Genomic DNA, 57,671 nt, shown 5'->3' with positions numbered 1-57,671 from the left:
GCACCAGGCGGGGATGCCATTGACGAAAGGGCTCGTCCCGTCGATCGGATCGATCACCCACGTATAGTCCGACTGCTTCCGGTCGAAGCCGAACTCCTCGCCAATGATGCGGTCTTCGGGAAACCGATCGGCGATGCCGGCCCGGATCAATTCCTCGACCTCCCGGTCGGCCTGGGAGACCATGTCCTGCGCATTGACCTTCGCCTCGATGCGAAGCCGCTCGGGATGGCGAAAATAGTCGAGCGCCAGTTTTCCCGCGCTCTCGGCGATGGTCTGCGCCAGGGCGAAGCGTTCGGCGGCGGGGTCCGGGCTGGTCATCGGCGAGTTGCTCTTTCTGAAACGCGTATGAATGATCTCACTGGGGAATGACCGCGACGCCGCGATTGCGCAGGCTGAGGCGGACCTCCGATTCGACCGGGTGAATGCGCTCCACTGCGGGATCGATGGCGAACAGTCTTCCGACAGGTGTCTCGATCTCGTATTCGACATGATCGCCGAGATAGGCCGCGCTCATGATCCGACCTTGCAACCCTGGATCGCTGCCCGGCTCGCCGATCCGAATGGCGTTCGGGCGCACCGCGAGTTGCGCCTTTCCCGGTGTCGCGCGGTGCGACGGGGCCGAATGGCTCAACGATTCGATGTTGAAATGGGCGATACCGGCTTCGACGGTCGTCACCGTGCAGGGCACGACATTGGCCTCGCCGATGAAGTCCGCAATGAAAGCGGAAGCCGGCTCTTCATAAAGTTCGCGCGGCGTGCCGATCTGGGCGATCTCGCCGTCGGCCATGACGACGATGCGATCCGAGACGGCAAGTGCCTCCTCCTGGTCGTGGGTCACGTAGACGGCCGTGAAACCGAGCCGTTGCTGAAGCTCACGGATCTCCGTGCGCACCTGCCGGCGAAGCCTTGCATCGAGATTGGAGAGCGGCTCGTCAAGAAGCAGCACCTGCGGCTCCAGAACGAGGGCGCGGGCGACGGCGACACGCTGCTGCTGGCCGCCGGAAAGCTCGCTCGGCAGGCGCTTGGCGAAGCCACCGAGGCCGACCAGTTCGAGCGCATCCTCGGCACGCGCTGCTGCATCCTTCTTGCCGACGCCGGTCGAGACGAGGCCGTAGGCGACGTTTTCGCCGACGGTCATGTGCGGAAAGAGGGCATAGGACTGAAAGACCATCGAGACGTCCCGCTCATTGGCCGGAAAGGTCGTCACGTCCCTGCCGCCGATCAGGATCCTGCCGGCGGTCGGCTGCTCGAGGCCTGCGAGCATTCTGAGCGTCGTCGTCTTGCCGCAGCCGGACGGGCCGAGGAGGGTGACGAGCTGGCCCGCCTCGATCTCGAGGTTCAGATCGCGTATCGCCACGAAGTCGCCGAAGGCCTTGCGGATGCCCACGAAGCGGACGGCGCCCGGCCGGATCTCGAAGCTCATATGGTCCTCTCCCTTGGGGTAGCGGCAACGGCGCCGGCCTTTCTCTGGGCAACGCGATCCTCGCGCCTGAGACGCCTGCGGCCGACGAGGAGCTGGAAGCTGGCGATGATGCCGATCATCACAACGATGAGGGCTGCCGAATAGGCGATCGCGACACCATATTCGCCGTTCTCGACCAGCCCGACGATATAGGCGGTCGCCATGTTGTATTGGGCGCTGACCAGGAAGATCACGGCGCTGATCGAGGTGATGGAACGCACGAAGCTGTAGACGAGTGCGGAGAAGATCGCCGGCCGCAGAAGCGGCAGGATCACCCGGCGCAGCGTCGTGGAAGAACGTGCACCCAGCGTCAGCGAAGCCTCGTCGAGGCTCTTGTCGAGCTGGCTCATCGCCGCAATGCCGCCGCGAACGCCCACCGGCATGTTGCGGAAGACAAAGCAGATGACGAGGATCGCGGCCGTGCCGGTGAGTTCGATCGGCGGCAGGTTGAAGGCCAGAACATAGCTGATGCCGATGACCGTGCCGGGGATGGCGAAGCTGAGCATCAGGGCAAATTCGAAGACCTGCTTGCCCCAGAATTTCTGTCTGACGATCAGATAGGCCGCCAGCAGGCCGACGGCCGCTGTCAGCGGCGCCGCAAGGGCTGCGATCTCCATCGTCGTCCAGAAGGAATCCCAGGCGACGCCTGTCCAGCGGATGCCGCTCGCGTCGACGACCACGGAAAAGGCCTGGGCGAAATGCTCCAGTGTGAAGGTGTGGTCGAGACCCCAGGTCCGCACGAAGCCGCCGAACATGATCATCGCATAGACCGTCAGCGTGAAGATCAGCCATGGGACGACCAGCGCGTAGCAGGTCGCGGCCATTTGCGGGGACAGGCCGGCATGGATGCCGGAATCGGCCTTGCCGGTGATGGTGGTGAAGTCCTTGCCCTTCAGCCAGGCCCGCTGGATGAAGAAGGCTGTCAGGGTGAAGGTGAGAAGCACGAGCGCCAGCACGGCGGCGCGCGCCGGATCGTTCTGGGCGCCGACGACAGCGAAGAAGATTTCGGTCGACAGGACGCCCTGGCTTGCGCCCAGGACCAGGGGATTGCCGAAATCCGCCATGCTCTCAATGAAGCCAATGAGAAAGGCGTTGGCGATGCCGGAGCGCATGAGCGGCAGGGAAACCGTCCAGAAGGTTCGCGAGCGATCGGCGCGCAGTGTCTGGGAGGCCTCTTCCATGGCGGGACTCACGCCTTCCACAACACCGATCAGCACCAGGAAGGCGATCGGCGTGAAGGAGAGCATCTGGGCGATCCAGATACCCGTCAGCCCATAGAGCCAGCGCCCGGCCTCGAGCCCGAGCAGATCGGCGACGAATTCAGTGATCACGCCCGAGCGGCCGAAAAGCAGGATGAGAGCGAGGCCGATGACGAAGGGCGGGGTGATGATCGGCAGGACCGTGATCAGGCGCAGGCCGCGCTTGAAGGGGAAGCGCGTGCGCGTCGCGACGAGCGCGAAGGCAAGGCCGAGCACGGTGGTCCCGGCCGCCGTGCAAAGTGCCAGCGTCAGGGTTCGCCAGGCGACACCGCAGGAACGCGGCCCCACCAGGCAATCGAGCGACCAGATCGCCGGATCGGTGATGTTGCGGACGAAGGCCGTCGAGTCGAATGCGCCGGTGAAGGTCTGGAACGCGCCGATGAAGATACTGGCGATCGGGTAGATCACGAATGTCGCAACGAGGGCGATCAGGATGATGATGGCGCCGACGATGAAGGCATCGCCGCGCATGGCTCCGCGCTCCGCGAGGCCGAAACTCAAGAGGAGAAGGCTCGCCAGGGCGAAGAGGCCGCCGCCAAGTCCCTTCGCCGACTGGCCCTCGGGGAGGTCGCGGAAGATGGCTGCAAGAAACGAGAAGTTCCAACCCCGCAGGCCGATCGAGAAGCCTTCCAGAAGAAACCAGCTGATGCCGATCGCCCCTGCCCAGATCAGGAGATTGGCGCGTTTCGTCTGGTCCGAGGTCGCGAAGGCGAGCCCCGCCAGGATGACCGGAACAACATAAGGCAGAAGCCACCATCGGCCGACTTCGAAGAGCTGCACCACGGCCGGCGCGACATCGGCTCCGAGCGGAAAGGAGCCGAGCCATTCGGTGGAAAGCAGTCCCGGATAGAAATTGTACCACGGCACGACGAACAGGCCGGCCAAGGCGAGACAGCCTGCAATCAGGAGACGCCGGTCGCGCCGCTGCATGGTTCCTCCCCCTCATCGGAATGTGGTCGGCCGAACGCGCGCCACATGGCGGACCTTCGGCATGGAAAAGACGGAGCCCGGGTGTGACGTCACGATCCGGCAGGACACGGACAGAACCCGGCAAGACCGCCGCACGCCACGGCTCAGCCGCATGCGAAAGAGTGCACGATCGAAAGCGCCGATCCGTGAGTAGACCGCCCATCACGCCCTTTGGATGCGGGCGATGACAGCGGCCCCATAGTGCGGGCGGAGATTTCCCCGCCCGCGGCCCTCTCGCCCGATCAGTTGGCGATCGCGCCGATCTCGCTGTCCCAACGCTCCAGAAGCGCCTTGCGCGTTTGCGGATCGCCGTATTTGGCGAAGTCGTAGTCGATCAGCTTGATCTCTTCGAGCTTCGGCGCCGCCTCCGGCACGCTGGCGTTGGCATTGGAGGGAAGCTGATAGGAATCCGCTTGCTCGGCCTTGGACTGCACCTCCGCAGACAGCGCCCAATCATAGAAGATCTTGGCGTTTTCCATGTTGCGTGCGCCCTCGACGATCGACATGGAGCCGACCTCGTAGCCGGTGCCTTCGCAAGGTGCCACGGTCTTCACCGGGAAGCCCTGCACGGTCATGGCGACGGCGTCGTGCATGAAGACGATGCCGATGCCATTCTCACCACGCGCGGCGGATTTCACCGGCGCCGAGCCCGACTTGGTGTACTGGCTGACATTGGCGTTCATCTTCTTCAGGAACTCGAACGCCTCGTCCTCGCCCATCAGCTGCACGAGCGTCGCGAGCGTCGTGTAGGCCGTGCCGGACGAATTCGGATTGGCGATCTGGATCTCGCCCTTGAAACGCTCGTCCGTCAGATCGGCCCAGCATTTCGGCGGTTCGATGTTCTTCTCGCCCAGGATCTCGGTGTTGTAGCCCCAGCCGAGCGCGCCGGAGTAGATGCCGACGGTACGATAGCCGGAAACCTCGGCCTGGTTCTTCGCCCAGGGCAGAAGCTCCTCCAGCTTCGGCGACTGATACTCGGCGGTCAGCCCTTCGGACGCCGCCTGGAGATGCGGATCGCCCGTGCCGCCCCACCAGATGTCGGTTTTCGGGTTGCGCGCCTCGGCCCGGATGCGGGCATAAGCCTCACCGGAGCTCATGCGAACCATGTTCACGTCGATATCGTGCTCGGCCTCGAACTCGTTCTCCATCAGCTCGCACCACTTCACGTCCGCCGCGCAGACGAGATTGAGCTGACCGGCCGCCTGGGCCGGCAGGGTGAAGAGGGCCGCCGCCGAAAGAAGCGTTGCGGCAAGTGTCTTGCGAAAGGGCATGTGATCCTCCCATACCTCGTGTCTGGCGCATCCTCCAATGCACACCTGTGCAACTTGACGCACCTGATTATTCGTTGTCAACTGCGTCCGGTCCAGTTTGGCGCCGCACAATTGATTGCACGCATGTGCACAAAACGACTTTGGAGGCTGCGCTGAAAGCCCGGCAGGAGGATCGGAAAACGCCCGCGGGTTTCGTTTCGGCGCAGCAGGTCGCCGATCTCGCGGGTGTTTCCCGTTCCGCCGTCTCGCGAACCTTCACACCCGGAGCCAGTGTCGCACCCGCCACAAGGGAACGCGTGCTCAAGGCGGCAGAGATGCTGGGCTATCACGTCAATCATCTGGCGCGCGGTCTGTTGGGGCAGCGCACCGGGATCGTCTGCATCGTCGTCGCCGATATCAGCACGCCGTTCCAGTCTCGGCTGGTGATGGAAGTGTCGCAGAAACTCCAGAACGCCGGCATGGTGACGATGATCGTCAACACCGCCGCCCCCGAGAAGGGGGTCGAACATGCGCTGCGTCAGGCGCTGCATTATCGGGCCGATGCGACGCTCGTGCTGTCGGGGGCGCCGTCGCCATCGATCATCGCCACCTGCGTCGAGAGCGGCCAGCGCCTGATCCTCAACAATCGCGACGAAACCGTCGAAGGCTGCCACCACATCGGCCTCGACAATGCGGAATCGGCACGGACCGCGCTCCACGCCTTTCTGAGGGCGGGCTGCCGCCGTCTGGCTCTGGTCTCATCCGCTGCCGGCACGCCAAGCCTCATGACACGCGAGCGGGCCTTCGTCGAAGAGGCACGTTCGGCCGGCCTGGAAATCATGAGCTACGGCAAGGGCCCGACAAACTATGAGAGTGGCTACCAGGGCGCGGTCGCGCTGTTTGCCGGTCGTGATCGGCCTGACGGCGTGTTCTGCGTCACTGATCTGCTGGCCTGCGGCCTGATGGACGGCGCGCGCAAGGAATTCGGGCTCCGGGTGCCGGAAGATCTCTGCGTCATCGGCTTCGACGACATCGAGCAGGCCGGGTGGGCCTCCTACGATCTCACGACCTTCGCCCAGCCGGTCGAAGCCATTGCCGAGACGGTGACCACTCTGTGTCTCGAAGACGCGTTCGAAGGCGGACGCACCGCCTTGCATGCCTCCTTCATCTGGCGGCGTAGCGTCCGGGCGGCGCGGAGCCAGGACTGAGAAAGACGTGCCCGTCGCGGCAGAGGCGGTGGGTGTCGCCGGACCTTTCCGCGCAATGCGCATCCGCAAGGCCGGCAAGGCATCCGCACAATGGAGAACGACAAGTCTCAGTTCCGGGAGTGTCCGTCAGACTGAACGCCCGACGACACCCAGAAAATCTGCGATCAGCGCATTGAAGAGCGAAGGCTTTTCCTGATGGACGTTGTGGGCGCAGCCTGGCACCACCGCGAGCCGACTACCGGCAATCCCGCGCCAGAGCGCTTCCGGCTGCGGCCAGGCATAGGAGCGATCGCCGTCGCCCCAAAGGACCAGGGTCGGCATGGTGATCTCGGCAAGCCCGGCCCGGCCGTCCCAGGCTTCCATCGCGTCCAGTCCTGCAATGGCCGTCTCGACCGAAACGCGGGCGCCCAGCTCGGCGCACAGCGGATAGGCGGGCGCATTCGCCCCGTCGCGGAACCATGTCGCGGCGATCCGGCGGGCGGTCGCGGCGACGCCGTCCCTACGCATGCGCTGCCGAGAGGTTTCGATCGGCTCGAACCGATCCGGCATGACGCCACGTGGGCCGGTGCCATAAAGAACGAGACGGGAAATTCGCTCGGGCGCCATGCGCGCCATCTCCTGCACGATCATGCCGCCCATGGAATGACCGACGAGATCGAACCGCTCGATGCCCAGCCGCGACAGAAGATCGAGGACGAACTCCGCATGGGCTTCGATCCGATCCGGACTCGCTTCTGCATGCGCTTCGCCGAAACCCGCCAGATCCGGCGCGATCACGTCGAACATGTCGGAAAACCGCTCGATCTGATTGCGCCACATCGCGGCGCCGCCGAGATAGCCATGGACGAGGACCACGGTCGACCCGTGGCCGGCCCGGCTGAACGAACCGAGCGGCTGGAGAGCGGCAGTGCTCATCGAACCGCCATCTCAGTCACGGCACCCCGTCCCGGTTGCCTGCGGCCTACATCCGGCCCTTCCAGGGCACGACGCGTCGCTCGATGAAGCGCATCAGGAGGTCGAAGGCGTAGGCGATCGCCGCGATCACGATGATGCCCATGATGACTGTCGCAGTCTGCAGGAACTGCGAAGCCGTCAGCACCATGTAGCCGATGCCCTTGGTGGCGGCGACCATTTCGGCAGCGACCAGCGTCGTCCAGCCGAAGCCGATGCCGATCCGCATGGCGGTGAGGATCTCCGGCAGGGCCGAAGGCAGGATGACATAGCGCAGGACCTGCCAGCGCGAGGCGCCAAAGGAGTAGGCAGCGTGAATCTGCTCGATCGCGGCGGATCGCACGCCCGCCTTGGCACCGAGAGCCACCGGGGCGAAGACCGAGAGGAAGATGAGGAGCACCTTCGACACTTCACCGATGCCGAACCAGATGATCATCAAGGGCAGATAGGCGAGCGGCGGGATCGGCCGGTAAAACTCGATCGGAGGATCGAAGATGCCCCGCACGAGCGGGCTCATGCCCATGGCCAGCCCCAACGGCACCCCGATGGCGCAGGCCAGAAGAAACGCCCCGAAGACGCGCGCCGCGGAGATGCCGGCATGCTCCCAGAGCGGCGTGCCCGTGAAGCCGGCGGTCAATATGTCGACGAACTTCGACAGGATTGCCTGCGGGGACGGCACGAAGAGCGGTTTCACAAGCCCCAGCGCCGTCACCAGCCACCAGACGAAGATGAAGGCGGCGATCGTCGCGAGGCTCAGAACGACGGTCTCGCCCTGGCCGGGCACGCCATAGGTTTCGCCCGGCCGCGTGGGACGGCTGCGCGAGAACTGCGCCATCCAGCCGCCCACCGTCTGGCGCCAGGCCGGTGCCTTGGTCGAGATGTGATCGGTCATGGTGCGAAACCTTCGCTGGCTGGCGTGACGATCATTCTTCTTCCTCGTCGGCGAAGATGATGGCGAGCACCTCTTCGCGCAGCGAGACGAAATCCGAGGATGCCTTGATCTGGCGCGCCGGCTCGCCGTCGCAGAAGCGCTGCGAGAAGGGCAGATCGAAGGTGTGGGCGATGCGGCCGGGACGCGGCGACATGACGATCAGCCTCGTCCCCATGAACAGCGCCTCTTCGACGCTGTGGGTGATGAAGAACACCGACTTGCCGGTGTCCTTCCAGATCCTGAGGATCAGTTCCTGCGCCCGTTCTCGCGTCAGCGCATCAAGCGCGCCGAGCGGCTCGTCCATGAGCAGGAGCTTGGGATCGCAGGTGAGCGCCCGCGCGATCCCGACGCGCTGCTGCATGCCGCCGGAGAGCGAATAGACCGGTGACTTCTCGAATCCGGCCAGCCCCAGCAGGCCGATGAACTTTTCCGCGACCTCGTAGCGCTGTTCCTTGGGCGTGCCCTGAAGCTTGAGCCCGAAGGCGACGTTGTCAATGACATTCAGCCAGGGCAGGAGGGCATGTTTCTGGAATACCACCGAGCGATCGGCGCTCGGGCCCTCGACCGCCGCGCCGTCGAGGCGGATGTCGCCGGAGGACGGGGCCAGGAAACCGGCAATCAGGTTCAGAAGGGTCGACTTGCCACATCCCGAAGCGCCCAGCGCGACGGTGAAGTCTCCGGGTTCGATGGTCAGGTCGACCCGCCGCAGCGCCTCGACCGGCGGCCGGCCGTTCGCCGCTGGAAATTCCACCGAAGCCTGACTGATTTCGAGTGCCATGGCGTGCGCCCCAAGCCGATTTCCCGATCGTGCGAATGCGCCGCCAGCTTCGCGGCGGCGCACTCATCCTGCAAACGATATTATTCCATCGCAGCCTTGGCATATTCGTCGGTGACGAAGGGCATGTAGTCCTCGGCGACCGTGTCGATCCGGCCGGCTGACTTCAGGAACTCCGCCGTCGACTTCATCGCCTCGGCCCCCTTCTCGCCCAGCCAGCCGCTCGAAACCTGTTCGTCGAGCGGGATGAAGGTATAGCCACCCAGCACCGCCGGCACCTGGTCGGGCGCGGCGCCGGTGCGCTCGGCGATCACCTTGACCGGCTCGCTTTCGGCGTTCCACGCCGCGGTGTCAGCGAGATAGGCGTCGTTGGCTTCGGCCATGGTCTTGGTGAAGGCCACCATGGCGTCGCGGTTGGCTTCGGCGAAGGCCTTGTTGACAACCCAGCCGTCGAAGGTCGGATAACCCCATTCGGCAGTCTCGCCCGCACCGACCAGTCGGCTGCCGTTTTCCATCAGGCTGGACTGGGCCGGCTCCCAGATGAAGCCGGCATCGATCGCGTCCTGCTGCCAGGCGGCGACGATCTGATCCGGCGGCATGTTCATGATCGTGATCTCGGAGGGATCGATCCCGGCATGGTCGAGTGCCCCCATCAGCGAGAAGTGGGCCGTGGAGCCGATCGGAACGCCGATCCGCTTGCCCTCGAGATCCTCCAGGGATTCGATCCCGGACCCGTTGCGCACGATGAGCGATTCCGCCGTGCCGATGACTTCGGCCACCATGAACATCTGCAGTTCGACACCCTGGCTGGCGGCGATCGCCAGAGGCGAGGAGCCAAGGGCCGCAACGTTGACGTCGCCGGAGGCCATGGCGGCGATGACGTCGGTCCCGGCGGCGAATTTCCGCCATTCGATGTTCCAGCCGGTCGCTTCCTCGAACTTGCCGTCAGCAGCCGCCACCTGATCAGGCGTCGGGTTGCCGAAATGGCCGACGATCACGGTCTCCTGCGCGGCCGCAGGCCCCGTGGCAATGGCCGAAACGGCCATGCCCGCCAGGAGGATGGATGCTAGTTTCTTGATCATGCTGGTCTCCACTCGTTGGCTGGATGGACACGCACCTCCGTGGAGGAGGTGTTCGGTGCGCTTGGCCGTCCGGCGCCTTCGCCCTTTCGGCAAGCAAGGTTCGTGCCGTGCCAATGGGCCAAGCGCCGAGAGACGACGCAAAGGGCAAAGGCAGGACATGGGGGAGCAATTCTGGGCCCCGGGAAGAGATGAGAGGCGTAACCACGTGCCATCACGGCACCTCCGAAGCGAGCATCTGAGCCGACACCGCGATGATTTCCGCCACATGCCGGTAATCGTCGAGGCTGAAGGTCAGCGGAATTCGCATATCGAACAGCCCGGCGAGGACCGCATCGGTGCGCGGCAGGAGCTGCGGGTCGACATAGCGCCAGCTCTTGTGGCTGCTGGTGAAGGCGACCGGCGCGGCGGCGCCGAACCATTTGAGGTCGACGCCGAGTTTCCGGGTGGCTTCGAGAAAAGCCTCTGCTCGCGCCTCGTCGATACCGGGTGCCAGAAACTGGATCGAGCTGCCCACATAATGTTCAGGTGCCGGGCGAACGGGCAGATGGAGGCTGGATACCTCCCGAAGCCGTGCCTCGATGACCCGATAGCGCTCGTTCCAGCGTTCGACATTCTCGTCGAGCCGGGCCAGTTGCGGCAGGAGGATCGCGGCGCGCAGATTGTCCATGCGTCCGGACTGGTTCGGCGTGTCGAGGCGCAGTTCCTCGAATTCCGCGTCGGCCGGCCCCGCGCCATGGCATCTGTAGAGCATGTAGGAGCCCGACAGGATCGTGGCGCGAGCCATCAGCTCCGGGTCGTCGGAGGTCAGAAGTCCGCCTTCGCCGGAATTGATGTGCTTGTACGTCTGGGTCGAGAAACAGGCGGCCCGCCCGAAGCGGCCGCTTTTCACGCCATTCCACGCCGCGCCCATGGTGTGGGCGCAATCCTCGATCACGATCAGGCCGAGCCGGTCGGCAAGGGCCATCAGACGTTCCATATCCGCCAGATGGCCGCGCATGTGGGAGAGCATCAGGAAGCGCGCGCCGGATGCCCTGGCCTTCGCCTCCAGATCGTCGATGTCGATTACAAGGTCTTCGGTGATTTCGATCAGAACAGGCCTGCCGCCGGCGGCCGCGATCGCGCCAGGCACCGGGGCCAGAGTGAAGGCGTTGGTCAGAACCGGCTCACCCGCTTTCAGTCCCGCCGCCCGCAGGGCGATCTGCAGCGCATAGCCGCCGGACGCGCAGGCAAGGCAGTAGCGTGCGCCCTGATAGGCGGCGAAGTTCCGCTCCAGCTCGGCCGCAGGCGACAGCTCGTCACCGACCGTGTTGTAGCGGTGCAGACGACCCGACCGCAGCACCGCGACGGCGGCCGCGATCGCATCCTCGGCAATCGGCTCCTGCTGGGTGAAACTCCGCTCGAAGCGGGCCGGCGTCCCGGCAGGCGCCTGAATGGGATCGCTTGCGGCGCTCATCGCGCCTCGCCCGCAGAAGAAGGCCCGTCGAAGGCTCCGCGATACCCGAACAGGGCGGCCGAACCGCCGGTGTGCAGAAATACGACGCGCTGTCCCTTGGCGAACTCGCCCTTTCTGACGAGGTCGATCAGCCCGGCAGCGCCCTTTCCGGAATAGACCGGATCGAGAAGGATGCCTTCGAGCTCGGCGAACATGCGGATCGCCTCGATCGTACTCGGTGCAGGGATTCCGTAGCCCTCGCCTACATAGTCGGTGTTCGCGACCACATCGGCGCGTTCGACCAGACCGGCGAGCCCGATCTTCTCGGCCGTGGCCTGAGCAAGGGCGAAGACGTTTCCCTCCTGTTTCGCCTTCGGCGCACGAACGCCGATCCCGAGCAGCGCCACATCGGCGTTCATCGCCTTGAGGCCGACGACGAGCCCGGCCTGGGTGCCGGCGCTGCCGGTCGCATGGACCAGCGCATCGATTGCAAGCCCCGCATCATTCGCCTGTCCCATCAGTTCGTGGGCACAGTTCACATAGCCGAGCGCGCCGGTCGGGTTCGAGCCGCCGCCGGGGATGGTGTAGACTCGCCGGCCTGCAGCGCGGAACCGCTCGGCGACCGCCTCCATTTCGGCGTTCATATCGAGCCCGCCCGGCCGTTTCTCGCGGCTCGCGCCGTGGAGATCGTCGAGAAGGACGTTGCCGTTGGCGGTGTAGTCCATCTCCCGCGATCCCGTGCGATCCTCGAGCAGAAGATGACAGGCCATGCCCAACTTTGCTGCGGCAGCGGCCGTCTGGCGGGCATGGTTCGACTGGGTGGCCCCTTGGGTCATCACCATGTCGGCGCCTTCCGCCTTCGCCTCGGCCATCAGAAATTCGAGCTTGCGGGTCTTGTTGCCGCCGGTGGAAAGCCCCGTGCAATCGTCCCGCTTGATCCAGATTTCCGGGCCGCCGAGCGCTTCGCTCAGCCGATCCAGACGCTCCAGCGGCGTCGGCAGATGGGCGAAGCGAAGACGGGGAAAGCGGGACAACTGCATAACTGATCGGCTTTTCTAAACACTGCACGCTTTCTGATCATCACCATCGCAAGCCCTTGTGCAAATGCAAATTTCCGCCGTAATCATGCATCTTCTGCATATTGAGAGGCGCACCTTATGCGACTGGAATGGCTGGAGGATATGCTGGCGGTTCTCGACACCGGGTCGCTGAACGCCGCCGCTCAGAAGCGCTTCGTCACCCAGCCCGCCTTTTCGCGCCGGATCATGGCAATCGAAGCGCATCTCGGCGTCGAACTCCTCGATCGGGCCCGCAAGCCGGCGCAGATGAAGGCTGGCGTCCGGAACCAGCGCGAGCGGCTGCAGGAACTTGCCGCCGGGCTTCGCGATCTGGAGAACGACCTCCGCCGCCAGGACCGGGCCGTCCAGAACCACATCGTCCTGTCGAGCCAGCACGCGCTGACGACCTCCGTCGCGCCGGGGCTGGTCAAGGCGCTGTCTGCCGATCCCTCGCTCAACATCCGCCTCAGATCGGCCAATCGTGACGAATGCTACGCCCAGCTTCTGACCCGGCAGGCTGAAATCGCGCTTCTCTACGAATCCGCGACCGAACCTCTGCCAGTCGGCGGCGAGTATCTGGAAAGCCTGGTGATCGGCCCGGAGATGCTCGTGCCGGTCTTCCCGACGCCGCATCTTTCCCGCCTGAACGAGGACTATGCCCGCGGCGAGATCTCCATCGTCGCCTATCCGAGCGAGGTCTTTCTGGGAAAGGTGTTCAATCAGGAGATCGCCGCCCGTTTTCCAAACGCCTCCTTCCTGCGCAAGCGGGCCGAGACGGCGCTGACGCTCGCCATGAAACAACTGGTCATGGACGGCGTCGGCGTCGGATGGCTGCCGAAGAGCCTGGTCGAGGAGGATCTGGCGGCCGGCAGGCTGAGCGATCTCGGCAACGTCCTGCCTCGGACCCGGCTCACCATCGTCGCCCTGCGCCTGACGGGAGCGCGCTCGACGGCCGTGAACCGCGTCTGGGAGGCTTTGCGCGAGAGTGCACGGAAGGCCGTCGAGGAGTCCTCGCCCGAAGGCATTTGAAGCGATCCCCGAGCCGCGCCTATAGTGCTGCGTCGCAATATGGACCGATGCCTCTCGGGGCCCGTCCCAATGGAGCTGCCATGGATCCCATGACCACGCCGCTCGATATGGGCGAGCCGCTGCAGCAGCAGATCCAGGCGCGGATCGTCGATGCGATCCTGTCCGGCGCGATCGCCCCCCACGAGCCGCTGCCGGCCACCCGCGTTCTCGCCCAACAGCTCAAGGTCTCGCGCAACACGGTCACCCTCGTCTATGAACGCATGGCCGAGGACGGCTATCTGACAGCCGTCGGCCGGCGCGGCTTCTTCGTCGACGAGCGGTTCCTGCGCAATCAGGCCGGCGCCATGGCGCACCCGGCGGTGCCCGATCACGATGCGAAGGACAAGGCGCCCGATGTCTTGGCGCGGATGCGCATCCGCCCGTCGCTTCAGACGAACATCCGCAAGCCGACCGACTGGAAGCCCTATCCCTACCCCTTCGTTTACGGGCAGGTGGCCGCCGATCCGACCTCGCTCAGCCGTTGGCGCGACTGCGTGCGGCAGGTCAGCCGCACCGAGCATGTTCGCCACTGGATGACCGACCGGGTCGATGCCGACGACCCGGCGCTGGTCGAGCAGATCATTCGGCGCATGCTGCCCCGTCGGGGCTTCAGTGCGGCGCCGGACGAAATCCTGGTGACGATCGGCGCACAGAACGCGCTCTCCCTCCTCGCCCGGCTTATGTGCGGACCTGACGTCAAGGTCGGCATGGAAAATCCCGGCTACGCCGACGCCCGCAACATCTTCGAACTGGAAGGGGCCGAGATCGTCGACCTCCCGGTCGACGCCAGCGGCGTGAGGGTCGACGACCGACTGTCAGACTGCGATCTCGTCTATGTCACGCCGAGCCATCAGGCGCCGACCAATGTGACGATGACCATGCCGCGCCGGCTTGCGCTCCTGGAGGCCGCGCGGCGCCATGACTGTCTGGTGATCGAGGACGACTACGAGCACGAGCTGAACTATGTCGGCCCGCGCCAGCACGCGCTGCGGGCGCTCGACCGGACCGGCCGGATCCTGCATGTCGGCAGCCTGTCCAAGCCCCTCTTTCCCGGCCTCCGGCTCGGCTTCGTGGTCGCGCCGGCGCCGGTCATCGTGGAGCTGCGGGCGCTGCGCCGGCTGAACTACCGCCACCCCTCGACTCTGGACCAACGCGCCATGGCGCTGTTCCTCTCCGAAGGCCACTACGACGCCCATATCCGCCGCCAGCAGGAGGTCCTCGCCCGGCGCTGGACGACCATGCTGACCGAAATCGAACGCCAACTCCCCAACTGCGCCGCAACGATCACGACCGGCGGCTCGGCCGTCTGGCTCCGCCTGCCCGACGGCATCTCAGCCGGGCGGGTTCAGGAGGAGGCCGCCGCGCGCGGGGTCTACGTCGAGGCGGGCGACGTCCATTTTCGCGAACGCGCCGCGCACGAAAACTATCTGAGGCTCGGCTTCGCAGCGATCGAAACGGCGATGATCGGCCCGGGGATCGAGAGGCTGAAGGAGGCGCTCGCGGTGGCGAGGTGAAACGGAAACCTGTGACGGTTTCAAAGACGCGGGGTGGACGACACGCGTTCGATCTCGGCCGAGATCGCGCCAAACGGCGCATCTTTAGCAGGCCGGGAGCATGATTCCGCAACGACATGCCTTCCTGTGAGCATTGCACAGGCATGAACGCGCCTGTCTGGCAGCAAACCCGGCTTGACGGGGTAGTCGGTATCTCCTCGCGGTCCCCGGCCAATCAGGGCGAGCGAGATGAATGGTCATGGCACCGCAAATTTGACATGGTCTTTCATGGTAGCGATGCTGCTTTCTTGGCTCTTTGTCAGCTGTCAGGGATGATCTTGTTCATGAAACTGGAGTTTCAGCACTTATCCTGACCTAACTGAAATCATCGCATCCATCAGCGAAGCCCAGCGAGATAATTGCGGGGAGGACGATGTCCCAGTTTCCAATATCGCTTTTCTTCGAGGGACTTGGCGTATGGTTGATGCAGCAGGGGCTTCACGACGCCAAAGTCGAGGATATCGTCCGTGGGTTCGGGCAACGATTGATCGAAGGAGGCGTTTCCATCGATCGGATCAGCCTTGGCGGCTTGATGTTGCATCCGGTCTTTGGCGCCCTCGACGTCGTGTGGCACGCACGCGAGGATCGTGTCGCCAGCCAGATGATGCCGCGCAGCGACATGACGACCGAGAGCTTTCAGGACTCACCCTTTTTCTGGGCGCTCAAGAATAATGTGAGTTTTCACCGTTTCCGATTCGAAGAAGGGCAGGTCGAGCCAGATTTCCCGATCTTCGAGCATTTTCGGAAGAACGATATCACCGACTACCTCCTGTTGTTCGAGTCCTACGGACGTCACTCCGACATGCTCTGGAGTGACCTTCCGCCGGGTATGGAAGGTGTCATCCTGGGCATTTCGACCCGGCGCGTGGGCGGATTTGCTGAACTTGAAATTGAATATGTGCGCGCGCTGATGCGTCCGCTCGCTATCAGCGTCAAATCGTCGATCACCCATCTTCTGTCCAAGGAACTGCTCGACGCCTATCTCGGCCACTACACCGGAAGGCAGGTTCTGGACGGCATCGTGGAGCGGGGCGATGGCGGGGCGATCGAATGCGTTCTCTTCTACAGTGACCTCAGGGGCTCGTCGCACCTGGCAGAGCAATTGCCGCTCGATGCCTATCTCTGCATGATCAACACGTATTTCGATTGCGTCGCCGGCGCCGTGATGGACCATGGCGGAGAAGTGCTGAAATTCATCGGCGATGCGGTCATGGCAATCTTTCCGGTCGATCCGAAATCGCGTCCGGCCGCCGACATGTGCCGCGCGGCCCTGACGGCCAGCGACGAAGCCTTTGCCCGTGCCGAGAAGGCCAATTCCAGGCGCAAGAGCAGCGATCCCGCCATCAGGTTCGGGATCGCACTTCACAGCGGTCAGGTCATGTACGGCAATGTCGGAACCGATGTCAGGCTCGATTTCACCACGATCGGCCCGGCCGTCAATCATGTCACGCGGCTCGAAAAGCTCTGCAAGGATCTCGATACGCCGCTGCTCATTTCGGAGTCATTCGAAGGCCACCACGAGGGAGCCCTCGTGTCCCTGGGCACTCACTCCTTGCCCGGAACGAACCAGCATATCGAGGTCTTCACGCAGAAAAAGTTCGTCCCTGAGAGACCGTCAGCGTGACTTCAGGGGCGGACAGTAACGCATTGGGAGGCTGAGATCGCGACGTAGCTAATTGGTGGCTCGGATTCAGTCTCATCATCGCTGCCGTAGGGCACAGACGTCCGGCCTCACCTGACTCGTATCACCCCAGATCCGCCTGACCCAGCACCTTGCGCAGGATATCGATCATCTTACCAAGTTCGTCCTCGCTGGTGACGAAGGCTGGCGCAAAGATCACCGCGTCGCCGGTCGCCTTGACGTGGAGGCCTGCGTCGAACAGCGCGCGCTGGACGAGCGAGCCCTTCTGGCCGGGCGTTTCGCCGGGTTTGAGCTGGATGCCCGACATCATGCCGTAGCCGCGGAGATCGACCACCTGGGCGAGGTTACGCAGGCCGAAGACAGCGCCGAGGAAGGTGGGCGAAAACGCCTTGGCGCGCTCGAAGAGCTTCTCGTCGCGATAGATGTTCAGGGCGGCGAGCGCCGCCGCGCAGGCGACCGGGTGGGCGGAATAGGTGTAGCCGTGGAAGAGCTCCGGCCGGTCGTTGTCGCCGGCGGCGGCAAACACCGTGTCCTGGATTTCGGTGCGCGTCGCCACCGCGCTCATCGGCACCGCGCCGTTGGTGAGCGCCTTGGCCATGGTGACGAGATCGGGCGTCACCTTGAATTCCTGCGCGGCGAAGGCGGAGCCGGTGCGGCCGAAGCCCGTGATCACCTCGTCGAAGACGAGCAGGATGCCGTATTTGTCGGCGATCGCTCTCAGCCGTTCGAGATAGCCTTTCGGCGGGACGATGGTGCCGATGGAGCCGGCGATCGGCTCGACGAAGACGCCGGCGATCGTTTCCGCGCCATAGGTCTTGCAGATTTCTTCCAAATCATCGGCAAGTTCGGCGCCGGTCTCCGGCTGGCCGGGCGTGAAGCGCTGCTCCTCGGTCCAGGTGTGGCGCATATGGACGACGTCGGCCGTGACGCCGGAAAAGTCGCGGCGATTGTTGACCATGCCGGCGAGCGACGTGCCGCCGAGATTGACGCCGTGATAGCTCCAGTTGCGCGAGACGAAGCGGGTGCGCTGCCCCTCGCCCTTCGCCCGGTGATAGGCGAGGCAGATCTTCATCGCGCTGTCGACGGCTTCCGAGCCCGAGGAAGCGAAGAACACCCTGTCGAGCCCTTCGGGCAGGATCGCGGCAAGCCGCTCGGCAAGTTCGAAGGAAACGGGCGCCGCCCTCTGGAAATGCGGGGTGTAGTCGAGTGTCATCAGCTGGGCGGAGACGGCATCGGCGATCTCCTGGCGGGCGTGGCCGGCCGGGCAGCAGAACAGGCCCGACGATCCGTCGAGAATGTCGTCGCCCTCGGGCGTGAAATAATGGACGCCCTTAGCCCGCGCGAAGACCTGCGGCATCTCGCGGAACATCCGGTTGTTGGTGAAGGGGAGCCAGTGGTGGCTCATATTGACCGAACGCGTCAGCATGGGGCTGTCCTCCAGGTGAAGATCAGCCCTGTTACGCCGGGACGGCAGCCCGCCGACAGAGCCAGCGGGAGGTTTCGACTGGTCCAGGCCTGGCCCCACCGAATGCCGCATCTGGCTCTGTCGCGCGGCCGGCGCTCCGGACATGGTCCGCCGCGAATCCGGCTGGAGAGTTTTGCGTGGAGATCCTGTTCGCCCTTCCGATCGTCATCGCCGCCGCCTTCGTTCGCGGCGCGACCGGCTTTGGCTTCTCGCTCCTCGCAGCACCCCTCTTCGCGCTATTCTGGCCGGCCACCTTCGCAAGCACGGTCGTTCTCGTGCTCGATCTGGTGGCGACGGGGCTGCTGGTTCGCGGCGGAATTCTGGAGGGACTGGATTGGCGCGAGGCGGCGGTGCTGGGCGTTGCGGCGCTCGTCGGGGCGTTGGCCGGGGTGTTTCTCCTCAGCCTGCTGCCCCAGAGACCGGCGCTGATCGGGCTCAATCTCGCGGTGCTCGTCTCGGCACTCGCAGCCCTTTTCAAGGTGCGCTGGCGCTGGGTGGACACGCGTGCCGCGGCGATCGGTGCAAGCTTTCTGACCGGCGCGATGATCGGGGCCTTTTCCGTCGGCGGAACACTGGTCGTCGCATGGCTGATGGCGAGCGGCCGCAGCCCGGCTCAGGCCCGGGCGCTCCTGACGATCATCTTCGCCGTCACCGATAGCGGGGCGATCGCCTCGCGCCTCGCCTTCGGCCTGTTTCCGACATCGAGCCTGACGATTATCCTCATGCTGCTGCCCGCCCTTGCCGCCGGGACCTTTCTCGGGCGGCGCTTCTACGGGCGGCTGAGCCCCGAGGCCTGGAAGCGCGGGGTCTCGGCGCTTCTCGTGCTGCTCGCGCTTGTGAGCCTCGCCCGCACACTCACACTGAGCTGATCACCGGAAGGACGAAATCCGTGACGAAGACGATTCTGATTACAGGCGCCACTGCCGGCTTCGGCCAGGCGATGGCCCGACGCTTCGCGAGCGCCGGCTGGCAGGTGATCGGCACCGGCCGACGTGCCGAGCGGCTCGAAGCGCTAAAGGCGGAAGTCGGCGATTCTTTTCATCCAGCCGTCTGCGACGTGACCGACGACGCGTCGATGACCGAGGCGCTGGACGCGCTGCCCGAAGCCTTCGCCGGGATCGATCTCCTCGTGAACAATGCCGGCCTGGCGCTCGGCACGGCGCCCGCTCAATCGAGCAAGCTCGACGACTGGCAGACGATGATCGCCACCAATGTCACCGGCCTCGTCTCGCTTACCCACAAGCTCCTGCCGAAGCTGATCGAGCGGCGCGGGGCGATCGTCAATCTCTCCTCCATCGCGGCCAACTGGCCCTATCCCGGCGGCAATGTCTATGGCGGCACCAAGGCCTTCGTGCAGCAGTTCTCGCGGGGCCTGCGCTCGGATCTCCACGGCACCGGCGTGCGCGTGACGTCGATCGAGCCGGGCCTTTGCGAAAGCGAATTCACTCTGGTTCGCACCGGCGGCGACCAGGCGAGCTACGACAAGCTCTATGGCGGCGCCCATGCATTGCAGCCAGAGGACATTGCCGAAACGATCTTCTGGGTCGCAACGCTCCCGCCCCACATGAACATCAACCAACTGGAACTGATGCCCGTCAGCCAGAGCTGGGCCCCGTTTCAGGTTCACCGCGACGCGTAACGGCAAAGCTCCTGCCGGCGGAAGTGAGATTGCCGACTACGGTCTCGGGCGATTGCCAGCAGGAGCCGGTCCGAGCGAGCCTCTGTCGCAGATGGTCGTTTCAAGGAGCACCGTCTCGGAGACGGGCCGCCCGTCGATGAGCGCCAGAAGCGTCTCGGCCGCAGCCGTCCCCATGCGGCGGTGCGGCACGTGCACGGTCGTGAGGCCTGGCTCGACGATCGAAGCGATATCGATGTCGTCAAATCCGGTGATCGAGAGATCACTCGGGACCACGAGCCCCAATTGCTTGGCCCGCGCGATCGCCCCGACACCCAGAACGTCGTTGCCGCAAATGATCGCGGTGGGCGGGTCGTTTCTGGACATCAGCCGTTCCAGAGCCTCGCCCGCCTCGTCGAAAGCATAGCGGACCTCATCGACCACGAGGTCTGCGGTCTCGATGCCCGCCTCCCTGAGAGCTTGGCAGACTCCTTCGACGCGACCGGCGGCGCGATCGTTCATATGGGTGATGCCGGAAATCATCGCGATCCGGCGATGCCCCTCCGCGATCACCCGGCGCGCCATTTCCCGCGCGGCCCCGACATTGTCGAAACCGACCGAGGTCTCTCCCGCTTCGCCAATGGACCAGGCGATGACATAGGGCGTCCGGGCTCGCTTCAGGAATTCGTAAGCGGCGGGCCGACGCGCCGTGCCGATCAGGAGGATACCGTCCGCCCCACGCCCGATGAGCGCCCGGATCTGCTCGTCCTCGCGATCGGCGTCATAGCCGGAGCTGGCGACGAGCAAGGTGACGCCCGCTGCCGAGAGTGTTTCCTGGAAACTTTGAAGACCGCGCGCGAAGATCGCATTGTCCAGCGTCGGCAGAACCGCACCCACCGTACTCGTCTTCTGCGATGCAAGCGCCTTGCCCCCGAAATTCGGCGTGTAGCCCAGCGCTTCGACTGCCCGCATCACCCTGTCGCGAGTCGCGGCGGTCACCTTCCCCGGTTCGTTGAGACATCGCGAGACGGTCGCCGTCGAGACGCCGGCCTCTCGGGCGACATCGTCCAGTTTCGGCTTTGCGAACGCATCCATCCGTCAAAATCCCCTAAGCGCCAAGATGTTGGCGGCGAAATGTTCGACAGCGAACCGCGCTTCCCATCGGCTATAGAATCGAACATCAGATGTAGCAATGTAAGCGCTTGCATTTTGGATTGTAAGCGCTTACAAAGGCGATCGTACGGCTTGGGAGGGCCGCACGATGAATGGCAAGACCCCTTGGCTCGTCGCCGCGCTTTGCGGCTTTCTCGTCTTCATCGCCAACGTCGCCCTTGGCGCGTCGGGCAGTGAGCCACTCATCGGCCGCGTCGGTGAAGTTCTGCTGATCTTTCTTTCAAGCATCCTCTTCGTCATCGGCACGCTCAAGGCCGAAGCGCGGAGAAGAGACGATCTGGCAAAAATCCGGGAGGAGACCCCATGACAACGGAAACTGACCTCAAAGAACTGAAGAGTGCGGAGCGTCGCAACTTCCTCAAGCTGTCTGCTGCTGGAAGTTTCACGGCAGCTGTCGTGGCAGGCGCCGCCGGCACGCTCTGGTCCGACGAGGCCGCAGCGCAGAGCGCCAGTGAGGAGCGCGAGCGCGAGTCGGCAGCCGAGCAGACAATGACGATCGCGACCGCCTATGTTCTCGGCGCATCGCGCAGCTATCCGATCATGCAGCTCGACCTGAAGGAGAATATCCAGAACCTTTCGGGCGGCCGCATCTATGTGAAGCTCTCGCCCGGCGGCCAGCTCGGCGCCGGCGGCGCGCTGGTGCAGAAGGTGCAGAGCAACACGATCCAAGCCGCGCAGCATTCGATGTCGAATTTCGCGCCCTTCGCGCCCGAGGTCGATCTCATCAACCTTCCGTATTTCTGCGGATCGAACCAGCGCTTCGTCAATCTCGTGAAATCCGACGCATGGGTCGAGAAGGTCCACCCGAAGATCGAGGAACGGGGATTCAAGCCGCTCTTCTACGTCGTCATCGACCCGCGCGTCGTTGCGATGCGCAAGGGCCAGGACAAGCCGGTCATGGTCCCGAGCGATCTCTCGGGCGTCAAGTTCCGCGTTCCCGGCTCGGAAATGCTGCAGCAGTATTATCGCATGGTCGGTGCCAACCCGACGCCGGTCGCCTGGGGCGAAACCCCATCGGCCATCAAGCAGGGCGTCGCGGACGCGCTCGATCCCTCCGTCGGCGCGCTTTACGTCTTCGGGTTCAAGGACATCCTGTCCAACGTCACCTTCACCCAGGCCGTGCCGGACTCGCAGATCTATTCCTGTAATCTCGAATGGTTCAACGGGCTTTCGGACGACCTGAAGGAGGCGATCGAATACGCTTCGGACATCACCTCGGCGCAGAACCTGGCAAAGGTGCCCGCAGCGCGGGCCTACGCCATGTACGAACTCCAGAAGGCGGGCGTGCAATTCCACACTCTGAGCGAAGATCAGCTCGCGGAGTGGAAGGACGCCGGTGGTTATCAGCGCAGCGAGTGGGATTCCTACAAGACCGAACTCGCGGGATCGATGGACGACTTCGCCAAGCTCGAAGAGGCTGCCGGCACCCAGAGCAAATACTACGTCAACGACGCCTGATCACAGGCTCGACCACAAACCGGCCGCCAAGAGGCGGTCGGTCCCCCGTCGGGGAACGAAGCTCTCGATGCGCGACAAAGGCAAGCGATAGCACCTTTTCGACAGGGGCTCCTGCCCCGGTCCACGGCAAATTCACCGAGCCGTGCACGGACGCCGACCTTCGAGGCGTCCGCGTTCCGACAACCGCATCCAGGTCAGCGCGCAAAAGAGCGCCCGATCCCGATGAAACCGAACGGGTGGCGCGCCGGAACGGCGAAGCCGGCCCACAGGAGGTGCCATGCGTCCTCTCCTCTCTACACTGGACAAGAACCTGGAACGCTGGGCGCTGCTCGTCTTCTATACCGTCCTCGTGACGGTCATGGCGGTCGAGGTCGTGCGTCGGGAAGTCTTCGCTTATTCGTCGATCTGGGGCGAGGAAGTGGTCCGCTACTCCTTCATCTACCTGTCCTGGATCGGCGTCGCCGCCGCGATCAAGGAACGCGCCCATATCCGCATCGATATCATCACGCATCTCGTGCCCCCCTGGGCCAAGTCCGTCATCTACATCCTCGGCGATCTGGTGATGCTCGCCGTTGCGGTTGTGGCCCTCTACTACTCCTATGAAACGGTCGCCGTTTCCTGGAAATTCGGCTCCGTCAGCCATGGCCTGCGTGCGCCGATGGTGTGGTTTCTGTCGGCCGTGCCGATCGGCTTCGCGCTCGTCGTCTTCCGTCTCATCCAGTCCCTTCTCCGCGATGTCCGCGCTCTGCGGTCCGGAGGCGAGGTCTACGAAGGCGAACGCCTGTTCGACTGAGGTTCAAGAGAATGCTTTGGCAACAGCTTCAGGACCAGGAGATCGTTCTCGGCTGGTCGTTCTACGGTCCCGTACTCGCGTTCGTCGTGCTTTGCATCCTGGCGGTCCCCGTCTGGGCGGCCATCGGTGTGGCAGCCTGTCTGATGCTCTACATCTCGGGCGTCCTTCCCCTCTCGCTCGTGGGCGAGGCGCTGTTTGACGGCATCGACGCGTTCGCACTGACGGCGATCCCGCTGTTCATCCTGACCGGCGACGTCCTGGTGCGCACTGGCCTCAGCCGGAAATTCCTCGATGTCGCCGACGCGCTGACGTCATGGGCCCGGAGCGGTTTCGGCTCGGCGACGGTGCTGGTCTGCGGTATGTTTTCGGCCATCTCCGGCTCCGATGCAGCCGGCGCCGCTGCCGTCGGTCGCATGACGATCCAGCGTCTGACCGAATCCGGCTACCCGAAACCCTACGCCTGCGCCCTCGTCGCGGCCGGCGCCTGCACGGGCATCCTGATCCCGCCTTCGATCGCCTATATCGTCATCGGCCTCGTGCTCGGCATTTCCGCCTCCACCCTCTTCGAGGCGGCGCTCATTCCAGGCATCATGATCCTTCTATCGATCCTCGTCACCAATTCGGTGATGAACCGGATCAAGGCGTTCGAGAACAACGACGCGATTTCCTTTCGCGAGTGGGGATCGAATGTCGGCAGAGCCATCAAGCGTGGCTGGTACGCCTTCCTTGTGCCGGGGATCATCTTCTGGGGCATCTTCTCGGGGCGCTTGACCCCGACGGAGGCTGGCGCGACGGCGGTCGTCATCACGATCCTGATGGGGTTCATCCTGCGCACTCTGAGTTTCGCGGATTTTCCCTCGATGCTGGTCTCGTCGGCGAAGGTGAACGGCGTCATCCTGCCGATCATCGCCTTCTCGCTGCCACTTGCCCAGGCGCTGGCCGCGCTGAACGTGCCGCAAGGCTTCGTCGGCGCGATCACACAGGTGACCAGCGAACCGATCTTCATCATTGCCCTGATGATCGCGGTCCTGATCGCAGCCGGCTGCGTGATGGAAACGACGCCGAACATCGTCATCCTGGCGCCGATCCTGAAGCCGCTCGCCGACGAGATCGGCATGGGCGAACTGCAGTTCTGCGTGATGATGGTGACAGCGCTGGGCGTCGGCTTCATCACCCCGCCACTCGGGCTCAATCTCTTCGTGACGGCGGGACTGACGGGAGAGCCGATACTCAAGATCGCCTGGTGGGCCGTGCCCTTCGTCTTCTTCATGCTGCTGGTCGTTCTGATGATCGCCTATGTCCCGGCGCTCTCGGTCCCGGTCTTCTGACCAGCGCCTCCACGCTTCCCTTCAAACGAAAATCCACGAGGTCGCCCGATGAGCCGCGAATATCTCAAGAAAGCCGCAGAGATCTCCGTTTCCAGTTCGCAGGACGTGCGCAACACCGTCATGTCCATCCTCGACGAGATCGAGACCGGGCGCGAAGAGGCGGCGCTCCGCTATGCGCAGAAATTCGACAAATATGACGGCGCCGCGGTGGTGACGAAGGACGAGATCGCGCAAGCCGCGGCGAAGGTGCCGCAAAAGCTCAAGGACGACATCCGCTTCGCCCATGACAATGTCCGCCGCTTTGCCGAGCGCCAGCTGGCGACGCTGGGCGATGTCGAATACGAGGTCGTGCCCGGATTCACCGCCGGCCAGAAGAGCATCCCCGTGCGCTGCGCGGGCGCCTATGTTCCCGGCGGCCGGTACAGCCACGTCGCGTCCGCCATCATGACCGTGACGACGGCCAAGGTCGCCGGCTGCGAGCACATCACCGTCTGCTCGCCGCCCCGCCCGGGCGTCGGCGTCAATCCGGCAATCCTCTACACCGCCGATCTCTGCGGCGCCGATGCCATCCTCGCCATGGGCGGCGTCCAGGGGGTCGCCTCCATGGCGTTCGGGCTGTTCGGCATGCCCCCGGCCGACATCCTCGTCGGGCCGGGCAATCAGTTCGTCGCCGAAGCCAAGCGCGCGCTCTTCGGCCGGGTCGGCATCGACATGTTCGCCGGACCGACCGACAGCCTGATTCTGGCGGACGCCTCCGCCGATGCCGAAGTCGTCGCCGCCGATCTCGTCGGCCAGGCCGAGCACGGCTACAATTCCCCTGTCTGGCTGGTCACGAACGACAAGGCGCTTGCCGAGCGGGTTCTCGCCCGAGTGCCCGAGCTGATCGCCGAACTCCCCGAGCCCAACCGCGACAGCGCCGCCAAGGCCTGGGCGGATCTCGGCGAGGTTATCCTGTGTGACTCGCGCGAGGAAATGGCCGCGACATCGGACGAATACGCGCCCGAACACCTGACCGTACAGGCCGAAGACCTCGACTGGTGGCTCGGCCGGCTGAAATGCTATGGCTCGCTCTTCCTCGGAGAAGAGACCACGGTTGCGTATGGGGACAAGGCGGCGGGCACCAATCACGTCCTGCCCACCTCCGGCGCTGCGCGTTACACCGGCGGCCTCTCGGTCCACAAATACATGAAGATCGTCACCTGGCAGCGCGCAACACGCGAGGGCTCGCGACCGGTGGCGGAAGCGACCGCCCGCATCTCGCGCCTGGAAGGCATGGAGGGCCATGCCCGCACAGCCGACATCCGGCTGCGGAAGTATTTTCCCTCGACCGATTTCGACCTGTCCGCTGCGGAATGAGCGAGGCCATGGCAAAACCTCACGACCTGTTCGATCTGTCGGGCCATGTCGCCTGCGTCACCGGCGCGAGCAGCGGCCTCGGACAGACGGCCGCCACGATGCTGGCCGAGGCGGGTGCGAAGGTCGTCGGCATTGCGCGGCGCGCCGAGCGGCTTGAGGCGTGGAAGGCCTCGACACAGGGCGAGACCGCCGTCCTGGCCGCCGATCTCGGCGACCGGTCGGCGGTCGAGGGGATCGCCAGGGACGCCGCCAGCCCCTTCGGTCCGCCCGACATCCTCGTCAACGCCGCCGGCATCAACACCCGGCAGGCCGCCGACGAGGTCACGGCCGAGGGCTGGGACCAGACGATCCATCTGAACCTCACCGTGCCGTTCCTTCTCGCCCAGGCGCTGGCACCGGCGATGAAGGCGAAGGGCTGGGGCCGAATCGTCAATTTCGCGTCGCTTCAGTCGCGGCGCGCCTTTCCCGGCGGCATCGCCTATGGCGCATCCAAGGGCGGCGTCGAACAGCTGACGCGGGCCATGGCCGAAGCCTGGTCCCGCCATGGCATCAACGCCAATGCGCTCGCGCCCGGATTCTTTCCGACCGAGCTGACCGGCCCGGTCTTCTCGGACCCTGAACTGGCCGAGAAGAACGCCCGCCAGACCTGCATCGGCCGCAATGGCGAGATGGCGGACCTCCGGGGCCCCCTTCTGTTTCTGAGCTCCGATGCGTCCGCCTATGTCACCGGCCAGATCCTGTTCGTCGATGGAGGTTTCACGGCAAGATGAAGGCGCTCGTCTATACCGCTCCCAGAGAGCTCGACTATCGCGAGGTCAATGAGCCCATACCCGGCGAAGGCGAGGTCCGGGTACGTGTCGCGGCCGTCGGCATCTGCGGCTCGGACATGCATGCCTATCTCGGCCATGACGAGCGGCGCCCTGCCCCGCTCATCCTGGGCCATGAGGCCGCAGGAATCGTCGAGACCGGCGCGATGGCCGGCAAGCGCGTGACCATCAATCCGCTGGTCACCTGCGGGACCTGCCCGGCCTGCGCGGCGGGTCGCAACAATCTCTGCCCGAACCGCCAGATCCTGTCGATGAATCCGAGGCAAGGGGCCTTCGCCGAACACGTCACGATCCCGATTGAGAACCTCGTCGAAATTCCGGACGGCGTCTCCTTCGAAAAGGCCTGTCTCGCCGAACCGCTGGCCTGCGGCTGGCATGCCGCGCGCCTCGCGCGGCGCCATGACGAGACGGCGCTGAGGTCTGGCCGATGCCTCGTCATCGGCGGCGGCGCCATTGGCCTTGGCGCGGCGCTCTCGCTTCGGGCGATGGGCGCTGAGAACGTCCAGGTGGCCGAAACCAACGAAAGACGCCATGCCGCGATCCGAGCGGCCGGTCCCTTCGACATCCTCGATCCGGCCGCCGGCCCTCAAGACGCGCTGTTCGACGTGATCATCGATGGGGTCGGCTTCGCCGCAACCCGGGCCCTCGCGACGAAATTCTCACGGCCGGGCGGGATCATCATGCATATCGGTCTCGGCGAAAGCGAGGGCGGCCTCGACATCCGCCGGATGACGCTGCAGGAGATCAGCTTCGTCGGCACCTACACCTACACGCCGCAGGATTTCCGCGAGACGGCGCAGGCGATTTTCGATGGCCGGCTCGGTGCGCTCGAGTGGCCGGAAGAACGCTCCCTTGCGGATGGGGCGGGTGCCTTCACCGACATTCTGTCCGGCAATGCGTCCGCTCCAAAGATCATCCTGCAACCCGAGAGCTGACTCGAGCGGAGGCCATCACAGGCCGCCGGCTGCCTCTTCACTCCCCGGCCTCTGCCTGCCGCAGCGCCGGCAGGCCGATGCCGGCGGCTTCGAAGCCGCCGTCGACCGCCAAGGTCTGGCCGGTGATGTAGCTCGACTGCGGCGAGCAGAGATAATGGATCGCGTCGGCCAGCTCCTCCTCGAGACCGTAGCGTTCGAGCGGGATCGTCTCGTGATAGGCGGCGCGGATCGCCGGGCTGTGCACGGCTTTCGCCATGGCCGTGTCGACCGGCCCCGGCGCGACGGCGTTGACGCGAATGCCGAGCCCGGCCAGCTCAACCGCCTGCTGCTTCGTCAGATGGGCAAGACCGGCCTTGCTCGTGCCGTAGGCGACGCGGAGCGTCGAAGCGCGCAGGCCCGAAATCGAGGTGATGTTGACGATCGCACCGCCGCCATGGCGCGCCATGATCGGCGCCGTCAGCTGGGTCATCATGAACGGCCCGCTGAGATTGACGGCAAGGACGCGGGACCATTCCTCGAAACCCGTCTGGAGCAGCGGCTTGAAGACCGCCGTGCCGGCATTGTTGACGAGAGCGTCGATCCGGCCGAAGCGCTCTTCGATCGCCGCAACGGCCTCGGCCATTGCCTCAGGGTCAGCAACGTCGCCGGTGATCGCCAGGGTCTCGTCGGGCCGGCCGAGTTCGGCGAAGGTCGCTTCGAGGGTTTCCCCGTCGATATCGAGCAGCACCACCTGCCAGCCTTCGGCAAGAAAGCGCCTCGTCGCGGCCAGGCCGATTCCTCGCGCGGCACCCGTGACCAGCGCGACCTTCGACTCACTCATTCCCGTCCCTTTCGTCATTGTTCTTTGTTAGCGGAACCCGCAGCGGACCCGCCAAGCCGGGCCTTATGCCTGCGGCACGATCATCAGTTCGAAGGTCACGCAGACCGGGTTCTCTCCCGGCACGAGAACGCCTTCGTAGATTGTCCCGTCCATCGCGACGACAGCAACCTCCAGCCGAGCCCGACCCGCCTCCAGCCGCCCCTCGCGGATGAGAAGTTCGGAGGCGTAGGATTCCATCGGCGGGCCGGCTTCGAAGCGGGCGCCGTTGAGGCTGCCGATGCCCAGAATACGTGCGTTGGCGATCCCGGCCTCGGCACAGATCGCCTCGATCGCGTGCGAGACGTCCTGGTTCGGCCGCAACGTCACCGCCAGCGCCGGCCGTCCGCTCTGGCGGTTGGATCCCGTCGCCTCTGAGGCGAAGAGGCGGAAATTCGTCTCCTCATCATGCCGCGATTCGAAGACCGCGCCACGAAGGCCGACGCCGGCGATCCGGAGCGGCTCGGCCGCGAAGCTCTCGGGCGGCAGCATATGCCCCATCGCACGCGGCCCGCCATCGGCACGCCAGATCCCATGGCAATGGACGAAGGGCGCGCCGTCCCGCCGGCCGACGATCGCGCCGGCGGCTTCGACCTTCACGCCGCCTTCGGGCGCATAGGTTTCCGAATACCAAGCGGCGTGGCTCGGGCCGGGCGAGCCGGCGGGCATCACGTAGCGGAATGGCGCGATCCGGGCGGATCGGATATCCACATAGGCGGACTCACAGCCCGCAGCGGCCACCCCTTCGCCAAGCCCGGTTTCCATTGCCTTGCCGGGCTCGATGGTGAAGTCGAGCTCCACAGCCTCGCCGACAGCCTTCGCGTGTCTCACGGGCGCGACGGGGCCGGGATGGCGGATCGTTCGCAAGGTGTCCGCGTCGCTCATGCGGCGGTTTCTCCGGCCAACAGGCCGCGCTCTTCCAGCGCCTCGCGCACCATCTTCTTGGTGATCTTGCCATAGGCCGATTTCGGCATCTCGTCGAAGAAGACGAAGCGCTTGGGCAGTTTGTAGCGGGAGACCTTCTCGGCGAGGAAGGCGCCGATCTCGGCTTCGGAGACCGTTTCCCCCGGAGCGGCGACGAGCACCGCAATCCCGACCTCGCCCCAGGACGGATCGGGCACGCCGACGACCGCCGCCTCGGAGATCTTCGGATGGGCGAGGATCTTCTCCTCGATCTCGCGCGGATAGATGTTCGAGCCGCCGGAGATGTACATGTCGGAGGCGCGGCCGGTGATGTAGAGATAGCCCGCTTCGTCCACGTGCCCGAGATCGCCAGTGCGGAACCAACCCTTGCGGAAGGCTTTCCGGTTGGCTTCCGGATTGTCGTAATAGCCGGCGAAGACGGCCGGACCGGTCACGCAGATCTCGCCGGTCGCGCCCGGCTCGAGCGCGTTGCCGTCATCGTCCTGGATGGCGATCTCCATGCCCGTGCGCTCGAAGCCGCAGGTGCCGACACGGGCTTCCCCGTCGTCGAGGCTGTGTTCGGCCGGCGGGAACACGGTGATGTTGCCCGTCACCTCGCCAAGCCCGAAATATTGCACGAGAACCGGCCCGAGCTTTTCGAGCGCCCGCTTCTGGTCCGCCCGGTACATGGGCGCGCCGGCATAGATGACGTATCTGAGCGAGGAATGGTCGAAATCATCGACGGCCGGGTGCTCCACCAGCCGCTTCACGATGGTCGGCACGGTGAACATGTTGGAGATCCGGTAGCGCTCCACGAGCCCCCAGGCCTCGGCGATATCGAAGCGCTCGGAGGGAAGCAGCACCGTCGTGGCCCCCGCCGCAACCTGCGTGAGCTGATGAACCCCCGCCCCGTGGGAGAGCGGCGCCACCACCAGCGAAGCATCCGCGGGCCCGGTGCCGGGCATCAGATCGTTGAGGTGATTGACCGCAACGAAGGCCATCTGGCCGTGGGTGAGGACCGCCGCCTTCGGCCGGCCCGTGGTGCCGGAGGTAAAGAAGAACCAGCACGGATCATCGCGATCGACAGTCGCGTTCGGCATCGTCTCGCAGAGATGGGCGTCGACGAGCGTGTCGTAGTCCTCGCCGAAATCCGCCGCGCCAATCGAGATAGTGAAATCTGGACGGCTTGCCGATTTCTGGCACGCGCTCGCATGCTCGGGAAAGCTCGCATTGCAGATCAGTCCCCGCGCCCCGCTCGCTTCGAGGAGATAGGCGACTTCGTCCGGCGTCTGGCGGAAATTCGTCGGCACATAGACCGCCCCAAGACGGAAGCAGGCGAACATCGCCTCGAACATCTGGTTGCAGTTCTGGGACTGGACCAGGATGCGGTCGCCCTTCTCGACGCCGAAGCGTCCTTTGAGACAGCCCGCCATGGCATCGATACGGGCGTCGAGATCGCGCCAGCTCCAAGTCCCTTCGCCCCAGACGAGGGCGGGCCGGTCGCCGAGCCTGCGGCTGGCCCGCGTCACCAGATGAGCGAGATTAGAGACGCGCGTCGACTGCGGCGCGACGCCTCCCTTGGGATCAGCCGTCGTCACTTCACGCGCTCCAGGATCGACACGTAGTTCGCGACCGCGGCGCCGCCCATGTTGAAGACACCGGCGGTCTTCGCGCCGGAGACCTGCATGTCGCCGGCCTCGTCCATGAGCTGCATGGCGGCCATGACATGCATCGACACGCCGGTGGCGCCGATCGGATGGCCCTTCGACTTCAGGCCCCCCGAGGGATTGACCGGAAGCCGGCCGTCCTTGCGCGTGATGCCTTCGCGCACGACCTTGTAGCCCTCGCCGCGCTTGGCGAGGCCCATCGCCTCGTATTCGATCATCTCCGCGATGGTGAAGCAGTCGTGGGTCTCGACGAAATCGAGATCGTCGAGGGTGAGGCCCGCCTCTTCGAGCGCCTTCGCCCAGGCGGTCCTTGCGCCGGCAAACTCGGTCGGATCGCGCCGGCTGATCGCGAGGACGTCATTGACGTGGCGCCGTGCTCGGAAGGCGATCGCCCGCTCCAGCCCTTCGGCGACTTCCTCGTCGGCGATCACGATCGCCGCCGCGCCGTCGGAGACCAGCGAGCAATCGGTTCGCCGGAGCGGCGGGGCGACATAGGGGTTCTTGTCCGAGACGGTGTTGCAGAACTCGAAGCCGAAATCCTTGCGCATGTGGGCGTAAGGGTTGGCGAGGCCGTTCTGATGGTTCTTCGCCGCGATCATCGCCAGCTCTTCGGAGCGGTCGCCGAACTTCTGGAAATAGGTCTGGGCGATACGGCCGAAAATGCCGGCGAAGCCACCTTCGACCTCCGCCTCTTCTTCCCGATAGCTCGCACCGAGGAGGATGTCGCCAACTTCGACGGTCGGGATCGCCGTCATCTTCTCGGCCCCGACGACCACGGCGATGCGGCCTCGCCCGGCTTCGATGAAGTCCATCGCGGAATAGAGCGCCGCCGACCCCGTGGCGCAGGCGTTCTCCATGCGCACGGCCGGCACCTGGCCGAGCCCGTCATGGGCCATGCCGACGAGGGCGCCCTGAAAGTCCTGCTTGGAAAAGCCGTTGTTCATGACGCCGACGAAGATCCCGTCGACGTCCGACGTCTCGATACCGGCATGGTCGATGGCCGGACCGACTACTTCGCGCATGAGCGCTTCGGTGGACGGCGCCTCGACCTTGCCGAAATGGCTGTGAGACCAGCCGACGATACGTGCCTTGCTCATGGTTCAACTCCTCCCGTCGATGGGGCTGTGGAATGGGACTGCGGTGGGAGATCGCCCCGCGCCGTCTTGAAGGGTCTGCCATTGGTTGTAGGGTGGGCTCCGAACCGACCCGACAGCCGAGTTTCGACCTTCAGGACCTCCGCGGCGAGATCGCGCGCGAGTTCCGCCTGCCGCGCTTCGCCCATGCGGCTGTCGATTGCCGCGACGGACAGCGCGCCGGCGATATGGCCGTCGGGATATCGCACCGCCATGCCGATCGCCCAGGAATTCTGCAGAACTCGACCCGGGTTCAAGGCGTAGCCCCGGCTGCGCGCAAAGGCGATGTCCTGTGCGAAAGCTTCGCTCGTATAGGCAGGATAGTGCTCGGCAAGAATTGCCTGATTGGTGTCCAGGATCCGGGCAATCTCGGCATCGTCGAGGGCGGCGAGCATGGCCATCGCACCCGCGCCAACGCCGAGCGGATGGCGATGGCCCGGGTCAAGGGCATGGGTGCGGATGGGAAATGCGCCTTCCTCGCGATGCAGGCAGACCGAATAGTCGCCGCGCCGGATCGACGCGAAGCTCGTATCGCCGCTCGTCTTCGACAGGCTGGCAAGGCTCTCCAGCGCGCAGTCGAGGAACCCGAAGCGCCGGGATGCGAGCACACCCAGCACATAGGCCTCTTCACCGAGGAAATAGCGCCTCGTGACCGGGTCCTGTTCGACGAGCCGGGAGCGAATCAGGGCGAGCACCAGACGGCGCGCCGTCGGCCGGTTGAGACCGCTGCCCTCGACGATGGCGGCGAGGGAGGCGCCCTTCTCGCAATGGCGCCCGATCAGCGACAACAGCGTCAGAGCCCGATCGACGCTCTGCGCTCCGCTGCCTTCCGGGGCCATTCTTTCCAGCGTATCCAAGCCCTGCTCCGTCCAGATTATGGACATCTTTCTCGGATGCGCATTGTCACGGAAGCGAAATGAACTTGCAAGCACCCTTCTGGAATGGCAACCTTGGCGAATTCGTTGGCGCCGCATGTCCATAATATGGATGCCATGGGAGAAGATGGTCGGCGCCCCTGCCATTTCGATCCGGGAGGAAATTGGATGAAACTGAAGCAACTCGCCGCCGCGGCGGCCCTTGCCGCCGCCTTCGCGGCCACTGCCCTGTCGCCGGTGAACGCCGAGACGTTCCGCCTGTCCCACAACACCAACGACACGACGACCTGGCAGAAGGGCGCCGAGAAGTTCAACGAGCTTCTTCAGGAAAAGTCCGGCGGCGAGATGGACGTGCGCATCTTCCCGATGGCACAGCTCACCGGCGGCGACCAGATGAAGCAGGCCGAGATGGTCGGCCGCGGCGCGCTCGACTTCGTCGTCACCTCGGCGATCAACGTCACGCCGCTGGTACCGGAAATGGCGGTCTTCTCGCTCCCCTATCTCTACACCGACTATGACGACGTCGACGCGACGACCTCGGGCGAGCCGGGCGAGCGCATGACGGAGATCATGGCCGAGCACGGCATCGTGGTCCTCGCCTGGGGCGAGAACGGCTTCCGCGAGGTGACGAACAACGTCAAGCCGGTGAAGGCCCCCGCCGATCTGGAAGGCCTGAAGATGCGTGTCGCCGGGCCGATGTATATCGACGTGATGAACGCGCTTGGCGCCAACCCGCAGCAGATGCAGTGGTCCGAGACCTTCTCGGCCCTTCAGCAGGGCGTGGTCGACGGCCAGGAAAACCCGATCGGCGCCGTCATCATCCCGCAGCGGGTCTACGAGGTGCAGAAGTACCTGACGACCTGGCACTACTCCTACGATCCGATCTTCGTCGGCGTGTCGCAGAAGCTCTGGGACAGCTGGGACGACGAGACCAAGGAGATGGTCCGCTCGGCCGCCCAAGAGGCGATGACCTACCAGAAGGAAATCACCCGCGAAGATACGGCGAAGGGCGTCGATTTCCTGAAGGAAAAGGGCATGGAAATCTACGAGCCGAGCGCGGAGGAGATCGACGCGTTCCGCCAGGCGACCCAGCCGGCTTTCGACACCTGGGCCGAGAAGGTCGGCCCGGACCTCGTTTCGCTGTTCCAGAACGCGATCGAGGGTGAAGGCAACGGCGAAAACGCCCAATCGAACTGACCCCCTCGGGACCGATCGCCCGGGCGATCGGTCCCGATTTTGAATTTCAAGAACAATCGTACTATCCGGTGGCGGCCGTATTTCGCGGCAATGCCGTCAGCTTTCCGCCCACCGCCCCATTCCTGACGAGACCGACATGCGTCACCTCCTCGACGAGGCGGAAAAGATCGTCTGCGCCGTGATCTTCCTCGCGATGACTGCCCTCGGCTTCGTCAATGTCGTCGTGCGCTATCTGACGAGCTATTCCTTCGCCGCCACCCAGGAACTCCTGCTCGACGGCTTTCTGCTTTTGACGGTGTTCGGCGCCGCTGTCGCGGCCCGGCGGGGTGAGCATCTGGCGGTGACGCTTCTGACGGACTCGCTGCCCCGCGAGGCAAGGCGCGTCGCCATCGCGATTTCCGGCCTCCTGTCGGTCCTGCTCCTCGCACTTGCGGCCTGGTACACCTTCGGTCTCGTCCAGAACCAGTATGAGAGCGGCATCACATCCTCGGGCATGCAGATCCCCGAATGGTACGTCTCGGTCGGGCTCCCGATCGGCTTTGCCCTGATCGCGATCCGGCTCGTCCAGGCCGGATTGGCGGAATGGCGGCAGGCGGGCGCGACGGCCATTTACGGGCCGGGTGACGGCAAGGGAGAGATCTGACGTGCTCGGCCTCGATCCCGGCACCGAGATGGTGATCCTGTTCTTCCTCTTACTCGCGCTGAGGGTTCCGGTCGCCTTCTCGCTCGGCCTCTCTTCGCTTTATGCCATGTGGCAGATCGGATTCGGGCTCGATCTCGTCGGCGACCTCCTGTCGAGCGGCATCGCCAAGTTCTCGCTGCTCGCGATTCCCTTCTTCATCCTTGCCGGCACCCTCATGGGCACGGTCGGCATCGCCGAGCGGATGATCCGTTTCTTCCGCGTCCTGGTCGGCTCGCTCCCCGGCGGGATGGGTGTCGTCGGCACCGTGGTCTGCCTGTTCTGGGGCGCAGTGTCCGGCTCGGGGCCGGCCTCGGTCGCTGCGATCGGCCCCTTGATCATCCGCGGCATGGCAGAAGACGGCTATCCCCGCCCCTTCGCCGCCGCCCTCGTCTGCACGGGCGCGGCGCTTTCGATCGTCATTCCGCCCTCGATCGGTCTCGTCATTTACGGCGTCATCGCCGACACCTCGATTGCCCAGCTCTTCATCGCCGCGATCATCCCCGGCCTGGTGATGGGCGTCTCGATGCTTCTGGCACTGCCCTTCGCCGGCAAGGCGCGGCATGCGGCGCATCTCGAATCCTCCGACGGCGGCCTCGCGGCGATCGCCCCGGCTCCCTACGAAGGCATGGGCTATGGAGCGCGGCTCGGACGCTCGTTCATTGACGCCTTTTGGGGCCTCTTGACGCCAGTCGTCATCCTCGGCGGCATCTATGGCGGCGTCTTCACGCCCACCGAAGCCGCGATCGTCGCTACGGTCTACGCGCTCTTCGTCGGCCTCTTCATCTACCGAACCCTATCCATCGGAACACTCTACGCCGCCCTCGTCGAGGCGAGCGCCTCCTCGGCCGTGGTCATGTTGGTCGTCACCTTCGCCAGCCTGTTCGGCTGGGTGGTGACCGTGGACGATCTCGTCGGCAAATATTCCAGCGCTCTGCTGGCCTTGAGCGACAATCAATGGGTGATCCTCGCCGTCATCATGCTGGTCGTGCTGATCGCCGGCATGTTCATGGACGCGATCACCATCATGTTCATCGCCCTGCCGATCTTCCTGCCGGTCGTCCACCAGCTTGGCTGGGACCCGGTCTGGTTCGGCGTGGCGCTGATGGTCAATCTTGCCATCGGCCTGTTCACGCCGCCCGTCGGCATCAACCTCTTCGTCGCCGCGAACATCACCCGCATGTCGCTCGAACGGATCGCGGTGGGCGCGGTGCCCTTCCTGATCGCAAGCCTTGCCGGCCTCGCCATCATCGCCGCCTTCCCGGAACTCTCGCAAGTGCTGCTCGCCTGGATGCAGTGACCAGCCCCTGCAGAGAAGCGCACCCCAGGTCTTGAGAGGAGCCGAACGTCCAAGCGCTGACGGCAGGTTCCGCGAGGATCAGTCGAGCCGGCGGCCCTCGTCCGGGTCGCAGCCTCTTGTCAGAACGCCCGCTTCCAGTGGCCGAGGCATCCACTCGGAGGCAGACACATCTCGCCCTCCCCGCGCATTACAGCATGGCGCCCAGAAGCCCAGGGTCCATCCATCCGCCTCATCGCATGGCGACTGGCAATGGGCCCGGCCCGCGGTCTCCGGCAAGCTGACAGTCGGTCTCCGAGCGCAAACGGAAAGAGCGAAGTCGTTTGCCACGACTCCGCTCTGGGGTCTTGTGACGGGAAACGCTGGTTCGTCAGAAGACGAAGTCGTTGGCGTCGAGATCGGCGATGTTGACGTCGGTGAGGGTGATCGTGTTCGCCCCGTCGGTGATCACGGCATCGGCGCCGACCTGGGAGAGATGATTGGCGGAAAGGTCGGCGAAGTCGGTGATGTTCGTCACGGCGGACAGGTCGATCTTCTCGAAATTGTTGAACTCCTCGAAGTCTGTGATCGTGTCCTGACCGAAGCCATTTTCGTAGACGAAGAGGTCGCCGTTGAAGCCGCCGGTGAGGACGTCATTGCCGGCGCCGCCGGTCAGCGTGTCGAAGCCGACGTCGCCGAAGAGCGTGTCGTTGCCATTGCCGCCGAGAAGCGTGTCGTCCCCGGCAAAGCCGCGCAGCGTGTCGAAGCCGTTGCCGCCGCTGAGCACGTTGACGCCGTTGTCGCCGGACAGCGTGTCGAAGAACGAGGAACCGGTCAGGTTCTCGATGCCGGTCAGCGTGTCGCCTTGAGCATGGCCACCGGAGGCGGTGCCGCCGCGCAGGTCGATCGTCACGCCGGCGTCGGAGTCGGCGTAGCTCGCGGTGTCGATGTCGGCGCCGCCATCGAGCACATCGCCCCCGGCCCCGCCGACGAGAAGGTCGTCGCCGCCATCGCCCATGAGATTGTCGTTGCCGTTGCCTCCGAAGAGCTCGTCGTTGCCGCCGAAGCCGCGAAGCGCGTCGAAGCCGTTCTCGCCGCGAAGGATGTTGGCTTCGCCATTGCCGATGAGCGTGTCGAAGAAGGACGAGCCGGTGAGGTTCTCGATATTGGCCAGCGTGTCGCCCGCGGCATGGCCGCCGAAGGCGTTGCCGTTGCGCAGATCGACCGAAACGCCGGCATTGGAGTCGGCGTAGCTTGCCGTATCGATCCCGTCGCCGCCGTCGAGCACATCCGCGCCGGCCCCGCCGACGAGAAGATCGTCGCCGGTGTCGCCCATGAGGGTGTCGTTGCCGTTGCCACCGAAGAGTTCGTCGTCGCCGCCGAGACCCCGGAGCGTGTCGAACCCGTTCTCGCCGCTGAGGATGTTGGCCTGGCTGTTGCCGATGAGCGTGTCGAAGAAGGCCGAGCCGGTGAGGTTCTCGATATTGGTCAGCGTGTCGCCCGCGGCGTGGCCGCCGAAGGCGTTGCCGTTGCGCGGATCGACCGCGACGCCGGCATCGGAGCCGGCGTAGCTCGCCGTATCGCTGCCGGTTCCGCCGAACAGCTTGTCCGCCCCGGCGCCGCCGTTCAGCGTGTCGTCGCCCGCGCCGCCGGCAATCTGGTCATCGCCGCCGCCGCCATTGATCTCGTCGTCGATGGACGAACCGGTGATCGACTCGGCGTCGTCGTCGCCGTTGATGACGAACCGGTCCTCGGGAATACCGTTCACGACCTTACCTGACAGGTCGAGGCTGGCGGCGTCGCCCATGGCGATCCGGATGGCAAGATCACCGGAGCCGCCGCGATCACGAAGGCTGATTGTCGAGAAGCCGTTGATCTGGTCGGCGGTGAAGGAAAAGGACGAATCGCCGTTCAGGTTCCTGAAACTGAGCGTCTCGAGCGAGACGAGCGCATTGTCTGTGAAGTCCTCGACCCCGTCGGTGAAGATGTCGAGGGTGTCGTTGCCTGCTCCGCCGTCGAAGGTCGCATCCGCGAGGCGTCCACTGCCGTTCGGATGGACGGACAGGATGTCGTCACCCTCGTCGCCAAAGAGATCAATATTGCCGCGCGCGGTGAGCGTGTCGTTGCCGTCGCCGCCATGCAGTTCGCTTGCGCCGGCCGATTCCAGATTGTCGCCGAAGGCGGAGCCAATGATGATCTCGATATTGGAGATCCGGTCGCCTTCCGCGTCGCCGCCGCTGAGCGCATTGCTGTTGAAAAGGGGGGTGCGGACTGCGGCGCTCGAATTGGCATAGGTCAGCGTGTCGATGCCGTCGCCGCCATCGATCGTATCTGCGCCCGCGCCGCCCTCGATCGTGTCGTCGCCGTCACCGGCGTTGATCGTGTCGTTGCCGCCGCGGCCCTCGATGACGTTGGCGCCGGCCGTGCCGGTGATCGTGTCGTTGCCGTCGCCGGAGATCAGGTTCTCGAAATTGGCCACGGTGTCGATGGAACCTCCCGTGGTATAGGTGCCGGCCGCGAGGTCGATGGTGAAATTGGCGGTTTCCGTGTTCTGGTTCAGATCGAGCGTGTCGATCCCGTCGCCGCCATCCACGGTGTCAGAGCCCGCGCTGAGATCGAAGATCACGAGATCGTCGCCATCGCCGGCGAAGACGTCGTTGAGGTTTCCGACCTCGGTTATGATGTCGTCGAAATCGGTACCGATGACGGTCTCGATGGAGGACACCGAGGCAACGGTGGTGCCGAGCGTTGCCTGATCATCGCGATAGATCACAGCCTGACTGGCGCCGGAGAGATCGAGCGTGTCGGCCCCGTTTCCACCGTTGATCGAGGAGGTGAAGCCCAGATCCTGCAGGATGAAGGTATCGTTGCCATCACCCCCTGTTGCGGTGTCGTTGCCGTCACCGAGCGTGATCGTGTCGTTGCCGTTTCCACCATCGAGGGTATCGTCGCCGCCGCGCCCGTCGAGAGTATCCGCACCGTTGTTGCCAATCAGCACGTTCGCGCCATCATCGCCGAAGATCGTGTCGGCGCCGCCGCCGCCGGTTGCGTTCTCGATCGAGATCAGCGTGTCCGTTCCGCGGCCGGTCGATGTGCCGGCGGCCAGGTCGATCACCAGGTCGGGTCCCGAACCCTCGTAGCTGACGGTGTCGTTGCCCTCACCGCCATCGACAGTGTCGTCGCCAAGACCCGGCTTGAAGAAGTTGTCGCTGTCATCGCCAATGATCGTATCGTCGCCATCGCCGGTGATGACATTCTCGATGGACACCAGGGAGGCCACCACATCCGGGCCCAGCCCGCCTGCAGTCACAGTACCGGCCGTCAGATCGACTGTTAAGGCAGCTAGGTTCAAGTCCGAAATGTCGAGCGTATCAACGCCGGCGCCGCCGTCGACGAGCTGTACGATCGGGTCGTTAACATTCGTGCCTGTGAAACCGAGGACGTCATCGCCATCGCCGCCATAGAGCATGTCGCGGCCTAAGCCGCCGAAAATCCGGTCATTGCCGGCACCGCCGTCGATTACATTGGTGCCGCCGTCGCCGGTCAACGTATCGTCGAAAGCCGAACCGATGATATTCTCGGTATTCGTCAGCGTATCGGCGCCGGCGGCGCCCGAGGACGTGCCTGCTTCCAGATCGACCGTGACGCCGCCGGAAGCGCCGGCATAGCTGGCCGTGTCGATGCCGTCCCCGCCGTCGATCGTGTCGTCACCGAGGCCGGCCTCGATCTCGTTGTCGCCGGCGTCGCCGGTGATCGTGTCGGCGTTGTCGGAACCGATGACGTTCTCGAAGCCCGATATGGTGTCGTTCTCGGCGTCGCCGCCGGAAACGGTCTGGTTGAGGAGATCGACCGTCACGCCGGCGGCCGACCGGGCATAGCTGAGCGTGTCGGTACCGTCGCCACCGGACAGTGTGTCGCCACCGGCGCCGCCCTCGATGACATTGTCGGTGGCGTCGCCGGTGATGTCGTCGGCATTGTCGGAGCCGATGACGTTCTCGATGTCCGTCAGCGTGTCGCCCTCGGCATGACCGCCGGCGACCGTGCCGGCCGCCAGATCAACGGTGATGCCGCTGCCGGACGCCGAATAGTCGACGGTGTCCGAGCCTTCGCCGCCATTGAGTTCGTCGCCGCCGGCGAGACCGGCGAGAACATTGTCGCCGGCATCCCCGGTCAGGACGTCGCCGCGCGCCGAGCCGACGAGGTTCTCGATCCCGGTCAGCGTGTCGCCCTGCGCATCGCCGCCGATCCCGGTGCCGCGGGCAAGGCTGACATCGACGGCGCCCGACGATGTCGAGTAGTCCGCCGTGTCGTTGCCGCCGCCGCCGTCGATCGTGTCGGCGCCGCCGCCGCCCGTAATGACATTGTCGAAATCGCCGATGGCCGTCAGCACGTTGTTGCGGCCGCTGCCGACGATATCGTTGCCGCCGCCGGTCTCGACGTTCTCGATCCCGATCAGAAGGTCGCGCGCTTCGCCATTGGCCGTGATCATGCCCCGCGCGAGGTCGATGACGCGCGTGTTCTCGCCCGGATCAATGTCGAAGACGAAAGTATCGGTCCCGGTGCCGCCGATCCAGATATCCTGGCTCCCACCGCTCGTGTTGCTGAGCTTGACGAGACGGTCATTGCCGTGACCTCCGTCGATGATATTGACGACACCGGAGTTGGCTTGATCGGAAATGACGTCATCGCCGTCGCTGCCGATCACGTTCTCGAAGCCGGAGAATGAATCGCCCTCGGCATCGCCGCCGCTACCGGTTCCCGCATTCAGGTTGACTTCGACGCCGTCTGCCGAAGCGGAATAGTCCAGAGTGTCGATGCCGCTGCCGCCATTCATGGTGTCGGCGCCGCCGAGGCCGGCGATCAGATCGTCGCCGGATCGGCCCTCGATGACATTGTCGCCGGCGTCGCCGGTGATCGTGTCGGCGTTGTCGCTGCCGATCACGTTCTCGACGCCAATGAGCGTGTCGTCGCCCTGACCGGTCGCGGTGCCCGCGACAAGGTCCACGACGACCCCGTCGGCGCCTTCGAACGCGGCCGTATCCAGGCCGTCGCCGCCATTGAGCGTGTCGTTTCCGGATCCTCCCTCGAGCTGGTCGTCGCCCTGACCGCCGGTCAGCGTGTCATTGCCCGCGAGGCCGATCAGAAGGTCGTCGCCGGCACCGCCGTCGAGCACGTCGTCGCCGGACGTCGCCGTGCCCGTGGCGGCGTGGCCTGTCACCGAGACGTTGACGGCGAAGCCCTCCCCGGCGTCGAACTCTCGATCGCTGAACTGCTGCATCTGGAAGACATAGGTGCCGGCCTCCGTCGCGGTGAAGGTCAGGAAGGAATCCAGGCTGCTGGTGCTGCCGAGACCGCCGTCGCTCGTAGAGCTGTCGTCGTCGTCTGCGACGATGCTGCCGTCCGGCGCGAAGAGTCTGATCATGGTGTCGACGTTGCCGCCGAACGAGGAATTGTTACCGAAATCGACGTCCAGCGTGATGGTTTCTCCCGCGCCGAGCGTGACCGAGAAGAATTCGAACTCTCCCTCGGTGGCTTCGACGAAGAGGGTCGTGTGCGGCACGCTGGAGTCGCCGACGAGCGGATTCTCGGACGTCGACCACAGCGCCGGATCGTCGATGTTGAGCGCGGTCTCGAAGGTATTGTTCGCGACTGTTTCATCGACCGAGAGGCTGCTGATTTGATCGCCGATCAGGATGTCATTGCCGTCGCCGCCATCGAGCGTGTCGTTGCCGCCTCCGCCGTCGATCGTGTCGTCGCCCGCGCCGCCGTCGATCACGTCGCGCTCGGAACTGCCGGTGATCGTCTCCGCGTCACCGTCGCCGGTGATGGTAATGAATTCTCCGTCACCATTATTGGCCACGGTGCCCCATTGCTGAAATGTCCATCCCGACAGGTCGAGGCTGGTAGCGTCACCCATTGCAATGGATATGAGATCCTTTTTGTCCGTGCTGTCGTTTCCGTCGATGAGCAACGTGCTCGACAGGCCGGCGCCGCCGACCTGCGAGGCGGAAAGGCTGACCGTCTTGATATTCTCATCAAAGCCCCCTGTATCCGCTGCGAATTCGATTTCCTCAATCGAGAGAAAACTGGTGCCGGTCAGGTCATATGCATTCTGCACGTCATCCGCCGTCCGGAGCAGGAGCCGGTCGCTGCCGGCGCCGCCGTCCATCGTGGCGCCGGCGAAATCTTCCGTCGGAAGGATGTCGAAGGTATCGTTGCCTTCCCCGCCATGGAGGAAGTCTGCACCGCCCAGACCGATCAGGGTGTCGTTTCCCGCGCCGCCGCTGAGCACGTTCGCGCCTGTGGTGCCCGCAAGCGTGTCGTCATGCGCGGACCCGGTAAGGTTCTCGAAATTCACGAATGTATCGCCCGCAGCGTCGCCGCCGGTCGCGGTCCCGTCGCTCAGCCGGACGACGACGCCCTGCGCCGAGCCGGCATAGCTCAGCGTGTCGATGCCCTCGCCGCCGTCCATGTCGTCGGCGCCGGCGCCGCCCTCGACTGTATCGTCGCCCTCGCCGCCGTCGATCGTGTCGTCGCCGCCCAGGCCGAAAATGGCCTCGTCGAACACGGTGCCGTCGATGACGTCGTTGCCGTCCGTCCCCTCGATGTCGGCGGCAAAGACGCGCTGCATGACCACGTCATCGAAGGTGTCCGGATCCGTCGACCTCCAAGTGACAACCCAGCCGACGCCGTCCAGTGCTGTGACCGAAGCGTCTCTCTGACTTCCTTCGGTCGTCACATTGACGAGGGTTTCCGTTCCGACGGGATCGCCGTTCGCGGCGAAACGCTGCATGTAGACGCCGTCCTGGTTGCCTCCCGAGTGCCAGACGACGACCCAGCCGCCATCGGGCAGTCCCGTGACCTCGGGTGTGCTCTGGAAGCTGGCCGTTGTGGTGTTGACCCCGGTCTGGGAGCCGACGGCATCGCCGTCGCTGTCATAGCGCTGCTGAAAGATACCGTTCTGGTCGCCGTCCGGGTCAGCCCACGTCACCACCCAGCCACCATCGGCAAGGGCTGTGACTGTAGGGTTGGAGTTGGGTCCACCAGCAATGGAGTTGACCTGGGTCTCGCCGCCCACCGGATCGCCATTCGCATCAAAGCGCTGCTGCTCCACGTTGCCGATACCGCCGCCTACGTTCCACACGACAACCCAGCCCCCATCGGGCAGGGCTTCGATATCATTCACGAAGTGCCGGCCCGATGTGGTCGTGTTGACGTGGACTTCGCCACCGACCGCATTGCCTTCTGCATCAAAAACCTGCTGGAACACCTGTTCGTTGAATCCATTTCTATGCCAGGCGACGACCCAGCCTCCGTCCTCGAGCGCGGTTGCAGTCGCACCGCGAAGATCGCCGCTGACCGTGTTAATCTGCGTTTCGCCGCCCACCGCGTTGCCGTCGGCGTCGAAGCGTTGCTGCACGATGTCGCCACGATCGTGAATGATCATCCAACCGCCATCGGCAAGCGGCACGGCCGACGTGTTAGAATAGAAGGCGTCCGGATCGCCAACTTGCGTTTCCGGTCCGACCGGGTTGCCGCTGGCATCGAAGCGCTGAAAAAGCGTGCGGCTGAACTCGTTGCCTGATTCTTCGTTGTCCGCAGTCCAGACGGCAATCCAGCCGCCAGCCGGCAGCAGCGTGATGCTCGGATCGAAGGCCGCCTCGGCCACTGTGGTGCTGACGGGCGTTTCGGCATTTCCGGTTGCGCCGGTGATCGTGGTCGCCGCCGCGGCCGCATTCTGCACGGAATTGGTCTCAGACATGTTCGTCTCCGTTCAAGGGTTCCTGGCGCACAGATGACGGCGCCCGTTCTTCAGGAAGCTGCAGGCGGACCGACCGCAGCCGAATGGAGGCGGGATCATGCGAAACCGTTCGCCATGACTCCGCTCTGGAGGCCTTTGGGAGCGAGACGATCGTTCGTCGGAAGACGAAGACGTTCGCGTCGAGATCGGCAATGCTCACATCGTTGAGCGTGATCGTGTTCGCCCGATCGGTGATCACGGCATCGGCGCCGGCTGTCAGGGATGATCGACGGGAAGGTCGGTTCGGTCTGTGACGTGCGTCACAGCGGACAGGTCGATCTTCTTGCAATCGTCGAGCTCTTCGAATTCGGCGATGACGCCCTGTCCGAAGCCACTCTTGCAGAAGGAGGTACAGAGGTTGACGCTGTCGGTGAGCGTGTCGTCCGGCCTGATCGACCAGCGGTCGATGCCTGCCGCACCGATGATCGTGTCTGTCTCACCGGCTGCCTGCATGGCATGCCGTTCGAACATTGTGTCTGGCATTGTCGTCTTCCGTTCGGGACTTGTGGCAAGCGCCACCGGTTGCATGGTCGTGACGATGCAGGCGCGACCGAGCGCACCGGGAGCAAGCGCTTCCGGGCTGGGGTCGATCTCTCTCTGGACGCCGTATCGTTTCGAGCGGCCGGGAAGGGCCTCATTCTGCCGGAGGGGGTGCCAAGGCTCGCTACCCTTCGCCCCGATTTGCATGTTGGGAGCGACCGAGGGTCCCCTCCGGCGACGGATATTTCGCAAGGGAAGCTTGCCTCCCCTTGCCGTCATTAACAACGGTCTCGAGACGAGATTGCACGGAATGCGAAATCATGTGCACGATCTGGGAGTCGCGGGCTGGTTGAGGAGCCGATCGCGATCGTCAGACCGACTGCGCCTTCTGTCGAAAGAGAGCGACGTCTTTCCGGCGGGCCGAATGTCGGCGGAAAGGCCTGCCGTCGCTCAACGCGGATCAACGCAAGGGAAACAGGTGGCAAAATGGCCAATACGGCTCTTCAGGCGTGGCAAGACGCGATAGGCGCAGGCTCTTTTTGCTTCATCCTTGGGAATTTCAGGTCTGAAAGCCATGCTCATCGAAATCGTCCTGCCGGTCATTCTGGCCGTGATCATGTTCTCGCTCGGCCTCGGGCTGCGGCCGGCGGACTTCTGGCTGGTGTTCGTGCAGCCACGAGGCTTTGCGATCGGCGCGTTCAACCAGATGATTGTCGTGCCGGTGACCGCTTTCGTGCTGGCAAAGCTGTTTGGCCTGAACGGCGAAATGGCTCTCGGATTGATGATCCTCGCAGCCTGCCCGGGCGGTGTCCTGTCGAACGCGGCAAGCCAGTTCGCTGGCGGGAACGTGGCTCTCTCGATCTCGCTGACGGCTGTCATTTCGCTCGTGTCGGTGATCACGCTACCCCTCGTCGTCGCAGCCAGTGCGGCTCACTTTCTCGGAGCCGAAGCGGCGTCGATCCATGTCGCCACGCTCGGAGGGAAGGTCTTCGTGTTGACGGCCGTGCCCGTCGGCCTGGGAATGGCCTTGAGGCGCTTCTCCCCCCGCCTGGTCCGGAAATCATCGCCGTGGATCTCGCGCCTCGCCTTCCTGCTCTTTCTCCTGCTGATCGTCGCCGCGCTCGTGGCGAACTGGGATGCGTTCGCGTCCAATCTTCGAACTCTGGGGCCGGCGCTCGTCTCCTTGAATGCGCTGCTTCTCGCGATTGGATTGGCAAGCGCGTCCCTCGCGGGCCTGAAGCCGATGGATGCCACATCCATCGCGATCGAGTCGGGAACCCAGAACGGGGCTCTGGCCATCGCGGTCGGATTGATGGTGGTCGGTGCCGACGGCGGACTCCCGGCAACGACGCTACCAGCCGTCGTCTACTCGATCACCGCCTGGCTGCTCACCCTGCCATTCGTCTTGTGGAGGCGAGGCCAGTCGCGAACACCAAGGACCAGCAACGTCAGCGGGACGGTTTCTTGAGGAGGGTACGATCCAAAACCGTATCGCCGCGCCCGGACCCGAGGAGAAACGAGAAGCACCTGTCGGAAAGTGCGTCGCACGCAGCATGCCTTGGTTAGGCTAACCTGCATCGGTGCTTTTCATTCGCCACCAACCCGCGCAGAATGATTACGAGGACATACCATGGAAAATGCACCATGAAATTGCGCGAGACGCTGGTCGACGACCACAAGCGCGTTCCCAGCCTGAAATTCTCGACAGCGGGCTTGGACACGCGGCATCAGTTCGACGCCTGGGCTGAATTCACCTCGTCCATGTGTGATCTGAAACCGGTCACGGCACCTGCCGAAGGCTTCGAGGCGAGTTCGGCCTCCTACCATCTGGGCAAGTTGCAGCTGACCTCCTTTCAGCTTTCGCCGATGGATTTCAGATACACGCGCGAAATCCAGCGCCGATCCGGATTCGACCACTGGTGCCTGAGTGCCCTCACGAAGGGGCCTGTGGGCTACGAAAGCCAGGATGCCGAATTCAGGATATCGACCGGCGAGCTGATGCTCCATTCCTATGCCAGCCCGTTTTCCGGCTTGATGGACAAGACCAATTACAGCGGCATCTTCTTCAGCCGGGACGATTTCTGGGATATTGCGGATCACCTCGACAGCGCGGCGCACCGACTGGTCCAGGGACCGATGTCCCAGATCGTCAGGGACTTCGTGGTTTCCCTTGCCCATCGGGCCGAGGGTCTGACAACGGAGGACGCGCGCTCCGTCAGCGAGGCGTTCGGGCATCTGCTGCGAGCGATGATCGCGCATACGCCAACGGCGCAGGAAGCGGCGAAGGCGCCGGTCGACGCGGTTCAGTTCGATCGCGCCCGTCGGTACATCAATGCCAATCTGAAATCGCCCGAACTCGTGCCCGATAGGATCTGCGCGAGCATCGGAGTCTCGAGACGCCAGCTCTACTATCTCTTCGAGCAGCAGGGCGGCGTCGCCACCTATATCCGCAATCGTCGACTTGCAGCCTGTTACGATGCATTGTCACAGCAGGCGAACACGAAGCCTATCGGCGTCGTGGCCTACGAGTATGGCTTTACGAACCTCAGCTCGTTCTACCGCCAGTTTTCCGCTCGGTACGGGTGTAACCCCAGCGAAGCCCGCGCGGCGGCCCAGCATGGCGTTGTGCCTTCCACCAAGGATTTCACCTTTCTGGATTGGCTGCGAAGCACGGAAAAAGGTTGATCTGTCAGCGGATCGAGATGTTCGATCCGGGAGTATTCGAGCCGTTCGGGCGAGCAGAGCCTGTGTCCGGACTCCTTTCGGTCATCCCGATCCTCCTCGCGGGAGAATGCCTTCGTTCAAGCGTCGGAAGGGTTGAAACGAAGATGGCCTTGTCCGAGCTGTCCGAAACCTGCAGTGTTTCCAACAGCGACGGGGACGGCGATGCATGAACTGTCGATCTGCGAAGGAATCCTGTCGATCATCGAGGATCAGGCGAAAGAGCAGGCTTTTTCCCGCGTCAGACGTGTCCGGCTGGAGGTTGGCCCCTTTTCGGGTGTCGAGATCGAGGCGCTGCGGTTCGGCTTCGATGTCGTCACCCGGTCTTCGGTTGCCGAAGGCGCCGTGCTCGAGATCTTCGAACCGCCGGGCGCCGCCTGGTGCATGAGCTGCAGCCAGACGGTGCCGCTCGAAAACCGGTATGATCTCTGTCCGGTCTGCGGATCGCATCAGTTGCAGGTCACCGGAGGGACCGAACTGCGGATCCGCGACCTGGAGGTCGATTGACGGTCCGGGTCAAAGGTCGAGGAGAAACAGGAGCGCAGCCATGTGTGTCGCCATCCCGGCCCGGGTGGAAAGGCTTGAAGACAATGCGGTCGCCATTGTCTCGATCGAGGGCGTTGCCAAGCCGGTTTCCACGGCGCTGCTCGATGACGTCGCGGTCGGCGACCACCTCCTGGTCCATGCCGGCTACGCGCTGGAAAAGCTCAGCGCAGAGGAGGCCGGGCGGACGCTCGCGCTGATGGCGGAGGCCGGGATGCTGGGAGCGCCCGGAGACACAGCCGAAGGCGCGCCATGACCCGGCGAATGCCGCTGACCATGCCATGATCGGAGCGGTCGCCCTACCCTGATCCCGAGCCACCGTCCTGTTCGCTGCAAAACTCGGAATACCACTGACAGAAGAACGCCTCGGCGCTATCGATGTTGTGCCGTGCCTCTTCGCTCAGCCCCTCTCGGACGTCGCCGAAGACGGATCCGGAAATGCCGAGCACAAAGGCTTCGGGTGCGCGACCGTAAAGGGTCCCGGCAAGGGAGAGAACAGCTGCCGGGCTGAGGCTGTGACTGGCGATACTCGCGGTCTCGGCGGGCTTTACCGGAGCGAAGAAGAAGGGCTCACTCCTCTCCAGCGAAGCATCCACGAAGACCACGCCGTCCGCCTCCGCGACCGCCAGAGCATGTTCCACCGTCAACTGATAGTCGGCATCGACACTCAGGCCGGCCAGGCGCCGCGCCTCGATCCGGGCGGCGAAGGCGGGCCCCAGCCCGTCATCGCCCCGTCCCTGATTGCCATATCCGATCAGGAGCAACGAGACGCCCCGTCAGGCGGACTGACTGCGGCTGGCGACAAGCCGGTTCTCCGCATCGAAAAGCTCGACCTGAAGCGGCATCTGGCCGAGCGCGTGGGTGGCGCAGGACAGGCACGGATCGTAGGCGCGCACCGCCACCTCGATATGGTTCAGCATCCCCTCGGTGATGTCCACGTGCCCGGAAAGATGCTTCACCGCCACGTCCTTCACCGCGCGGTTCATGCCCTCATTGTTGTGGGTCGTCGAAACGATCAGGTTGCAATAGGTGACCTGATCGTTCTCATCGACCTTGTAATGGTGGATGAGATTGCCGCGCGGCGCCTCGATGACGCCGATCCCCTCTTCCCGGCGCTCGCCGGTCGCCTTCAGATCGGTGCCCTGCAGATCCGGATCGTGCAACAGGTCGCGGATCGTCTCCACGCAATGCACGACTTCGATCATGCGGGCCCAATGATTGGCGAGGATCGAATTGTTCGGGCGACCCTGGGTCACCGCCATCAACTCGTCCCGCGCGGCATTGGCGAGCGGCGTGTCGATGAAGCTGGCCGTATTCATGCGCGCCAGCGGCCCGACCCGATACCAGCCGGTATCGGGACCCATCTCCCGAATGAACGGGAACTTCATGTAGGACCAGGAGCGCACGTCCTCGATCAAGACGTCGTAGTATTTCGAATAGTCGAGCCTGTCGAAGATCGCCTCGCCATTCGGTTTCAAAGCCCGGAACGCGCCGTGATAGAGATCGAGGGCGCCGTCTTCCTCCCGCACGATCGACATGTAGTTCGACGGAAAGGACGCGAAGGCGTCGACCAGTTCCGCGTTCTCGACCGTGTAGTTCTTCGCAAGGGCCAGCGCCTCCTGGCTCCATTCCAGCATGTCGTCGATCTGGGCGAGAAACCGATCCCGCGTTTCGATCGGCAGATTGCGGTTGATGCCGCCCGGAATGGCGCCGGTGCCGTGGATTTTCTTGCCGGCCGTCGCCTCGATGATCTCCTGGCCGAATTTGCGCATCAGGATGGCCCGCCGACCGAGCTCGGGCTGCTCCTTCAGAACTTCGAAAATGTTCCGCTTTTCGGCGGGCGCGCCGAAGCCGAAGAGGAGATCGGGGGCAGCGAGGTGGAAGAAGTGCAGGACATGGCTCTGCATCACCTGGCCGTAATGCATCAGGCGACGCATTTTCTCCGCCGTCGGCGGCAATTGATCGACGCCGCAGATCATGTCCATGGCCTTGGCGGCGGCGATATGATGGCTCACAGGGCAGATGCCGCAAAGCCGCTGGACGATGACCGGCACCTCCCAGAGCAGCCGGCCTCTGATGAAGCGCTCGAAGCCGCGGAATTCGACGATATGCAGCCGCGCCTCGTCGACCTCGTTCTTCTCGTTGAGATGGATCGTCACCTTGCCATGCCCTTCGACACGGGTGACAGGCGAAATCTCGATCAAACGCGATTGGGCCATCGTGCTTCGTCGCCTCTCAATCGAACCGGATTTCTTCGCGCTCGAAGCCGTGGAACCTGCCGGTGAGGAGGCCGCTCAGCGTATCGTAGATGACGTCGCCCGTGGGCGCGCAGCCGGGAATGTTGTAGTCGATCTCGACCACTTCCGAGCAGGGATAGACCTCGTCCAGAAGCAGCGGCAGGGCCGGATCGTTGGGGATGCTGTGGGTCGTGTTGCGAATGTACTTGCCCGAGATATAGGCCTCTTCCAGGCATTCCCTCAACGGGTCGTCGGAATGCATGATGGCGTTGCGCATGGCCGGGAGGCCGCCCATGATCGCGCATTGACCGATGGCGATCAGCACGTCGCAATGGCGGCGGAAATCGCGCAGGACGTGGACGTTTTCCTCGTTGCAGCAGCCGCCCTCGATGATGCCGATGTCGCAGCGCTTCGTGAAACGCTTGATGTCGGTCAGCGGAGAACGGTCGACCTCCACCAGCTTCATCAGCTCGATCAGCCGCTCGTCGATGTCGAGGATCGCCATGTGGCAGCCGAAGCAGCCGGCGAGCGAGGCGGTGGCGATCCGCGCCTTGGGCAGGTCACTCATCGCGCTTGCCCTCGATCTCATGGCCGATCAGCCCCTTGTCGAATTCCCGTTCCCCGATCGGCGTGGTGAAGCCGACGCCCTTGCGGATGATGCAGCCGACCGGACAGACGTCCTTCGAAATGGCATCGTCGGTGATCGCGGCGTCGGTATGGGCGAGATCGGATCCGTTGACTGCGAGGCGGCGGTGGATGCCGCGGCCGACATAGCCGAAGACGCCCTTGTGATCGACGTCTTGGGACGCCCGGATGCAGCGCCCGCAGCTGATGCAGCGGTTCGTATCGAGCGCGATGTCGGGATGCGAGGCGTCGACCCCGCGCGAGGGTTCGAGATAGGGAAAGCGGGTCGGCCCGGTCATGTCGAGGCGGTAGGCCATCGCCTGCAGCTCGCAATTGCCGCTCGCTTCGCAGATCGGGCAGAGATGGTTGCCCTCGTGGAAGAGCATTTCCACGAGATCTCGCCGGAGCTTGGTGATGTGGGGCGTCTCGTTCTCGACCTTGAGGCCGGGCGCCGCCGGCTGCGTGCAGGCGGCGACCGAACGGCCACCGGCCTTCACCGTGCAGACCCGGCAACTGCCCTGATGGCGCAGGCCTTCGTGATCGCAAAGCCGGGGGATGTAGACACCCGCCTCGTCCGCCGCCTCCATGATGGTCTGGCCGGACCTGGCGGTGATTTCCACCCCGTCGATCTCGAAGGTGAAGTCTGATCCGCTCATTGGCCGAAATCCCTGTCGAAGATGTATGACCGGCGTTTGGCGAGCTTGCGCGCGTCGTCGATTGCCGCCTGGATGTCGAACGTCGCGCGGATGCGGTCCTTCGAAGGCTTGGCGAGCGCCGAATAGACCAGCGGGAAATTCTCCATCGTCTCCAGGATCGGGCGCGGCGAGGTCGTGCCGAGCCCGCAACGGCTGGTCTCGATGATCGTGGCGGAGAGATCCTTCAGATATTCGATGTCCTTCGGATTCGCCAAACCCTTGCGGAACTTGCCGATCGCCCGTTGCAGGAAGACGTTGCCGACCCGGCAGGGCGTGCAGTAGCCACAGCTCTCATGGACGAAGAAGGAGATGTAATATTCGACGATCTCGAGGATGTTGCGCTCAGGGCCGAAAATGGTGATCGCGCCGCCGGTCGTCAGATCGTCGAAGGAGAGCCGCCGGTGGAAGCTGTCGCGAGCGATCATCGTCCCGCTCGGACCGCCGACCTGGACGGCGGCGGCCTCCTCGCCGCCCACCAGGCTCAGGAAATCGCGCATGGTCATCCCATAGGCGAGTTCGTAGACTCCGGGATTGAGGCAGTCGCCGGAAACGCTGAAGAGCTTGGTGCCGTGGCTGCCGCCGGCGCCCAGAGCGTGAAACCATTCGGCGCCCCTGTCGAGGATGCGCGCCACGTTGCAGAAGGTCTCGACATTGTTGACCACGGTCGGAAAGCCGAGATAGCCCTTGGTCACCGGGAAGGGCGGGCGCGTCTTCGGCTCGCCGGGCAGGCCTTCGCAGGAGCTGATCAGCGCGCCTTCCTCGCCGCAGATGTAGGCCCCGGCCCCCATCTGGATGCGCAGATCGAAGTCGAAGCCCTCGACGCCCAGGATCGCGGGACCCAGAAGGCCCCGTTCGCGACGCTCCTCGATGACAGATTGGAGGAGCTCGCGCAGATAGACGTATTCGCCGCGCAGATAGAGGACGCCTTCCTTCGCGCCGACCGCCTTCGCAGCGATCGTCATTCCCTCGATCAAAAGATGCGGACGCTCAGTGAGGAGGACGCGGTCCTTGAACGTGCCCGGTTCGCCCTCGTCGGCATTGCAGAAGATGAAGCGCCGTTCGGCCGGTTCCTGGGCCGCGAACCGCCATTTCCGGCCGGTCACGAAACCGGCTCCGCCGCAGCCGCGCAGCCCGCTCGCCTCGACCGCATCGACGATGTCGGCGGGCGCCAGATCGAGCGCCTTGCGCAGGCCGGCATCCTCCGGCACCGGGCCGAGCAGTACGGGGCCGGCATGGCGGATATTGTTGTCGACCATCCGAGTTGCGCGCTCATGCGGTTTCAGCTCGCCAAAGCGCTCGCTGATCAGGGCTTCCGGCGACTTGCCGGATTTCAGCGCCGCCATGATGCCGCGCACCTTTTCGACGGTCAGATTGGTGACGACGATATCGTTGATCATCGCCGCCGGCGCCTGGTCGCAAAGGCCGATGCAGGGCGTGTAGTCCAGCGAAAAGGCGCCGTCGCGCGACGTGTGCCCGAGTTTGATGCCGAGTTCCGTCTCGAAGGCCTCCGTCACCTCGGCAAGACCCGAAAAGCGGTCGACGATATCGTCGCAGAGACGAATGGTGACGCGGCCCTTCGGCGTCAGCGAGAGGAAGGAATAGAAGGTCGCGACGCCTTCGACGGCCACACGCGTCGACCCGGTCTGCTTCGCAACGACGGTCAGGATCTGCGGCGAGATGCAGCGAAAGCGATCCTGCAGATCGCGGAGGATGTCCAGCATCCGGTGCGGATCATTGCCATACCCCTCGCAGACCGCCATGATTTCGGCGTCCGACACCAGGGGCACCTCACAGGCCGGCAGACCCTCATCCATCGGTCAATCCTCCACGGCCCACAAATGCCCTCTCATTCGCTCCGGTCGGGCGGTTCGCGAACACCTTCCCCTTGAGTGCTTTCAAGCACGACCCGGCGTATCGGCCAACGCTCTTCCGATTGCCCCCCCGACCCTGCGACACGGACCAATGCCTTGCAAGCGCTCGACCTTTGCGATCCGGCACGGCGGCCGGGCGAGCGCCAGATCCGCGTTAGAAATCCCCGACGCATCCACGCGATCATCGCCGTAAGTAAAACTGATCGGGCGTTTTGCGGTCAAGCGCTGTGCTGCGATTTCAGCGATTGGATCAGCGTTCCCACAAGCGCTAACGGCGACGGGGTGAAAAGCGCCCCATCGCCGGATTGCCGTCTCAGATCAGACGCCAGCCCGTCGGGGACCGGCGGGCACGCCCACTACGCAACCTGCTGATAGGCAGTCAGAACTGCACTCCACGGGTCAATGCCCCGTCGATCACGAGATTGGTGCCGGTGATGAAACTCGCCGCCGGGCTTGCGAGGAACACGACGCCGTTGGCGATCTCATCTGGCGTCGCCATGCGGCCGGTCGGATTGAGGGCGAGGGAGTCGGCGTAGAGATCAGGATTTCCGGTCTCGATCTGGTTCCATACGCCACCTTCGAAATAGGTATTGCCGGGCGAGACGGTGTTCGCGCGGATGTTCTGCCCGGCAAGCCGGAATGCCAACCCTTGCGTGTAGTGAATGATCGCCGCCTTGAACGCGCCATAGGGACCGGCAGCGAAGTCGATCTCGCGACCGGAGACGCTCGAGATGGTGACGATCGAAGCCGCGTCGCTTTTCGCCAAATAGGGCATCGCGGCGTCGACGAGGCGCACCGTTCCCATCATGTCGGTCTCGAAGCCGGCCTTCCAGCTTTCCTCGTCGCCGCCGACGGCCAGGGCACTCACATTGGCAACGACAATGTCAATGCCGCCAAGGGCTTGTGCGGCGTTGGCGACGAATGTCTCCAGCGCGGCCTTGTCGCTGACGTCGACCGCTTCGCCATACACCGTCGCGCCCTCCGCCTTCAGTGCGGAGACCTCCGCGTCGACCCCGTCCTTGCTGCGTGCGCAGAAGGCGACGGCCGCCCCTTCCGCGACGAGACCCCGCACGATCGACCGGCCGATTCCCTTCGTTCCGCCGGTCACGATGGCCTTCCGGCCCTGCAACTTGAGATCCATGCTCCCACCTCTATCCGTGCCAATATTTTCGAAAGGGATGAGCAGTGCATCGCACGCTCGTACGCGTATAGCGGGGCAGGATTTCTCCTTCTTGGCAAGGGACCAGAAAAAGTTTGAGACGGCAAATATCCGCCGCTTGACAAGCTCCGGGAAACCGGTCAGCCTAAATCCTATGCGCAGAGCAGCGTTGCTCAAAAATGCGCCGCAAGGCATTTCTCGAACATAATAGGCAATGTCGCCCGGACAGCACCCTCGTGCTGACGGGCTTTTTCGCGTTGGGGATCCGAGTTTGACGAAGACGAGCTACCCGATCGGCATTCTGTTCTCGACCACTGGCTCCTACGGCACGGTCGGGCGGACAATGCTGCACGGGGCGCTCATGGCCTGCCGGGAGGTGAACGAGGATCCCGGTTCGGGCGTCATCCTCGAACCGACGATCGCCGATCCCGCCAGCCAGCTTGTCGACTATGCCGACAAGGCCAAGGCGATGCTCGATCAGGGCATCCGCCACGTCGTCGGCTGCTACACCTCGTCGAGCCGCAAGGAAGTGATCCCGCTCTTTGAAAAGCGGGACGCGCTTCTTTGGTATCCGACCCATTACGAAGGCTTCGAGAGTTCGGCCAACGTCGTCTACACCGGCACGGCGCCGAACCATCACATGGCGCCGATGATCGACCATCTGGTCTCGAATTACGGCAGGCGCGCCTTCTGCGTCGGCTCGAACTACATCTGGGGCTGGGAGAGCAACCGCGTCCTGCGCGAGGACCTGACCCAGCGCGGCGGCCAGGTCCTCTCCGAGCGCTTTCTGCCGGTCGGCGACACGGATTTTTCCGCCATCATCGAGGCGATCTTCGAGACCCGGCCGGACTTCGTGTTCAATGCCCTGATCGGCGTCTCCTCCTATGCCTTCTTCCGGCAGTTTCGCGCCGCGTGCGAGGAGCGCGGCATCGACCAGAAAACCCGCTTCCCGGTCGCCAGCTGCAATCTCTCGGAACCCGAGCTTCACGAGATCGGAGCGGAGGCCGTGGACGGGCACATCAGCTCCTCGGTCTATTTCGCCTCGATCGACACGCCGATGAACCGGGCCTTCGTCGAGACCTACAACGCGTCTTATCCCGAAGGCCCTGCGGTTTCGGCCGAAGCGGAATCGGCCTATCTCGCGGTGCGCTTCCTGGCGCTGGGTCTGAAGAAGGCCGGCACGGAGGAGGCGCGTGCGGTGCTCGCCGCCACGCGCGGCCAGTCGATCGACGCCCCGCAGGGCCGGGTCACCATCGACCCGGAAACCATGCACAGTTTCCTCACGCCGCGCATCGGGCGTTCCCGCAAGGACTTTCAGTTCGACATCCTCGTCGAAGCCGCATGCCCCGTCCGCCCCGACCCTTATCTCGTGAGAGCGGCCCCCTCGCTGGAGACCGTCTCACGCCGCCCGCAACTGAGGGTGATCTGATGGCCGTGCCGAGATACATCCAGAATTTCAGTCGCCGACACGCGATCCTTGTCAGCGATGACCGGCGCGTTGGAGCAGCCCTGTCGCCGATCCTGACGCGGCTCGGCCTCACCATGTCGCAGCGCGAAACGACGGAGACCGACGGAGAGTTGGCGCCGATCGATCTCGATCCGGCAAGCGACGTCCTCATCCTCGACGGCGACCTGCCGCGCATGCCGCCGGTACCACGCCTCGCCACTAACGACCTGATCCCGCTTGCCCCGGTGGTCGGCCTCGTCGGCGTGGAGGCGCCGAGCCGGCTGAAGACGCTGATGCAGTTCGGTGCGACGGCTTTCCTGTCGAAGCCGATCCATGGCGGCTCGGTCTATTCGGCGCTTTATCTCGCGGTCAACGAACATGCCCGCAAGGCCAACATGATGGATGCGCTGGAGGCCCACGAGCAGCGCCGCCGCCTGCGCCGCTTCGTCATCAAGGCGGTGCTCAAGGTGATGAAAGAGCGCGGCTGCAATGATGATGCCGCCTTCGCTTACCTGCGAAATCAAAGCATGCACGCACGCGTCAGCGTGGAAACTTACTGCCAATTCGTCGTCCAACGAAGTGCGGCGAGCGACGAGTGCGGATCGGATTCAAGCCTGAAGCTCAGATCCGCCGAATAATCCCCCACACGGAGTGACACATGAAAAAGCGATCAACGGGCGTCCTTGCGGCGCTAGGGACCCTTTTTGCCTTGTCGTCGGCGGCCTTCGCCCAGGATGGCGAGCCGATCAAGATGGGTGTCCTGGAAGACCAGTCCGGCGACTTCGCCGTCGCGACCATCGGCAAGGTGCATGGAATCCAGCTCGCGGCCGAGGAAATCAACGAAAGCGGCGGCATCAACGGGCGCCCGCTCGAACTGGTGATCTACGACACCCAGTCGGACAATCGTCGCTATCAGGAATTCATGCGCCGCGTCCTGCAGCGCGACAAGGTGGACGTGGTCTTCGCCGGCTTCTCATCGGCCTCGCGCGAAGCCTACCGGCCGATCGTCGACCAGTTCGACGGACTCGCCTTCTACAACAACCAGTATGAGGGCGGCGTCTGCGACGCCAACATGATCGTCACCGGCGCCGTGCCCGAACAGCAGTTCTCGACGCTGATCCCCTACATGATGGAGAAGTACGGCAAGAAGGTCTACACGATCGCCGCCGACTACAATTTCGGCCAGATCTCGGCCGAATGGGTTCGCAACATCGTCGCGGAAAACGGCGGCGAAATGGTCGGCGAGGAGTTCATCCCGCTGGGCGTCTCGCAGTTCTCCCAGACGATCCAGAACATCCAGCAGGCGGATGCCGACTTCCTGGTCACGCTCCTCGTCGGCACGGCCCAGGCCTCCTATTACGAGCAGGCCGCTTCGGCGAATGTCGACCTGCCGATGGCGTCCTCGGTCAATGTCGGCCAGGGCTACGAGCACAAGCGCTTCCAGCCGCCCTCGCTCGCCAACATGTATGTGACGACGAACTGGATCGAGGAAATCGACAATCCGGAGAGCAAGGCCTTCGTCGAGAAGTGGCGCGCGAAGTTCCCGGACGAGCCCTACATCAATCAGGAAGCCGAGAATTCCTACCTCGCCGTCTATCTCTACAAGCAGATGGTCGAGCGGGCCGGCACCACGGATCATGACGCGATCCGCGACGTGATCGCCGAGGGCGACGTCTGCATGGACGCGCCGGAAGGGAATGTCTGCATCGACCCGAAGAGCCAGCACATGTCCCACACGATCTACCTCGCCCGGGTCGAGGAAGATCACTCGATCACCTTCCCGAAGGTCTGGGAGGACATCAAGCCCTACTGGCTGGGCGAAGCCGGCTGCGATCTGACCAAGAGCAACCCGGAAGCCCAGTACACGCCGTCGAACCCGCCGCCGGCTTCCGAGTAATCGACCCGACAAGGGAGGAG

At 64.4% G+C, this 57,671-nt stretch carries 48 protein-coding genes (1 of these 48 cut by a window edge); 23 read left to right on the top strand and 25 right to left on the bottom strand.

Annotation, left to right across the window (positions count from 1 at the left end; all coding sequences use genetic code 11):
* From MF134_RS13925 to MF134_RS13910, 4 genes are all read right to left on the bottom strand, one after another.
* Positions 1-318 carry the start of an inositol monophosphatase family protein gene (locus MF134_RS13925; RefSeq protein WP_255340077.1) on the bottom strand. It extends 483 nt beyond the left edge of the window, so 318 of the gene's 801 nt are visible here — the first part of the coding sequence; it begins with the start codon at positions 316-318; its stop codon lies beyond the left edge, outside the window.
* 37 nt (positions 319-355) lie between these two features.
* The gene (locus MF134_RS13920; RefSeq protein WP_255340076.1) at positions 356-1,423 is read right to left on the bottom strand and encodes an ABC transporter ATP-binding protein; all 1,068 of its coding nucleotides are present in this window, start codon (positions 1,421-1,423) and stop codon (positions 356-358) included.
* Positions 1,420-3,651 carry an ABC transporter permease gene (locus MF134_RS13915; protein ID WP_255340075.1) on the bottom strand — a complete coding sequence of 744 codons (2,232 nt, stop codon included), beginning with the start codon at positions 3,649-3,651 and terminating at the stop codon, positions 1,420-1,422. Before MF134_RS13915 ends, MF134_RS13920 begins: the two co-directional genes overlap by 4 nt.
* 281 nt (positions 3,652-3,932) lie before the next feature.
* Positions 3,933-4,961, bottom strand: coding sequence for an ABC transporter substrate-binding protein (locus MF134_RS13910; protein ID WP_255340074.1), 1,029 nt, complete (start codon positions 4,959-4,961; stop codon positions 3,933-3,935).
* Positions 4,962-5,113: 152 nt separating this feature from the next.
* Between MF134_RS13910 and MF134_RS13905 the strand changes: the two genes are divergently transcribed.
* On the top strand, positions 5,114-6,148 hold the full coding sequence (locus tag MF134_RS13905; protein ID WP_255340150.1) for a LacI family DNA-binding transcriptional regulator: 1,035 nt from the start codon (positions 5,114-5,116) through the stop codon (positions 6,146-6,148).
* Positions 6,149-6,274: 126 nt separating this feature from the next.
* On the opposite strand, the gene MF134_RS13900 is transcribed toward MF134_RS13905, so the two are convergent.
* From MF134_RS13900 to cuyA, 6 genes are all read right to left on the bottom strand, one after another.
* The gene (locus MF134_RS13900; protein ID WP_255340073.1) at positions 6,275-7,063 is read right to left on the bottom strand and encodes an alpha/beta fold hydrolase; all 789 of its coding nucleotides are present in this window, start codon (positions 7,061-7,063) and stop codon (positions 6,275-6,277) included.
* Between the two features lie 46 nt (positions 7,064-7,109).
* Positions 7,110-7,934: an ABC transporter permease subunit gene (locus MF134_RS13895; protein WP_255340149.1), complete on the bottom strand. Its 825-nt coding sequence runs from the start codon at positions 7,932-7,934 to the stop codon at positions 7,110-7,112.
* Positions 7,935-8,022: 88 nt separating this feature from the next.
* Positions 8,023-8,808, bottom strand: coding sequence for a taurine ABC transporter ATP-binding protein (locus MF134_RS13890; protein ID WP_255340072.1), 786 nt, complete (start codon positions 8,806-8,808; stop codon positions 8,023-8,025).
* An 80-nt stretch (positions 8,809-8,888) separates the two neighbouring features.
* Positions 8,889-9,887: a taurine ABC transporter substrate-binding protein gene (gene tauA, locus MF134_RS13885; RefSeq protein WP_255340071.1), complete on the bottom strand. Its 999-nt coding sequence runs from the start codon at positions 9,885-9,887 to the stop codon at positions 8,889-8,891.
* A 211-nt stretch (positions 9,888-10,098) separates the two neighbouring features.
* Positions 10,099-11,340 carry a DegT/DnrJ/EryC1/StrS family aminotransferase gene (locus MF134_RS13880; RefSeq protein ID WP_255340070.1) on the bottom strand — a complete coding sequence of 414 codons (1,242 nt, stop codon included), beginning with the start codon at positions 11,338-11,340 and terminating at the stop codon, positions 10,099-10,101.
* Entirely contained in the window at positions 11,337-12,359 is a 1,023-nt protein-coding gene (gene cuyA / locus MF134_RS13875; RefSeq protein ID WP_255340069.1) for a D-cysteate sulfo-lyase, read from the bottom strand. The genes MF134_RS13880 and cuyA overlap by 4 nt, the downstream gene beginning before the upstream one ends.
* A gap of 117 nt (positions 12,360-12,476) precedes the next feature.
* On the opposite strand from cuyA, the gene MF134_RS13870 reads away from it, so the two are divergent.
* The 3 genes from MF134_RS13870 to MF134_RS13860 all read left to right on the top strand — a co-directional run bounded on the left by MF134_RS13870 (position 12,477) and on the right by MF134_RS13860 (position 16,622).
* Positions 12,477-13,406, top strand: a complete 930-nt coding sequence (locus tag MF134_RS13870; protein ID WP_255340068.1) for a LysR family transcriptional regulator — start codon at positions 12,477-12,479, stop codon at positions 13,404-13,406.
* An 80-nt stretch (positions 13,407-13,486) separates the two neighbouring features.
* Positions 13,487-14,959 carry a MocR-like pyridoxine biosynthesis transcription factor PdxR gene (pdxR, locus tag MF134_RS13865; RefSeq protein ID WP_255340067.1) on the top strand — a complete coding sequence of 491 codons (1,473 nt, stop codon included), beginning with the start codon at positions 13,487-13,489 and terminating at the stop codon, positions 14,957-14,959.
* Positions 14,960-15,371: 412 nt separating this feature from the next.
* Positions 15,372-16,622 carry an adenylate/guanylate cyclase domain-containing protein gene (locus tag MF134_RS13860; RefSeq protein WP_255340066.1) on the top strand — a complete coding sequence of 417 codons (1,251 nt, stop codon included), beginning with the start codon at positions 15,372-15,374 and terminating at the stop codon, positions 16,620-16,622.
* A gap of 121 nt (positions 16,623-16,743) precedes the next feature.
* On the opposite strand, the gene MF134_RS13855 is transcribed toward MF134_RS13860, so the two are convergent.
* On the bottom strand, positions 16,744-18,066 hold the full coding sequence (locus tag MF134_RS13855; RefSeq protein ID WP_255340065.1) for an aminotransferase class III-fold pyridoxal phosphate-dependent enzyme: 1,323 nt from the start codon (positions 18,064-18,066) through the stop codon (positions 16,744-16,746).
* 176 nt (positions 18,067-18,242) lie between these two features.
* Here MF134_RS13855 and MF134_RS13850 point away from each other — a divergent pair, with 176 nt between their 5' ends.
* A complete protein-coding gene (locus tag MF134_RS13850) occupies positions 18,243-18,974 on the top strand; it encodes a sulfite exporter TauE/SafE family protein (RefSeq protein WP_255340064.1) in 732 nt (243 codons plus the stop codon).
* 20 nt (positions 18,975-18,994) lie between these two features.
* The gene (locus MF134_RS13845) at positions 18,995-19,744 is read left to right on the top strand and encodes an SDR family oxidoreductase (protein WP_255340063.1); all 750 of its coding nucleotides are present in this window, start codon (positions 18,995-18,997) and stop codon (positions 19,742-19,744) included.
* A 36-nt stretch (positions 19,745-19,780) separates the two neighbouring features.
* Here MF134_RS13845 and MF134_RS13840 read toward each other — a convergent pair whose 3' ends face one another.
* Positions 19,781-20,815, bottom strand: a complete 1,035-nt coding sequence (locus tag MF134_RS13840) for a LacI family DNA-binding transcriptional regulator (protein WP_255340062.1) — start codon at positions 20,813-20,815, stop codon at positions 19,781-19,783.
* Positions 20,816-20,981: 166 nt separating this feature from the next.
* On the opposite strand from MF134_RS13840, the gene MF134_RS13835 reads away from it, so the two are divergent.
* The 7 genes from MF134_RS13835 (at position 20,982) to MF134_RS13805 (ending at position 27,590) form a co-directional block, all read left to right on the top strand.
* The gene (locus MF134_RS13835) at positions 20,982-21,200 is read left to right on the top strand and encodes a hypothetical protein (RefSeq protein ID WP_255340061.1); all 219 of its coding nucleotides are present in this window, start codon (positions 20,982-20,984) and stop codon (positions 21,198-21,200) included.
* A complete protein-coding gene (locus MF134_RS13830; protein WP_255340060.1) occupies positions 21,197-22,351 on the top strand; it encodes a TRAP transporter substrate-binding protein in 1,155 nt (384 codons plus the stop codon). Before MF134_RS13835 ends, MF134_RS13830 begins: the two co-directional genes overlap by 4 nt.
* Positions 22,352-22,628: 277 nt before the next feature.
* Positions 22,629-23,144 carry a TRAP transporter small permease gene (locus tag MF134_RS13825; RefSeq protein ID WP_255340059.1) on the top strand — a complete coding sequence of 172 codons (516 nt, stop codon included), beginning with the start codon at positions 22,629-22,631 and terminating at the stop codon, positions 23,142-23,144.
* Positions 23,145-23,155: 11 nt separating this feature from the next.
* Positions 23,156-24,472: a TRAP transporter large permease gene (locus MF134_RS13820; protein ID WP_255340058.1), complete on the top strand. Its 1,317-nt coding sequence runs from the start codon at positions 23,156-23,158 to the stop codon at positions 24,470-24,472.
* Between the two features lie 48 nt (positions 24,473-24,520).
* Positions 24,521-25,828: a histidinol dehydrogenase gene (gene hisD / locus MF134_RS13815; RefSeq protein ID WP_255340057.1), complete on the top strand. Its 1,308-nt coding sequence runs from the start codon at positions 24,521-24,523 to the stop codon at positions 25,826-25,828.
* A gap of 8 nt (positions 25,829-25,836) precedes the next feature.
* Positions 25,837-26,598, top strand: a complete 762-nt coding sequence (locus MF134_RS13810) for an SDR family NAD(P)-dependent oxidoreductase (RefSeq protein ID WP_255340056.1) — start codon at positions 25,837-25,839, stop codon at positions 26,596-26,598.
* Entirely contained in the window at positions 26,595-27,590 is a 996-nt protein-coding gene (locus MF134_RS13805) for an alcohol dehydrogenase catalytic domain-containing protein (protein WP_255340055.1), read from the top strand. Before MF134_RS13810 ends, MF134_RS13805 begins: the two co-directional genes overlap by 4 nt.
* A 37-nt stretch (positions 27,591-27,627) precedes the next feature.
* Here the strand turns inward: MF134_RS13805 and MF134_RS13800 are convergent, their stop codons facing one another.
* The 5 genes from MF134_RS13800 to MF134_RS13780 are packed head-to-tail and all read right to left on the bottom strand — an operon-like array spanning position 27,628 to position 33,033.
* Positions 27,628-28,428: an SDR family NAD(P)-dependent oxidoreductase gene (locus tag MF134_RS13800; RefSeq protein WP_457589989.1), complete on the bottom strand. Its 801-nt coding sequence runs from the start codon at positions 28,426-28,428 to the stop codon at positions 27,628-27,630.
* A 45-nt stretch (positions 28,429-28,473) separates the two neighbouring features.
* Positions 28,474-29,331 carry a PCC domain-containing protein gene (locus MF134_RS13795; RefSeq protein WP_255340053.1) on the bottom strand — a complete coding sequence of 286 codons (858 nt, stop codon included), beginning with the start codon at positions 29,329-29,331 and terminating at the stop codon, positions 28,474-28,476.
* Positions 29,328-30,947, bottom strand: coding sequence for an acyl-CoA synthetase (locus tag MF134_RS13790; protein WP_255340052.1), 1,620 nt, complete (start codon positions 30,945-30,947; stop codon positions 29,328-29,330). Before MF134_RS13790 ends, MF134_RS13795 begins: the two co-directional genes overlap by 4 nt.
* Positions 30,944-32,113, bottom strand: a complete 1,170-nt coding sequence (locus MF134_RS13785; RefSeq protein ID WP_255340051.1) for an acetyl-CoA acetyltransferase — start codon at positions 32,111-32,113, stop codon at positions 30,944-30,946. Before MF134_RS13785 ends, MF134_RS13790 begins: the two co-directional genes overlap by 4 nt.
* Positions 32,110-33,033, bottom strand: a complete 924-nt coding sequence (locus MF134_RS13780) for an IclR family transcriptional regulator (protein WP_255340050.1) — start codon at positions 33,031-33,033, stop codon at positions 32,110-32,112. Before MF134_RS13780 ends, MF134_RS13785 begins: the two co-directional genes overlap by 4 nt.
* 159 nt (positions 33,034-33,192) lie before the next feature.
* On the opposite strand from MF134_RS13780, the gene MF134_RS13775 reads away from it, so the two are divergent.
* From MF134_RS13775 to MF134_RS13765, 3 genes are all read left to right on the top strand, one after another.
* Positions 33,193-34,221 carry a DctP family TRAP transporter solute-binding subunit gene (locus MF134_RS13775; protein WP_255340049.1) on the top strand — a complete coding sequence of 343 codons (1,029 nt, stop codon included), beginning with the start codon at positions 33,193-33,195 and terminating at the stop codon, positions 34,219-34,221.
* Between the two features lie 136 nt (positions 34,222-34,357).
* Positions 34,358-34,864 (top strand): TRAP transporter small permease, encoded by a 507-nt coding sequence (locus tag MF134_RS13770; RefSeq protein ID WP_255340048.1) that lies wholly within the window; start codon positions 34,358-34,360, stop codon positions 34,862-34,864.
* 1 nt (position 34,865) lies between these two features.
* A complete protein-coding gene (locus tag MF134_RS13765; protein WP_255340047.1) occupies positions 34,866-36,200 on the top strand; it encodes a TRAP transporter large permease in 1,335 nt (444 codons plus the stop codon).
* A 367-nt stretch (positions 36,201-36,567) separates the two neighbouring features.
* On the opposite strand, the gene MF134_RS13760 is transcribed toward MF134_RS13765, so the two are convergent.
* On the bottom strand, positions 36,568-43,938 hold the full coding sequence (locus tag MF134_RS13760; RefSeq protein WP_255340046.1) for a beta strand repeat-containing protein: 7,371 nt from the start codon (positions 43,936-43,938) through the stop codon (positions 36,568-36,570).
* A 255-nt stretch (positions 43,939-44,193) separates the two neighbouring features.
* On the bottom strand, positions 44,194-44,460 hold the full coding sequence (locus MF134_RS13755; protein WP_255340045.1) for a hypothetical protein: 267 nt from the start codon (positions 44,458-44,460) through the stop codon (positions 44,194-44,196).
* A gap of 571 nt (positions 44,461-45,031) precedes the next feature.
* Between MF134_RS13755 and MF134_RS13750 the strand changes: the two genes are divergently transcribed.
* From MF134_RS13750 to MF134_RS13735, 4 genes are all read left to right on the top strand, one after another.
* Complete coding sequence (locus tag MF134_RS13750; protein WP_255340044.1) at positions 45,032-45,925, top strand: bile acid:sodium symporter family protein; 894 nt, start codon at positions 45,032-45,034, stop codon at positions 45,923-45,925.
* A gap of 176 nt (positions 45,926-46,101) precedes the next feature.
* Positions 46,102-47,142 (top strand): helix-turn-helix domain-containing protein, encoded by a 1,041-nt coding sequence (locus MF134_RS13745; protein WP_255340043.1) that lies wholly within the window; start codon positions 46,102-46,104, stop codon positions 47,140-47,142.
* Positions 47,143-47,343: 201 nt separating this feature from the next.
* On the top strand, positions 47,344-47,685 hold the full coding sequence (gene hypA, locus MF134_RS13740; RefSeq protein WP_255340042.1) for a hydrogenase maturation nickel metallochaperone HypA: 342 nt from the start codon (positions 47,344-47,346) through the stop codon (positions 47,683-47,685).
* A 40-nt stretch (positions 47,686-47,725) separates the two neighbouring features.
* Positions 47,726-47,977 carry a HypC/HybG/HupF family hydrogenase formation chaperone gene (locus MF134_RS13735; RefSeq protein WP_255340041.1) on the top strand — a complete coding sequence of 84 codons (252 nt, stop codon included), beginning with the start codon at positions 47,726-47,728 and terminating at the stop codon, positions 47,975-47,977.
* Positions 47,978-48,020: 43 nt separating this feature from the next.
* Here MF134_RS13735 and MF134_RS13730 read toward each other — a convergent pair whose 3' ends face one another.
* The 6 genes from MF134_RS13730 to MF134_RS13705 all read right to left on the bottom strand — a co-directional run bounded on the left by MF134_RS13730 (position 48,021) and on the right by MF134_RS13705 (position 54,289).
* Entirely contained in the window at positions 48,021-48,485 is a 465-nt protein-coding gene (locus MF134_RS13730) for a hydrogenase maturation protease (RefSeq protein ID WP_255340040.1), read from the bottom strand.
* Between the two features lie 12 nt (positions 48,486-48,497).
* The gene (locus MF134_RS13725) at positions 48,498-49,940 is read right to left on the bottom strand and encodes a Ni/Fe hydrogenase subunit alpha (RefSeq protein ID WP_255340039.1); all 1,443 of its coding nucleotides are present in this window, start codon (positions 49,938-49,940) and stop codon (positions 48,498-48,500) included.
* 16 nt (positions 49,941-49,956) lie between these two features.
* A complete protein-coding gene (locus MF134_RS13720) occupies positions 49,957-50,526 on the bottom strand; it encodes an NADH-quinone oxidoreductase subunit B family protein (protein WP_255340038.1) in 570 nt (189 codons plus the stop codon).
* Positions 50,519-51,238 (bottom strand): 2Fe-2S iron-sulfur cluster-binding protein, encoded by a 720-nt coding sequence (locus tag MF134_RS13715; protein WP_255340037.1) that lies wholly within the window; start codon positions 51,236-51,238, stop codon positions 50,519-50,521. Before MF134_RS13715 ends, MF134_RS13720 begins: the two co-directional genes overlap by 8 nt.
* On the bottom strand, positions 51,235-53,091 hold the full coding sequence (locus tag MF134_RS13710; protein ID WP_255340036.1) for an NAD(P)H-dependent oxidoreductase subunit E: 1,857 nt from the start codon (positions 53,089-53,091) through the stop codon (positions 51,235-51,237). The genes MF134_RS13715 and MF134_RS13710 overlap by 4 nt, the downstream gene beginning before the upstream one ends.
* A gap of 436 nt (positions 53,092-53,527) precedes the next feature.
* Positions 53,528-54,289 carry an SDR family NAD(P)-dependent oxidoreductase gene (locus tag MF134_RS13705; RefSeq protein WP_255340035.1) on the bottom strand — a complete coding sequence of 254 codons (762 nt, stop codon included), beginning with the start codon at positions 54,287-54,289 and terminating at the stop codon, positions 53,528-53,530.
* Positions 54,290-54,578: 289 nt separating this feature from the next.
* Between MF134_RS13705 and MF134_RS13700 the strand changes: the two genes are divergently transcribed.
* The 3 genes from MF134_RS13700 (at position 54,579) to MF134_RS13690 (ending at position 57,651) form a co-directional block, all read left to right on the top strand.
* Positions 54,579-55,736, top strand: a complete 1,158-nt coding sequence (locus tag MF134_RS13700; protein WP_255340034.1) for a transporter substrate-binding domain-containing protein — start codon at positions 54,579-54,581, stop codon at positions 55,734-55,736.
* Positions 55,736-56,392, top strand: a complete 657-nt coding sequence (locus MF134_RS13695; protein ID WP_255340033.1) for an ANTAR domain-containing response regulator — start codon at positions 55,736-55,738, stop codon at positions 56,390-56,392. The genes MF134_RS13700 and MF134_RS13695 overlap by 1 nt, the downstream gene beginning before the upstream one ends.
* Positions 56,393-56,505: 113 nt before the next feature.
* Complete coding sequence (locus tag MF134_RS13690; RefSeq protein ID WP_255340148.1) at positions 56,506-57,651, top strand: urea ABC transporter substrate-binding protein; 1,146 nt, start codon at positions 56,506-56,508, stop codon at positions 57,649-57,651.
* Positions 57,652-57,671: the final 20 nt, after the last annotated feature.

The organism is Jiella marina (assembly GCF_024359545.1).
GTDB lineage: Bacteria > Pseudomonadota > Alphaproteobacteria > Rhizobiales > Rhizobiaceae > Jiella.
The sequence above is the reverse complement of the archived record's forward strand: the minus strand, read 5'-3'. Positions and strand labels throughout refer to the sequence as shown.

Excerpts from the sequence above, each read along its gene's own strand:
- MF134_RS13920 (WP_255340076.1), bottom strand. The coding sequence starts at position 1,423 with ATGAGCTTCGAGATCCGGCCGGGCGCCGTCCGCTTCGTGGGCATCCGC.
- MF134_RS13915 (WP_255340075.1), bottom strand. The coding sequence starts at position 3,651 with ATGCAGCGGCGCGACCGGCGTCTCCTGATTGCAGGCTGTCTCGCCTTG.
- MF134_RS13910 (WP_255340074.1), bottom strand. The coding sequence starts at position 4,961 with ATGCCCTTTCGCAAGACACTTGCCGCAACGCTTCTTTCGGCGGCGGCC.
- MF134_RS13900 (WP_255340073.1), bottom strand. The coding sequence starts at position 7,063 with ATGAGCACTGCCGCTCTCCAGCCGCTCGGTTCGTTCAGCCGGGCCGGC.
- MF134_RS13895 (WP_255340149.1), bottom strand. The coding sequence starts at position 7,934 with ATGGCGCAGTTCTCGCGCAGCCGTCCCACGCGGCCGGGCGAAACCTAT.
- MF134_RS13890 (WP_255340072.1), bottom strand. The coding sequence starts at position 8,808 with ATGGCACTCGAAATCAGTCAGGCTTCGGTGGAATTTCCAGCGGCGAAC.
- tauA (WP_255340071.1), bottom strand. The coding sequence starts at position 9,887 with ATGATCAAGAAACTAGCATCCATCCTCCTGGCGGGCATGGCCGTTTCG.
- MF134_RS13880 (WP_255340070.1), bottom strand. The coding sequence starts at position 11,340 with ATGAGCGCCGCAAGCGATCCCATTCAGGCGCCTGCCGGGACGCCGGCC.
- cuyA (WP_255340069.1), bottom strand. The coding sequence starts at position 12,359 with ATGCAGTTGTCCCGCTTTCCCCGTCTTCGCTTCGCCCATCTGCCGACG.
- MF134_RS13870 (WP_255340068.1), top strand. The coding sequence starts at position 12,477 with ATGCGACTGGAATGGCTGGAGGATATGCTGGCGGTTCTCGACACCGGG.
- pdxR (WP_255340067.1), top strand. The coding sequence starts at position 13,487 with ATGGATCCCATGACCACGCCGCTCGATATGGGCGAGCCGCTGCAGCAG.
- MF134_RS13860 (WP_255340066.1), top strand. The coding sequence starts at position 15,372 with ATGTCCCAGTTTCCAATATCGCTTTTCTTCGAGGGACTTGGCGTATGG.
- MF134_RS13855 (WP_255340065.1), bottom strand. The coding sequence starts at position 18,066 with ATGCTGACGCGTTCGGTCAATATGAGCCACCACTGGCTCCCCTTCACC.
- MF134_RS13840 (WP_255340062.1), bottom strand. The coding sequence starts at position 20,815 with ATGGATGCGTTCGCAAAGCCGAAACTGGACGATGTCGCCCGAGAGGCC.
- MF134_RS13835 (WP_255340061.1), top strand. The coding sequence starts at position 20,982 with ATGAATGGCAAGACCCCTTGGCTCGTCGCCGCGCTTTGCGGCTTTCTC.
- MF134_RS13830 (WP_255340060.1), top strand. The coding sequence starts at position 21,197 with ATGACAACGGAAACTGACCTCAAAGAACTGAAGAGTGCGGAGCGTCGC.
- MF134_RS13825 (WP_255340059.1), top strand. The coding sequence starts at position 22,629 with ATGCGTCCTCTCCTCTCTACACTGGACAAGAACCTGGAACGCTGGGCG.
- MF134_RS13820 (WP_255340058.1), top strand. The coding sequence starts at position 23,156 with ATGCTTTGGCAACAGCTTCAGGACCAGGAGATCGTTCTCGGCTGGTCG.
- hisD (WP_255340057.1), top strand. The coding sequence starts at position 24,521 with ATGAGCCGCGAATATCTCAAGAAAGCCGCAGAGATCTCCGTTTCCAGT.
- MF134_RS13810 (WP_255340056.1), top strand. The coding sequence starts at position 25,837 with ATGGCAAAACCTCACGACCTGTTCGATCTGTCGGGCCATGTCGCCTGC.
- MF134_RS13805 (WP_255340055.1), top strand. The coding sequence starts at position 26,595 with ATGAAGGCGCTCGTCTATACCGCTCCCAGAGAGCTCGACTATCGCGAG.
- MF134_RS13800 (WP_457589989.1), bottom strand. The coding sequence starts at position 28,428 with ATGACGAAAGGGACGGGAATGAGTGAGTCGAAGGTCGCGCTGGTCACG.
- MF134_RS13795 (WP_255340053.1), bottom strand. The coding sequence starts at position 29,331 with ATGAGCGACGCGGACACCTTGCGAACGATCCGCCATCCCGGCCCCGTC.
- MF134_RS13785 (WP_255340051.1), bottom strand. The coding sequence starts at position 32,113 with ATGAGCAAGGCACGTATCGTCGGCTGGTCTCACAGCCATTTCGGCAAG.
- MF134_RS13780 (WP_255340050.1), bottom strand. The coding sequence starts at position 33,033 with ATGTCCATAATCTGGACGGAGCAGGGCTTGGATACGCTGGAAAGAATG.
- MF134_RS13775 (WP_255340049.1), top strand. The coding sequence starts at position 33,193 with ATGAAACTGAAGCAACTCGCCGCCGCGGCGGCCCTTGCCGCCGCCTTC.
- MF134_RS13770 (WP_255340048.1), top strand. The coding sequence starts at position 34,358 with ATGCGTCACCTCCTCGACGAGGCGGAAAAGATCGTCTGCGCCGTGATC.
- MF134_RS13760 (WP_255340046.1), bottom strand. The coding sequence starts at position 43,938 with ATGTCTGAGACCAATTCCGTGCAGAATGCGGCCGCGGCGGCGACCACG.
- MF134_RS13755 (WP_255340045.1), bottom strand. The coding sequence starts at position 44,460 with ATGCCAGACACAATGTTCGAACGGCATGCCATGCAGGCAGCCGGTGAG.
- MF134_RS13750 (WP_255340044.1), top strand. The coding sequence starts at position 45,032 with ATGCTCATCGAAATCGTCCTGCCGGTCATTCTGGCCGTGATCATGTTC.
- MF134_RS13745 (WP_255340043.1), top strand. The coding sequence starts at position 46,102 with ATGAAATTGCGCGAGACGCTGGTCGACGACCACAAGCGCGTTCCCAGC.
- hypA (WP_255340042.1), top strand. The coding sequence starts at position 47,344 with ATGCATGAACTGTCGATCTGCGAAGGAATCCTGTCGATCATCGAGGAT.
- MF134_RS13735 (WP_255340041.1), top strand. The coding sequence starts at position 47,726 with ATGTGTGTCGCCATCCCGGCCCGGGTGGAAAGGCTTGAAGACAATGCG.
- MF134_RS13725 (WP_255340039.1), bottom strand. The coding sequence starts at position 49,940 with ATGGCCCAATCGCGTTTGATCGAGATTTCGCCTGTCACCCGTGTCGAA.
- MF134_RS13720 (WP_255340038.1), bottom strand. The coding sequence starts at position 50,526 with ATGAGTGACCTGCCCAAGGCGCGGATCGCCACCGCCTCGCTCGCCGGC.
- MF134_RS13715 (WP_255340037.1), bottom strand. The coding sequence starts at position 51,238 with ATGAGCGGATCAGACTTCACCTTCGAGATCGACGGGGTGGAAATCACC.
- MF134_RS13710 (WP_255340036.1), bottom strand. The coding sequence starts at position 53,091 with ATGGATGAGGGTCTGCCGGCCTGTGAGGTGCCCCTGGTGTCGGACGCC.
- MF134_RS13705 (WP_255340035.1), bottom strand. The coding sequence starts at position 54,289 with ATGGATCTCAAGTTGCAGGGCCGGAAGGCCATCGTGACCGGCGGAACG.
- MF134_RS13695 (WP_255340033.1), top strand. The coding sequence starts at position 55,736 with ATGGCCGTGCCGAGATACATCCAGAATTTCAGTCGCCGACACGCGATC.
- MF134_RS13690 (WP_255340148.1), top strand. The coding sequence starts at position 56,506 with ATGGGTGTCCTGGAAGACCAGTCCGGCGACTTCGCCGTCGCGACCATC.